The sequence below is a fragment of the Variovorax sp. AC103 genome (assembly GCF_979254005.1).
On sequence record NZ_CEEDFC010000015.1, the window covers coordinates 55,875 to 112,036 of the forward strand.

Consider the following 56,162-nt stretch of genomic DNA (forward strand, 5'->3'; position numbering starts at 1 on the left):
GACGGCGACCACCTCGTCGCCCGCATCGACCAGCGCCTGCACCGCGAGCATCAGCGCGCTCACGCCGCCCGAGGTCACGGCGATGCGCGAGGCGTCGACCGCCGGGTGCAGCGCGCTGGTGTAGCGCGCAATGGCCTGGCGCAACTCGGGCAGGCCGAGGTTGTGCGAATAGAAAGTCTCGCCGCGCTGCAGCGACTCGATGGCCGCCTGGCGGATCACCTCGGGCGTGACTTCGTCGCTTTCGCCGAACCAGAACGCCAGCACGTCGTCGCGCCCCATGCCGGCGTTGGCGACTTCGCGGATCTTCGATGCTTCGAGGTTGTGGATGGCTTCACGCATGTCCTGTGTTCCTGGTGTTCGGGGGTTGGGTTACGAAGGTCTCTTCATCTTGCACGACGTCGGCAGCTCGGCGCGCTCGGGCGCGATGGTCTTCACCACGCGAAAGCCGTACCCGGAGCCCTCGACATCGAACTGCACGCCCGGCCTGCCCTGCCGGTCCATCACGCCCACCACGAGCTGCTGCTGGAACTGGTGATCGGTGGCGCGCATGCGGCCGCGCTGGCCGTAGAGGCTCACGTCGGCCTGTTCCAGTGCGCGCGCGAGCGGCACCGCATCGACGCTGCCCGCGCGTTCGACGGCCTGCGCGAGCGCCTCGACCATCAACTGCAGCCGCATGTGCACATAGTCGTCGGCCGGCTTCGGAAAACGTGCGCGAAAGGCGCGATAAAAGGCTTCCGACTGCGGGGTCTGCACGTTCGGCAGCCAGTCGGCCACCGCGATCACGCGGCCGATGCCCGCGTCGCCGATGGCGGCCGGGGCACCCAGCGCATTGCCGTAGAAGGTATAGAAGGTTCCGTTGAAACCCGCCTCGCGCGCGGCCTTCACCAGCAGCGTGAGGTCGTTGCCCCAGTTGCCCGTGACCACGGCCTGCGCGCCGCTGGCGATGATCTTGGTGGCATAGGGCGCGAAGTCCTTCACCTTGCCCATGGGATGCAGTTCGTCGCCGACGATCTCCACGTCGGGACGCTGCGCGCCGAGTTGCCTGCGCGCCTCGCGCAGCACCGCCTGCCCGAAGCTGTAGTCCTGCCCGATCAGGTACACGCGCTGGAGCGCGGCGTCGTCCTTCACCGCGGCCATCAGCGCGGCCACGCGCATGTCGGCATGCGCATCGAAGCGGAAGTGCCAGAAGCTGCAGCGCTCGTTGGTGAGCACCGGATCGACCGCCGCGTAGTTGAGAAAGATCACGCGCCGCGACGGATCGCGCTCGTTGTTCTTGTCGATGGCATCGACCAGCGCCGACGCAGTGGCCGACGAGTTGCCCTGCAGCACGATGCGCGCGCCGTCGTCCATCGCGGCGCGCAGCGCGGAAAGCGCTTCCTCGTTCTGACCCTTGCTGTCGTAGCGGTCGAGTTGCAGGGGCCGCGCACCGCCGGGCAGCTTCACGCCGCCGCGTGCGTTCACCCGCTCCACCGCCCACAGCAGGTTGCGAAATACCGCCTCGCCGGTGTTCGCGAACGGGCCGCTCATGCTTTCGATCAGGGCCAGGCGGATGGGTGCGGGAGGCGACGACGGCGCTGCTTGCGCCAGCGCGGCGAAGGGCCTCGCGCATAGCGCCAGCGCCGCGAATTTCAAGGCCTCGCGGCGCCAAATAAAGGGGGGATTCATTGTCTTGAAACGCGTGCGGCTGCGCCTAGATGAGGTGTCAAGCGGCACTCACGATTGAACGGCCGCGCAGTGTAAGGGACACACATTCCTTGTCCCCATTGTGTTGATTCAGGAGTTCTTCATCATGTTTTTCGCACCCACCATCCGCACCGCCCGCTTCGCTCCCCGCGCCTATGACCGCGCCTTCGAACGCTTCGCCAGCGAAGCCTTCGCCGGCACCGGCCGTTCGCCGCTCGTGGAACAGGACGACACCAGCTGGACCCTGTCGCTCGACGTGCCGGGCCTTGCTCGCGAAGACCTCGTGATCAACATCGAAGGCCCCGTGGTGCGCATCGACAGCAAGGCCGAAGCCAAGCGCCAGTTCAAGGCCGCCTACGAGCTGCCGCTGGACATCGACGTGACCGCGAGCGACGCCAAGCTCGAGAACGGCGTGCTCACGCTCAAGCTCGGCAAGCGCGTTCCGGTGAGCACGGCCGCGCAGTTGCAAATCAACTAGTTCGGCCCAAGCCCACAAGAAGAAAGTGTCACCAAAGGTTCACTTTGACTTTGAACATGCTCCCTATCCACAATAGGGCCGCATAACGTCACATCATGTGACGTTTTCTTAGTACTTTCTTCTTCGTGGGCGTCTCGTAAACGCATCGAGTTCCATGACGGTGCGGGTCGGGTGCCCCCTCACGGCACCATGCAAACACATCTCCAACCCGCCAGTCCCGACGAACAGTCAGACACGCTCCTGATCTTCCTGCCGGGTGCGTACCTCAAGCCCGACGAGTTCGAGCGAGAGGGATTCATCGCCGCAGTGCGCGAACGCCACCTGGCAGCCGATGCGTTGCTGGTCGATGCGGACGTCTCCTACTACTACGAGCAGACCCTGAGCGACCGCCTGCACGCCGATGTCATCGAGCCGCAGCGCGCCAAGGGCTACAAGTCGATCTGGCTCGTGGGCATTTCCATCGGCGGCTTCGGCGCCTTGATCCACGAGCTGGCGCGCCCGGGCTCCGTGGACGGCATCGTGGCCCTGGCGCCCTACCTCGGGCGGCGCGTGCTCGGCGCGGAGATCAAGAAGGCCGGCGGCCTGCGCACATGGCAGGCCCCGACCGGCCCGCAGCCCGACGAGGAACCCGACCGCAAGTTGTGGCCCTTCTTCCAGCAGTACCTGCAGGACCAGACCTCGAAGGACCTGCCGCCGCTCTACCTGGGGTTCGGTCTCGAAGACCGCTTCGTCAACAACCACAGGCTGCTGGCCGACGCCCTGCCGTCGGGACGGGTGTTCACCACCGAAGGCGGCCACGACTGGCCGCAATGGCGCCAGCTCTGGCGCAACATGCTCGACGTGCTGCCGCTGCCGTCGATCGGCCGAGCACGTCAACCGGTTACGCAGTCTCTGGCAGCGTCGCCTCGGGCGACAGCGACGCCATGGGCCATCGCGGCTTGACGTCGAACGCGTAGCGCTCGCTGGCCTGCGACAGGCCGGATTGCAGGCGCATCGCGGCAGCCATGGCGATCATGGCGCCGTTGTCGGTGCACAGGTGCAGCTCGGGGTAGTGCACGCGCACCCGGCGCTTGGCGCAGGCGGCATTCAGTTGCTCGCGCAGATTCGTGTTGGCCCCCACCCCACCCGCCACCACCAGGCGTTTCAGGCCGGTCTGGTCGAGCGCGGCGAGCGATTTCTTCAACAGCACCTCGACGATGGCCGCCTGCGTGGACGCCGCCAGGTCGGCCTTGTTCGCCTCCAGCGTGTCGCCGAGCTTCTTGGCCTGCGTGAGCACGGCGGTCTTCAGGCCGGCGAACGAGAAGTCGAGGTCGCCGCTGTGCAGCAGCGGGCGCGGCAGCTTGAAGGCCGTGGCATTGCCGCCCTCGGCCAGCTTCGCGAGCCACGGGCCGCCGGGGTACGGCAGGCCCATGAGCTTGGCGCTCTTGTCGAAGGCCTCGCCGGCCGCATCGTCGATGGTCTCGCCGAGCAGCGCGTAGCGGCCCACGCCGTCCACCCGCATCAGCTGCGTGTGGCCGCCCGACACCAGCAGCGCGACGAACGGAAACTCCGGCGGATCGGCGCTCAGGAACGGCGACAGCAGGTGCCCTTCGAGGTGATGCACGCCCAGCACCGGCTTGCCCAGCGCCACGCCCAGCGCGCAAGCCACGCCGGCACCCACGAGCAGCGCGCCCGCCAGGCCCGGGCCGCGCGTGTACGCCACCACGTCGATGTCGGCGAGCGAACGGCCGGCCTCGGCCATGACGGCTTCGGTCAGCGGCAACACGCGACGGATGTGGTCGCGGCTGGCCAGTTCGGGCACCACGCCGCCGTAGGCCTGGTGCATGGCGATCTGGCTGTGCAGCGCGTGCGAAAGCAGCACCGGCAGCGCGTCGCCGTGCGACTCGACCAGCGCCACGCCGGTTTCATCGCAGGATGATTCGATTCCCAACAAGAGCATGCCGCCGAGTGTAGGTGGCGCCTGCCGCGCCCGTCCCGCGAAGGGACAAGCGCGCGCCGGAGGCACGGATGTTGCAATACTTGAAACGACCCTGCGCATTCCCCGCGCCCCACCATGAAATCCGGACTGAGCTTCCTCATCGCGGCACGCCGCTGCGAAATCGACGAACTGGACCAGCTCGCCCGCACCAGCGAGCTGGTGAGCGTGATCGGCCGCCTGGTGCACGCGCTGCAGCGCGAGCGCGGCATGTCGAACATCTTCCTCGCCACCCGCGGCGCCCGCTTCGCGGAACAACGCGGCCCGCAGATCGCCGAATGCCTGGCGCTCGAGCAGGCGGTGCGCGCCGGCTTCGACCAGTTGGCAACCGAGGACCACCGCGGCGTGGGCGCGGGCAACGGCGCGCGACTGTTCAGCCGCATCGCCTTCGTGCTGCCGGGACTGGACGCACTGCCCGCCTTGCGCCGCCGCATCGACGCACTGGAACTCAAGCCGGCACAGGCGGTCGCCGCCTTCGCCAAGCTGGTCGCCGGCCTGTTGTCGGTCGTGTTCGAAGCGGCCGACGGCGCCGCCGACCCCGAGATCTCGCGCCTGCTTGTCGCAATGTTCAACTTCATGCAGGGCAAGGAGTTCGCCGGCCAGGAGCGCGCTTTCGGGGCCGCCGCGCTCGCGCTGGGCCGCAGCGACGAGGCGCAGCGCCTGCAATGGCTGCACCTGATCGAGTCGCAGGAGCGTTGCTTCCAGGTCTTCACCGACTTTTCGGGCGACACCGTGCTCGCGCTGTGGCGCGACAGCCAGCCTGACGCCATGCTGGCCGAGCTGGAGCGCATGCGGCGGCGCGGCGCCTCCCCCGCCCAGGCCGACGCCCCGCTGAGCCAGGCCTGGTTCGACTGCTGCACCCGCCGCATCGACGCCATGAAGACGGTGGAAGACCGCCTGGCCGCCGACCTGCGCGCGCTGTGCGAGCACAAGACCGCGCAGGCGCGCCACGAGCTGCAGGAGTACCAGCAAGTGCTCGACACGCTGGCCCCGCAGGCCGGCGCGCTGTTCTTCGACGATGCCGACGCCCAGGCCGCCGCGCCCGCGCAGTTCGGCAGGCACCTGGAGCGCTCGGTGGTCGACATGGTCCGCGAGCAGTCGCTGCGCCTGCAGGCCATGAGCGACGAGCTCGAGACCGTGCGCGCCTCGCTCAACGAACGCAAGGTCGTCGAGCGTGCCAAGGGCCTGCTGATGGCGCACCGCCGCCTCAGCGAAGAAGACGCGCACAAGATGCTGCGCCAGACCGCCATGAACCAGAACCGGCGGCTGGTGGACGTGGCCGAGTCGATGCTGGCCATGGCCGACTACCTGCCCGTGGTCGACCGCGCGCCACCGCGCTGAAACGCAAAGGGCAAAGGTTTCAACTTGGTGCAGCGCACAACAAACGTGCCCGCGCCGCTTTCATAGGCCAATACGGCGTTTGCCCTCGTCGACAGGCCGCGTCACGCTTCTTTATTGATAGCAAGCCGGTGGCCTGACCAGCTGGCACAGTGTTTGCGTGTAAGCATGCCTAGAGACCCCCCAATGGGTCTTCAGGCAGGCGGCACCCAACGGCGGGTGCTTCTCACCTGACCGGACAAAGGCGTCCGCATCCCGCAAGGGCTCGTTCTCGAGCAGCCCCTGCGCGGTGCGGACGCCTTTTTTCGTTTCCGTTTTGGTTTCGTCTTTTCTGTTTGTTCGTCTTCCACCGGAGCCCCGCCCCATGACCGATCTGCTCAAAACCCGCCTCAGCCGACGCCGCGTATTGCAAGCCGCCGCGATCGGCGCCGTGGGCATCGACCCCGCCCTGCGCTCGGCCGTCTGGGCCGCGGGCTCGGACAAGCCCGAGAAGGAAGAAGTGAAGATCGGCTTCATTCCGCTGACCGACTGCGCCAGCGTGGTCATGGCCTCGGTGCTGGGCATCGACAAGAAGTACGGCGTGAAGATCGTCCCCAGCAAGGAAGCCAGCTGGGCCGGCGTGCGCGACAAGCTGGTCAACGGCGAGCTCGACTTCGCCCATGTGCTCTACGGCCTCGTCTACGGCGTGCACGTGGGCGCCGGCGGCCCGAAGAAGGACATGGCCGTGCTCATGACCCTGAACAACAACGGCCAGGCCATCACGCTGTCGAAGAAGCTGGCAGACAAGGGGGCCGTCGATGCCGCCTCGCTGGCCAAGCTCATCGCCACCGAGAAGCGCGAATACACCTTCGCCCAGACCTTCCCCACCGGCACCCACGCCATGTGGCTGTACTACTGGCTCGCCTCGGCCGGCATCGATCCGTTCAAGGACGTGAAGAACATCACCGTGCCGCCGCCGCAGATGGTCGCCAACATGCGCATCGGCAACATGGACGGCTACTGCGTGGGCGAGCCCTGGGGCCAGCGCGCGATCATGGACGGCATCGGCATCACGGCCATCACCACGCAGGACATCTGGAAGGACCACCCCGAGAAGGTGCTGGGCACCACCGGCGACTTCGTCAAGAAGTACCCCAACACCGCGCGCGCCGTGACCGCGGCCATCCTGGAGGCCGGCAAGTGGATCGACGCCGGCCTGCAGAACAAGAACAAGATGGCCGAGACCATCGCCGACAAGAGCTACGTCAACACCAGCGTGGACGCCATCAACCAGCGCATCCTGGGCCGCTACACCAACGGCCTGGGCAAGAGCTGGGACGACCCCAACCACATGAAGTTCTACAACGACGGCGCCGTGAACTTCCCCTACCTGTCGGACGGCATGTGGTTCCTCACCCAGCACAAGCGCTGGGGCCTGCTGAAGGAACACCCCGACTACCTGAAGGTGGCCACCGAGATCAACCGCATTGACATCTACAAGCAGGCGGCCGCCGCCACGCAGACGCCGGTGCCCAAGGACGCGATGCGCACCAGCAAGCTGTTCGACGGCACGGTGTGGGACGGCAAGGATCCGAAGAAGTACGCCGAGTCTTTCAAGCTGCATGCCTGAGGAGAACAACATGGTCAGCGCCGTCTTTCATTCGCCCCTCGATGCGTCTCTCCCCCTGCCGCCCGCGCCAGCGCGTGCGGCGGAGGCCCCTCAACCTGCGGCCGCCCCCACGGTGCAGGGAGAGCCAAGGCAACGCACGCCCCTGGACCTGCGCGCCTTCTGGATGCACGTGCTGCCGCCGCTCGCGGGCTTCGGCCTGCTGCTGCTGGTGTGGGAACTCATTGCCGTGAACAGCACCACCGGCTTTCCCACGCCGCTGGCGGTGTGGCACCAGGCCGTGACCGTGTTCAGCGACCCGTTCTACAGCAAGGGCCCCAACGACCAAGGCGTGGGCTGGAACGTGCTCTCGTCGCTGCAGCGCGTGGCGCTGGGCTTCGGCCTGGCGGCGCTGGTGGGCATTCCGGCGGGCTTCGCCATCGGGCGCTTCGAGTTCCTCGCGCGCATGTTCAACCCGCTCATCAGCCTGCTGCGCCCGGTGTCCCCGCTGGCCTGGCTGCCCATCGGCCTGCTGGTGTTCAAGGGCGCCAACCCGGCGGCCATCTGGACCATCTTCATCTGCTCGATCTGGCCGATGGTCATCAACACCGCCGTGGGCGTGCAGCGCGTGCCTTCCGACTACATGAACGTGGCCAAGGTGCTGAACCTGAGCGAATGGAAGATCCTCACCAAGATTTTGTTCCCCGCCGTGCTGCCCTACATGCTGACCGGCGTGCGGCTGGCCGTGGGCACCGCCTGGCTGGTGATCGTGGCGGCCGAGATGCTCACGGGCGGCGTGGGCATCGGCTTCTGGGTGTGGGACGAGTGGAACAACCTCAACGTCGCCAACATCATCATCGCGATCTTCGTGATCGGCATCGTCGGTCTGGTGCTGGAGTTCGCGCTCATCAAGCTGGCCACGGCCTTCACGTTCGAAGAGGTGAAGTCATGAGCCGCACGGCCGCTCCGAAGGCAAATACCGCAGCGCTGCTGCGCGGAGGTTCCCAATGAACGACGACAGCAAGTACATCGAGATCCACGACGTCGAGCAGGCGTTCAAGACGCCCAAGGGCCGCTTCGTGGCGCTGCGCGACGTGAACCTGAACGTGGCCAAGGGCGAGTTCATCACGCTCATCGGCCACTCGGGCTGCGGCAAGTCGACGCTGCTGAACCTGATCGCCGGGCTCACCACGCCCACCCAGGGCGTGCTGCTGTGCGCCAACAGGGAAATCAAGGGCCCCGGCCCCGAGCGTGCGGTGGTGTTCCAGAACCACTCGCTGCTGCCCTGGCTCACCTGCTTCGAGAACGTGTACCTGGCTGTCGAACGCGTGTTCGCGGCCACCGAGGGCAAGGCGCAGCTGCGCGAACGCACCGATGCGGCGCTGGCGCTGGTGGGCCTCACGCCCGCCGCGCAGAAGCGGCCCGGCGAAATTTCGGGCGGCATGAAGCAGCGCGTGGGGATTGCGCGCGCGCTGTCGATGGAGCCCAAGGTGCTGCTGATGGACGAGCCCTTCGGCGCGCTCGACGCGCTCACCCGCGCCAAGCTGCAGGACGAGCTGCTCGCCATCGTGCAGAAGACGCACAGCACGGTGGTCATGGTGACGCACGACGTCGACGAGGCCGTGCTGCTGAGCGACCGCATCGTGATGCTCACCAACGGCCCGGCCGCCACCATCGGCGATGTGCTGACGGTGGACATTGCGCGCCCGCGCAACCGCGTGGCGCTGGCCGAAGACCCCGCCTATGTGCATGCCCGCAAGGCCGTCATCGATTTCCTCTACACGCGCCAGGCGCATGTGGAAAAAACGGCCGCCTGAGGCAGCTTTCGCAGGAGTACAACACCATGGACATGCGTGTGAAAAAACAGAAGCTCGTGATGGTCGGCAACGGCATGGCCGGCGTGCGCACCATCGAGGAACTGCTCAAGGTAGAGCCCGACCTGTACGACATCACGGTGTTCGGCGCGGAGCCGCACCCCAACTACAACCGCATCCTGCTGTCGCCCGTGCTGGCCGGCGAACAGACGGTGGACGAGATCATCCTCAACCCCTGGGCCTGGTACGAGGAGAACGGCATCACGCTGCACGCCGGCAAGAAGGTGGCGAGCGTCGACCGTGTCAAGCGCGTCGTGCGCGCCGAGGACGGCACCGAGGCCGCCTACGACCGCCTGCTGCTGTGCACCGGCTCCAACCCCTTCATGCTGCCCGTGCCGGGCGCCAGGCTCGAAGGCGTCATTGCCTACCGAGACATCGCCGACACCAACCTCATGATCGAGACCGCGAAGACGCACAAGCACGCGGTCGTCATCGGCGGCGGGCTGCTCGGGCTCGAAGCGGCCAACGGCCTCATGAAGCGCGGCATGCAGGTCACGGTGGTTCACGTCATGCCCTGGCTCATGGAGCGCCAGCTCGACGAGGTGGCGGGCAAGCTGCTGCAGAAGTCGCTGGAAGACCGCGGCATGAAGTTCCTGATCGGCGCGCAGACGCAGGCGCTGGTCGGTGACGCCGACGACGGCAAGGCCGGCCGGGTCACATCCATCCGCTTCAAGGACGGCCTCGAAGTGCCGACCGACCTCGTGGTCATGGCCGTGGGCATCCGCCCCAACACCGCACTGGCAGAGAGCATGCGCCTGCACGTCAACCGCGGCATCGTGGTGACGGACACCATGCAGACGGTGACCGACGCGCGCATCTACTCGGTGGGCGAATGCGCGGCGCACCGCGGCATTGCCTACGGGCTGGTGGCACCGCTGTTCGAGCAGGCGAAGGTGGCGGCCAACCACCTCGCGATGTTCGGCATCGGCCGCTACATGGGCTCGCTCACCTCCACCAAGCTCAAGGTTACGGGCATCGACCTGTTCAGCGCGGGCGACTTCCAGGGCGGCGAAGGCACCGAGGAAATCGTCATGAGCGACCCCTTCGGCGGCGTGTACAAGAAGCTGGTGATCAAGGACGACAAGCTCGTGGGCGCCTGCCTGTACGGCGACACGGTGGACGGCAGCTGGTACTTCAAGCTGCTGCGCGACGGGCGCAGCGTGCACGACATCCGCGACAAGCTGATGTTCGGGGAATCGAACATCGGCGACACCGGCCACGAAGGCCACAGCAAGGCCGCGAGCATGCCCGACGACGCCGAAGTGTGCGGCTGCAACGGCGTGAGCAAGGGCACGATCTGCAAGGCCATCAAGGACAAGGGCCTGTTCACGCTCGACGAGGTGAAGAAGCACACCAAGGCCAGCGCGAGCTGCGGCTCCTGCACCGGGCTGGTCGAGCAGATCCTGATGTTCACGGCCGGCGGCGACTACTCGGCCACGCCGAAGAAAAAGGCCGTGTGCGGCTGCACCGATGCGAGCCACCAGGACGTGCGCGACGCCATTCGCAAGGAGCACTACCTCACGCACGACGAGGTGTACCGCAACCTCGGCTGGCGCACGCCCAACGGCTGCGCCACCTGCCGCCCTGCGGTCAACTACTACCTGATCAGCACCTGGCCTAAGGAGGCGAAGGACGATCCGCAGAGCCGCTTCGTCAACGAGCGCAGCCATGCCAACATCCAGAAGGACGGCAGCTACTCGGTCATTCCGCGCATGTGGGGCGGCCACACCACGCCCGACGAACTGCGCCGCATCGCCGACGCGGCCGACAAGTACAAGATTCCGACCGTCAAGGTCACGGGCGGACAGCGCATCGACCTGCTGGGCGTGAAGAAGGAAGACCTGGAGGGCGTGTGGAAGGACATCGGCATGCCCAGCGGCTTTGCCTACGCCAAGTCGCTGCGCACGGTGAAGACCTGCGTGGGCAGCGAGTGGTGCCGCTTCGGCACGCAGGACTCCACCCAGATGGGCAAGGACCTGGAGCGCGCGCTGTGGGCCATGTACGCGCCGCACAAGGTCAAGCTGGCCGTGTCGGGGTGCCCGCGCAACTGCGCGGAATCGGGCATCAAGGACGTGGGCGTGATCGGTGTCGACTCGGGCTGGGAGCTGTACGTGGGCGGCAACGGCGGCATCAAGACCGAGGTGGCGCAGTTCCTCGTCAAGGTGAAGACCAGCGAGGAGGTGATGGAGTACGCAGGCTCCTTCCTGCAGCTGTACCGCGAGGAAGGCTGGTACCTGGAGCGCACGGTGCACTACATCGCCCGCGTGGGCCTGGACTACGTGAAGAAGAAGATCCTGGAAGATGCCGAAGGCCGCAAGGCGCTGTGGGAGCGGTTGCAGTTCGCGCTCGACGGCGAGCCCGACCCGTGGTTCGAATCGGCGCAGGCCTCGGTGGACGTGCGGCAGTTCGCGCCGCTGGCTGTCGCCGACAACGCCGCGCAGCCGGCGTGAAGGGAAACGCCATGAGCGATTGGAAAGTCATCTGCCGCATCGACGACATCCCCGTGCTCGGCGCGCGCCGCGTGACGCGGCCCGCGGGCGTGGACGTCGCGGTGTTCCGCAACGCGGACAACCAGGTGTTCGCGCTGCTCGACCGCTGCCCGCACAAGGGCGGCCCGCTGAGCCAGGGCATCGTGTTCGGCACCAGCGTGGCCTGCCCGCTGCACAACTGGGCCATCGGGCTGGACGACGGCTGCGCCAAGTCGCCCGACGAAGGTTGCACGCCGAAGTTCGCGGTGAAGCTCGAAGACGGCGTGGTGCATCTGGATGCGGTCGAACTGGCGACGCATGCCACCGACCTGCCGCGCCCGGTCGCCGGCCCGAAGCCTTTCGCGGTCTTGTCCCCTCTCCTCCACGCCAGCGGTGGAGAGGGCTAGGGTGAGGGCCGCGGCGTGAACACGAACAACAGCATGTCCATGGAACAAGCCGCGAGCCCCCACCCCAACCCTCCCCCGGAAGGGGAGGGAGCAAGAAAGGAGACCCGCTCCACCTGCCCCTACTGCGGCGTCGGCTGCGGCGTCATCATCGAATCGCACGGTGCCGAGATCACCGGCGTGCGCGGCGACCCCGACCACCCGGCCAACTTCGGCCGCCTGTGCACCAAGGGCTCGACGCTGCACCTCACGGCCAGCGCCACGGTCACGCGCCAGACGCGGCTGCTGCAGCCGCTGCAGCGCCTGGCACGCGACGAAGCGCCTACGGCGGTGCCGTGGCACACCGCGCTGGACAACGCAGCTGGCAAGTTCGCGCAGGTGATACGCGACCATGGCCCCGACGCGGTCGGGTTCTACGTGTCGGGCCAACTGCTCACCGAGGACTACTACGTCTTCAACAAGCTCGCCAAGGGCCTGGTGGGCACCAACAACATCGACACCAACTCGCGCCTGTGCATGAGCAGCGCGGTGGCCGGCTACAAGCAGACGCTGGGCGCCGACGCGCCGCCGGCCTGCTACGACGACCTGAAGCACGCCGACTGCCTGTTCATCGTGGGCAGCAACACGGCGTGGGCGCATCCCATCCTGTTTCGCCGCATCGAGGACGCGAAGGCCGCGAACCCGGCGCTGAAGATCGTGGTGGCCGACCCGCGCCGCACCGACACGGTCGAGATTGCCGACCTGTTCCTGCCGATCCAGCCCGGCACCGACGTCATGCTGTTCAACGGCATGCTGCACCTGATGCTGTGGGAAGGCTGGACCGACGCGGCGTACATCGCGGCCCACACCGGCGGCTTCGACGCGCTGAAGGCCACGGTGCGCGAATGCACGCCGGACAAGGTGGCGCAGGTGTGCGGCATCCCGAAGGAAGACCTGTTCGAGGCCGCGCGCCTCTTCGCGACCTCGCCAGCCACGCTGAGCCTGTACTGCCAGGGCCTGAACCAATCTTCGAGCGGCACGGCGAAGAACGCGGCGCTCATCAACCTGCACCTGGCCACCGCGCAGATCGGCAAACCCGGCGCCGGACCGTTCTCGCTGACCGGCCAGCCCAATGCGATGGGCGGCCGCGAAGTCGGCGGCCTGGCCAACCTGCTGAGCGCGCACCGCGACCTGGCGAACCCGGCGCACCGCGCGGAAGTGGCCGCGCTGTGGGGCGTGCCTTCGGTGCCGGAGAAGCCGGGCAAGACCGCCATCGAGATGTTCCAGGCCGCGGCCGACGGCGAGATCCGCGCCCTGTGGATCGCCTGTACCAACCCCGCCCAGTCGATGCCCGACCAGGCCACGGTGCGCCGTGCGCTGGAGCGCGCCGAATTCGTCGTGGTGCAGGAGGCCTTCGCCACCACTGCCACCTGCGCCTTCGCAGACCTGCTGCTGCCCGCCACCACCTGGGGCGAAAAGGAAGGCACCGTGACCAACAGCGAGCGCCGCATCTCGCGCGTGCGAGCCGCGGTGCCGGCGCCGGGCGAGGCGCGCAACGACTGGTCGATCGCGGTGGCCTTCGCGCACCGGCTCGAACGGCAACTGGGCCGCAGCTTCACGCTGTTTCCGTACGACACGGCCGAATCGGTGTGGAACGAGCACCGCGAATCGACGCGCGGGCGCGACCTGGACATCACCGGACTGAGCTATGCGATGCTGGAGACCGCCGGCCCGCAGCAATGGCCGCTGAAGGAAGGCGAAAGCACCGGCCGCGTGCGCCTGTACGAAGACGGCGTGTTCCCCACGCCCGACGGGCGCGCACGTTTCGTCGACACCGTCTACAAGCCGGTGGCCGAGGCCCGCGAGGCGCGCTACCCCTTCTCGCTGAACACCGGCCGGCTGCGCGACCAGTGGCACGGCATGAGCCGCACCGGCACGGCCGGCCGGCTGTTCGGGCACGTGTCGGAACCGATGGTGCAGATGCATGCGCAGGACATGGCGCGCCGGCAGATCCAGGAAGGCGACCTGGTGCACCTCGCGTCGAAGCGCGGCGCGATCGTCCTGCCGGCGCGCGCCAGCGCCGAGGTAGGCATGAGCCAGGCCTTCGTCGCGATGCACTGGGGCGAGGAATACCTGAGCGGCTGCTCGTCGACCGGCGAGCGGCTCGCGGGCATCAATGCGCTGACCACGCCGGCCTTCTGCCCCACTTCGAAGCAGCCCGAGCTGAAGCACACGCCGGTGAAGATCCTGAAGGCCGAGCTGCCCTGGTCGCTGCTGGCCATGGCCTGGCTGCCCGCCGACGAAGCGCTGACCGCGCACCGAGCTCTGCAGCCCTTGATGGCCATGTTTCCGTTCGCGACCTGCGTGCCGTTCGCGGGGAACACGCAGGGCCAGGAACGCAGCGGCCTGCTGTTTCGCGCCGCCGCGCACGACGCGCCCGACGAGGCGCTGGTCGAGCAGATCGAAGCTCTGCTCGGCCTGCGGACCGCCGACACCCTGCGCTACGCCGACCGCCGCCGTGGCCAGCGCCGCTCGGCCCGGCTGGTGCGCCGCCCTGACGGCAGCGCGGGCCTCGACGCCTTCCTGCTGGGCGGCGACACCAGCGCCGAGGCCTGGATCGCCACGCTGCTGCGCGAGGAGATGCCGGCGCAGACCTACGGCCGCCTGCTGCTGTCGCCGGGCGCACGCGCGCCGGTGGCGGTGCAGTCGCGCGGCAAGACGGTGTGCACCTGTTTCAACGTGGCGGACGTGGCGATCCAGACCGAACTGGGGCGTTGCAGCGGCACGGCGGACGAACGGCTGGCCAAGCTGCAGGGGGCGCTGAAGTGCGGCACGAACTGCGGGTCGTGCATTCCGGAGCTCAAGCGGATGGTGCGGGCGACGGCGGTCGAGGCGGAGGCGGTGGCGCCATGACTCCGCGCATGGCTCCTTCCCCCAGCGGGGGAAGGAGAAAAACCGGTGCATAAGCCAACTCACATTCCGGCATAAGCCTTGCAGGACAATCGCCCCACCCATGGGAATCAGTCAATACATCAAGGAAATCGGCCGCGGCGCGCGAGGCGCCAGGCCGCTCACACGCGAACAGGCCACCGACCTGTTCGGCCAGGTGCTGGACGGCAGCGTCACCGACCTCGAAATCGGCGGCTTCTGCCTGGCCATGCGCATCAAGGGCGAAACGCCCGAAGAAATGGCCGGCTTTCTGGACGCCACCCACGCCAGGCTCCACCGCATTCCGGCCGGCGACCGTCCGCTGGTGGTGCTGCCCAGCTACAACGGCGCGCGCAAGCTGCCCGTGCTCACGCCCCTGCTGGCGCTGCTGCTGGCCCGCGAAGGCCTGCCGGTGCTGGTGCACGGCAGCGCGAGCGAAACCTCGCGCGTGCTGGCGTCGAACGTGCTCGCGGCGATGGACATTGCGCCGCTGACGGCCGTTCGCCCCATCGCCAACGGCGAGGCCGCCTTCGCACCCACCGAACTGCTCAACCCCGCGCTCAAGCGCCTGCTCGACGTGCGCCGCGTGGTTGGCCTGCGCAACCCGGGCCACAGCGTGGTCAAGCTCATGCAGCCCGGCGCCGGCCCCTGCGTGGTGGTCGCCAGCTACACGCACCCCGAATACGCGCGCACCATGGGCGAGACCTTCGAGCTCACGCGCCAGACCGCCCTGCTCTCGCGCGGCCTCGAAGGCGAGGTGGTGTCCGACCCCCGCCGCACCGCGCAGATCGACGGCTTCGTGCGCGGCGTGCGCACCGAGCTGCAGGCCCAGCAGCCGGGCACCACCAGCGAAGTGCCGGGCCTGCCGACGGAAATCGACGTGGCCACCACGGCCGAATACACGCGACGCGTGCTGGCCGGCGAGCTGCCCGTGCCGGCGGCGATCGCGACGCAGGTCAGGCACATCACGCAACTGGCATCCCACGCATGAACAACAACGCCACCCCCACCCCTTCTTCCCTCATCGCCGGGCGTTGCACGCTGGTGGGCGCCGGCCCGGGCGACCCGGAGCTGCTGACGGTCAAGGCGGTGAAGGCGATCCAGGCCGCCACGGTGCTGCTGGTGGACGACCTCGTGAACGACGAGATCCTGGCCTATGCCCGCCCCGGCGCGCGCATCGTGCACGTGGGCAAGCGCGGCGGCTGCAAGAGCACGCCGCAGGCCTTCATCGAGCGGCTGATGATCACCGCGGTGCACGAAGGCGAGACCGTGGTGCGGCTCAAGGGCGGTGACCCCTTCATCTTCGGGCGCGGCGGCGAAGAGGTGGCGCACCTGCGCGAAGCCGGTATCCAATGCGCCGTGGTCAACGGCATCACCGCGGGCCTGGCCGCCGTGACCTCGCTGGGCGTGCCGCTCACGCACCGCGACCATGCGCAGGGCGTGGTGTTCGTCACCGGCCACGCCAAGACCGGTGCGGGCGCGGCCGAAGACCCGACCGACTGGCGCGCACTGGCCGCCACGGCGTACAACGCGCGCCTGACGCTGGTGATCTACATGGGCGTGGCGGGTGCCGGGCACATCGAGCGCGAACTGCTGCAAGGCCTGCCGGGCGACACGCCGGTGGCCGTCATCCAGCACGCGAGCCTGCCGCACCAGCGGCACATCGCGACCACGCTGGACAAGCTGCAGAGCGGCATCGCCGAGGCCGGCCTCGCGAGCCCTGCGGTGATCGTGGTGGGCGACGTGCTGCGCGGCCTGGCCGCGGCGCAGTTGCCGGTGGACGCGGACAAGTTCGGCACCTGATCCCGCGGCGGCAGCCCGCCGGGCCGGACTAGCGCAACCTGCACGCGCCGGTCTGTACGCCGTTCGGCCCCCTGGCGGCCCCGGCCTGCACCCCGGTTTGGTGCGGCGTGGCATGGATCCTGCTCGGTCCTCGGCAATGAATGCCGTCGCCACGCCAGTCCCCGCCGCCGTCGAAATCGTCGCGCTCACCAAGCGCTATGCCGCCGGCACGCCGGCCGCCGTCGACCAGATCGACCTGCGCATCGCCAGCGGCAGCTACTGCTGCCTGCTGGGCCCCTCGGGCTGCGGCAAGAGCACCACGCTGCGCATGATCGCGGGGCACGAGTCGGTCACCAGCGGCGACATCCTTCTGGACAACCGGAACATCACCAACCTGCCCGCAGCCGCACGCGGCACGGCCATGATGTTCCAGAGCTTCGCCCTGTTTCCCCACCTGTCGGCCACCGACAACGTGGCCTTCAGCCTCAAGATGAAAGGCGTCGGCAAGGCCGAGCGCCAGAAACGCGCGCACGACCTGCTCGAACGCGTGGCCATGGGCCACCTGGCCGAGCGCAAGCCCGGCGAGCTTTCCGGTGGCCAGCAACAGCGCGTGGCGCTGGCGCGGGCGCTCATCACCGAGCCGCGCGTGCTGCTGCTGGACGAACCGCTGTCCGCGCTCGACCCCTTCCTGCGCATCCAGATGCGCGCCGAACTGCGGCGCTGGCAGAAGGAACTGGGCCTGACCTTCGTGCACGTCACCCACTCGCAGGAAGAAGCAATGGCGCTGGCCGACACCATGGTGGTCATGAACCACGGCGTGATCGAGCAGGTCGGAGCGCCGCACGCCATCTACAACCACCCGGCCAGCGAGTTCGTGGCGCGCTTCATGGGCGGGCACAACGTGTTCGACACGCCCGCCGGCCCCATCGCCGTGCGCAACGACCACATGCGGATTGCCGCGTCGGACAGCGGCGCCACCGGCGGCCTGGCCGCCACGGTGACCGACGTCGAGTACCAGGGCACCTATGTGCTGCTCGGCCTGGCGCTGCAGGCGGCCGCGCCGGGACGCCAGAACGTGTCGGTCCTGCTGGGCGAAGCCGCCTTCCTGGCGAGCCCGATCGCACAGGGCGAGACGGTGCGCCTGTCATGGGCCGACGGTGATGCCCGCACGCTCGGCCCCGGCGTCAGGCCGCCGGGCGAGCGTGCACCGGCGCCGCCCCAGACCGGCGCCCTGCGCGACGACAACGCCGCGATCGCCATGACCCTGTAGGCAGGCCGCTGCCCACCCAGTCCCCCCTTTTTTCCGCGTCCCTTTCCACTTGTCATTCACGGAGACTCAGCCATGACCGAACCCATCGACTCGTCCGCCGGCGTCAAGCGCCGCACGCTGCTGCAAGGCACCGCCGGCATCCTTGCCACGGGCATCGCGCCCTTCGTGCATGCGCAGGAAAAAGTCGTGCTGCGCTACCTGGGCACCGCGGTGAACCAGGACAAGGCCATTGCCGAAAAATTCAAGGCCGACACCGGCATCGAGATCCAGTACGTGGCCGTGACCACCGACGACGTGACCAAGCGCGCCGTGACCGCGCCCAACAGCTTCGACCTGATCGACACCGAGTTCTTCTCGCTCAAGAAGATCGTGCCCACCGGCAACCTGAAGGGCATCGACACCAAGCGCGTGAAGAACGCCGACAAGATCACCTCGCTGTTCACCAAGGGCGAAGTCGCCGGCAAGAAGGTCGGCAGCCAGGGCACGGCGCCGGTCAAGGTGATTTATCTGGAGGGCGAGAAGAGCAAGGTCTTCGCCAAGTCGGCCACGCAGTTCATGTCGCTGATTCCGACCACCTACAACGCCGACACGCTGGGCATTCGCCCCGACCTGATCAAGCGCCCGATCTCCTCGTGGGCCGAGCTGCTGAACCCCGAGTTCAAGGGCAAGACGGCGATCCTGAACATTCCGTCCATCGGCATCATGGACGCCGCGATGGTGGTGGAGGCCAAGGGTATCCGCAAGTACGCCGACAAGGGCAACATGACCAAGGCCGAGATCGACCTGACGATCAAGACCCTGATCGAGGCCAAGAAGGCCGGCCAGTTCCGCGCGCTGTGGAAGGACTTCAACGAGTCGGTGAACCTGATGTCCTCGGGCGAGGTCGTGATCCAGTCGATGTGGTCGCCCGCCGTCACGGCCGTGCGCAGCAAGGGCATCGACTGCACGTTCCAGCCGCTCAAGGAAGGCTATCGCGCCTGGGCCTCGGGCTTCGGCCTGCCGGCCACGCTCTCGGGCAAGAAGCTGGACGGCGCCTACGAGTTCATCAACTGGTTCCTCGACGGCTGGGCCGGCGCGTACCTCAACCGCCAGGGCTACTACAGCGCCGTGCTGGACACCGCCAAGACCAAGATGGAAGCCTACGAGTGGGCCTACTGGATGGAAGGCAAGGCCGCCGCGCAGGACATCAAGAGCCCGCAGGGCGACGTGATCGCCAAGGCCGGTTCGGTGCGCGACGGCGGCAGCTACGAGCAGCGCATGGGCGGCATCGCCTGCTGGAACGCGGTCATGGACGAGAACGAGTACATGGTGCGCAAGTGGAACGAGTTCGTCGCCGCGTGAGGAGGCTGGGCCTGTTAGCGAAACACCACGGATGCGGCTTTGCCGGGCCGCAGGTGTTGCCCACGGCAGGGGGTTGGCGTAGCGACACGAAGTGCGCGAAGACTGGGGGCGAGCTTTGACTGTCAAGGCGTGGTGGCAGGCGGCGCCGTTCGCGCTGGTCTTCCTGCTGTTCTTCCTGATTCCGCTGGCGCTGGTCGCGATGGTCAGCCTGTGGAATTTCAACGAATACGAGTTGATTCCCGCGGTCACGCTGCGCAACTACCTGAGCCTGTTCGAAGGCTGCTCGCACCTCACCGACAACGGCGACCTGTGCGTCACGCTCAACACCTACCTGAGCACGTTCAAGTTCTGCGTGCTGGTGTGGGGCATCACGCTGCTGATCGGGTTTTCGGTGGCGTACTTCCTGGCGTTCCATGTGCGCTCGTCGACCATGCAGACGGTGCTGTTCGTGCTGTGCACGGTGCCGTTCTGGACGTCGAACGTGATCCGCATGATCTCGTGGGTGCCGCTGCTGGGCCGCAACGGGCTGGTCAACCAGGCGCTGATGGGCGTGGGCCTCGTCGACCAGCCGGTGGAGTGGCTGCTGTTCTCCGATTTTTCGGTGGTGCTGGCTTTCGTGCACCTGTACACGATGTTCATGATCGTGCCGATCTTCAACAGCATGATGCGCATCGACCGTTCGCTGCTCGAGGCGGCCAGCGACGCGGGTGCGTCGGGCTGGCAGACGCTGTGGAACGTGGTGGTGCCGCTGTCGCGCACCGGCATCCTGATCGGCTCCATCTTCGTCATCACCATCGTCATGGGCGACTTCGTCACCATCGGCGTGATGGGGGGGCAGCAGATCGCCTCGATCGGCAAGATCATCCAGGTGCAGACCTCCTACCTGCAGTTTCCGCTGGCAGCGGCCAACGCGATGATCCTGCTGGCAGTGGTGCTGATGATCATCTGGGGGCTGACCCGGCTGGTCGACATTCGCAAGGAGCTCTAGGGTGAAAATCGGCGAACAACGCAGCCCCGGCTTCTGGCCCCTCGCGACGGTCTTCGCACTCTTCGTGCTGTTTCTCTACGGCCCGATGATCACGATCTTCGTGCTCAGCTTCCAGGGCCCCGAGGGCGGCCTGACGTTCCCGCTGCGGGGCGTGTCGTTGCACTGGTTCTACAAGCTGGCCGAAGGCCTGGGCACCGTCGACATCGGCGCGGCCTTCCGGCGCTCGCTGGCGCTCGGGGCGGTGGTGATGGCCTTCACCGTGGTGCTGTCGGTGCTTGCAGGGCTGGCGTTCCGCAAGAAACTGGCGGGCAGCAACGCCCTCTTCTTCGTGACGGTGGCGAGCCTGATCATGCCGTCGATCATCATTTCGCTGGGCATCGGCCTGCAGTTCCGGCTGCTCGACACCGGCGTGAAGGCACTGCTGAGCGCACTGGACGCCACCACGCTGCTCGAAGGCTACGGCACCGCGCTCGGCCTGTTCAGCTCCGCCCTGGGGGCCCACCTCACGTGGACGCTGCCCTTCGGGCTGCTCATCATGTTCGCGGTGTTCAACCGCTTCAACCCGGCCTACGAAGAAGCCGCGCGCGACCTGGGCGCCACGCCGTGGCAAACCTTCCGCTTCGTGGTGCTGCCGCTGATCGGCCCCTCGATCGTGGGCATCGGCATGTTCGGCTTCACCCTGTCGTGGGACGAGATTGCCCGCACCTCGCAGGCCATCGGCGACGTCAACACGCTCCCGCTGGAGCTGCAGGGCCTGACCTCGACCGTGACCACGCCTTCGATCTATGCGCTGGGCACGGTGACCACCGTGGTGTCGCTGCTCGTGATGGCCGTGGCATTGGGCGCCGCCGCGCTGCTCGGCCGGCGCTCCACCCCCAAGCGCTGAGCCACCGAGGGCCTGAGGCCGCGGGTTGCGCGGGCGGTGTCCCTGGAGCGCGCCAGCACGGCCCGGCCCTGCCAGCGCCGAGCCGGACGCGTTGAAGAAAAAAGCTGACGCCGCGGGGCACTTCACCGTGCTAAGAAAAGGGTTCGGGAAAGTCGTAGCGCCGCCATGCAGCGCAGTGACACCTGATTACACAACCCACCCCACGAGAGCGCTCATGACAATCACCATCAACGGGTCGCCGGCCGAGTTGCCCAACGACCCCAGGGTTTCGTTGCTCGATTTCCTGCGCGAGCATCGCCAGCTGTTCGGTGCCAAGAAAGGCTGCAACCAGGGCGCATGCGGCGCGTGCACCGTGCTCGTCGACGGCGAACGCGTGCTCTCGTGCCTGGCGCTGGCTGTGCAATACCAGGGCCGTTCGGTCACCACCATCGAAGGTCTTGCCCCGCAAGGCGACCTGCACCCGTTGCAAAAGGCCTTCATCGCGCACGACGGCTTCCAGTGCGGCTACTGCACGCCTGGCCAGGTCTGTTCCGCCGTGGGAATGGCGCAGGAACTCAGGCAGGGCGTTCCCAGCCACGTCACAGCCGACCTCTGTACGCAGACCATCGCGCTCAGCCACGACGAGCTGCGTGAACGCATGAGCGGCAACGTGTGCCGCTGCGGCGCCTACAACGGCATCGCCGCGGCCATTGCCGAGACATTCGAGGGGGTGCCTTCATGAACCCCTTCACCTACGCCCGCGCGCAAGACGCAGGCGATGCACTCCGGCTCGGCAGCCAACCCGGCGCCAAGTACCTCGGCGGCGGCACGAACCTGGTCGACCTGATGCGCGAAACCATCGAGCGTCCGATCGCCCTGGTGGATGTGACGGACCTGTCCTGCGACATCGAAGAACGGCCCGACGGAAGCCTGCTGATCGGCGCCGCGACCCGCAACACGGCACTCGCCTCGCACCGCGCCGTGCGAGCCCGTTACCCGGTGCTCGCACGGGCCGTCACCGCCGGCGCATCGGCGCAGATCCGCAACATGGCGACCGTCGGCGGCAACATGCTGCAGCGCACCCGCTGCGCGTATTTCTACGACGACGAAGGGTCGCGCTGCAACAAGCGCACCCCCGGCCAGGGGTGCGACGCAGCCGAAGGCATCAACCGCTTCCATGCCATCCTGGGTGCTTCGCCCAGCTGTGTCGCCACGCATCCGTCCGACATGTGCGTGGCGCTCGCCTCGCTGGGCGCCGTGGTGCATCTGCGGAACTCGCGTGGCGAACGCACGCTGCCGTTCACGGACCTGCATCGCCTGCCCGAAGACCGCCCCGACATCGAGACGCTGCTCGAGCCGGGCGAACTCATCACTGCTGTCGAGTTGCCTGCGCTGCCTTTCGGGGCGCGATCGACCTACCGGAAGGTGCGCGACCGCTCGAGCTATGCCTTCGCGCTGATTTCCGTGGCGGCAGTGCTGGAGCTCGACGGCGACACCGTCAAGGACGTGCGCATTGCACTCGGTGGCGTCGCGCACAAGCCCTGGCGCGCCTGGAAGGCCGAAGACGCGCTGCGGGGGAGACCAGCCACCGCGCAAGCCTTCCGTGCCGCCGCAGAGGCGGAAATGGCGGCTGCGCAGCCGCTGCGCGACAACGGATTCAAGATCGAGCTGGCAAGGCGGACGATCGCCGCGGTGCTCGGCGAACTGAAGGAGATGCAAGCATGAGCGTCATTCAAGAGGCCGCTCAGGCGGTCATGAAAAAGGCCATCGCCCTCGCGCCCGACGCATGGGTGCCCGGGGGCAAGCCCGATCCGCTGATCGCGCGCAAGGAGGGCCTGATCGGTGCGCCGGTCTCACGCCTCGACGGGCCGCTCAAGGTGCAGGGGCAGGCTAGGTTCGCGGCCGAGTTTCCGATGGAGGGAATGGTCTACGCCGCGCTCGTCTACAGCACGGTGCCACGGGGCCGGATCGCGACGCTGGACACGGGGGCGGCGCAAGCAGCGCCCGGCGTGGTGCTGGTGATGAGCCACGAGAATGCACCGCGCATGAAACCCATGCCGCTCTTCATGTCCAAGGACAAGGCGGCCGGGGGCGACGACCTGCCCGTCCTGCAGGACGACCAGATTCACTGGAACGGCCAGCCGATCGCCTTGGTGCTGGCGCAGACGCAGGAGCAGGCCGATCACGCGAAGTCGCTGGTTCGCGTCGTCTACGAAACCGCGCCGGCCACGACCTCGCTCGCGGCTGCCAAGGCCAAGGGAACGAAGCCCGGCACGTTCCAGGGCGAGCCGCTCAAGCTGGAGATCGGCGACGCCGAAGCAGCGCTGGCAGCCGCCCCGCACCGTGTCGACGTCAGGTACGCCACGCCGCGCCACAACCACAACGCGATCGAGCTGCATGCGGCGACCGTGGCCTGGAAGGGAGACGAACTCACCATCCACGACGCCTCGCAAGCGGTCACGCACATGGCCTGGTCCATGGCGGAAATCTTCGGGATCGACGAGAAACAGGTGCACGTGACGTCGCCCTTTGTGGGCGGCGGCTTCGGCGGCAAGACACTGTGGCGCCACCAGGTTCTTGCAGCGGCGGCGTCGAAGCTCGCCGGGCGTCCGGTGCGCATCATGCTCACGCGTGAAGGCGTCTACCGCGTGGTCGGCGGGCGAACGAACACCGAACAGCGTGTCGCGATCGGTGCGCAGGCGGACGGGCGCTTCGACGCGCTGATCCACACCGGCGTGGTGACCATGACCGCGCACAACAACATGCCCGAGCCGTTCATCCTGCCGGCGCGCTCCGCCTACGCGGCCGGCAGCTTCAAGCTCGACGTCGAGGTGGCGACCCTCGACATGCTGGCCAACACGTTCATGCGCGCGCCCGGCGAGGCGGTCGGCACCTTCGCGCTGGAGAGTGCCATCGACGAACTGGCCGATGCCATGCAGATGGACCCGATCGAGCTTCGCATCCGCAACGAGCCGCAGAAGGACCCGACCACGGGCGCCCCCTTCTCGTCGCGCCACATCGTCGAGGCCTACCGCTCCGGCGCCGAGCGCTTCGGCTGGACCCGTCGAAACGCGACGCCGGGCACACGCCGCGAAGGGGAATGGCTGGTCGGCATGGGTTGCGCCACCGCCACCTACCCTTACTACCGCATGCAGGGAGGCGCGGCGCGCATCACGCTTGCGAAAGACGGCCGGGTGTCGGTCGAGATTGCGGCGCATGAAATGGGCATGGGCACCGCCACCGCGCAAACGCAGGTCACCGCCGAGCGGCTCGGCCTGACGATGGACCAGGTGAAGTTCTGCCACGGCGATTCGCGCTTTCCCGGGGTCGTGCTTGCAGGGGGGTCGCAGCAGACTGCCTCGATCGGCAGCGCAGTCATGGCGGCGCAGCATGAACTCTTCGCAGCGCTGTTGAAGCTTTGCGACAAGGACTCGCCCTTGCATGGCCTGAAGCCCGACGATGTGGTCGGCCGCGACGGCGGCATCGGCAACGTCGATGATCCCGCTCGTTTCGAAAGCTATGCCGCCATATTGGCGCGCGCCGGGCGCGACGAGCTGGTCGTCGAGGCCAGCGCCCCGCCCCCGCTCGAGACCATGCATTGGTCGATGCACTCGCACGGCGCCATGTTCTGCGAGGTGCGGGTGAACGAGGTGACCGGCGAGACGCGGGTCAGCCGCTTTCTAGGGTCGTTCGACTGCGGACGCATCCTCAACGCCAAGACGGCCGCCAGCCAGTTCCGTGGCGGCATCGTCATGGGACTGGGCCTGGCGTTGATGGAAGAAACGCAATTCGACGAGCGCAACGGCCGCATCATGAATGCCAGCCTTTCCGATTACCACGTGCCAGTGCACATGGACGTGCCCGAGATCGACGTGATGTGGACCGACATACCCGACCCGCACTCGCCCATGGGCGCCCACGGCGTAGGCGAGATCGGCATCACCGGCGTGGGCGCCGCGGTGGCCAATGCTGTGTTCAACGCGTGCGGAAAGCGGGTTCGAACGCTGCCCATCACGTTGGACAAGCTGATGAGCTGACGCAGCGGCACAGCGGCACAGCGGTCCAAGGGAGCAAAGGAGCCCGGGGGTCAAGGGCGGGCGACGCTGCCAGCCCACCGGGCCACCAGCAGCGTCTCGATGTCGTGCACACGGCGGCCCGTGGCGCGGGCGACGGCGTCGCGGTAAGGCGGCATGTTGGTGCACTCCAGCACGATGTCTTCGACCCCCGGATGAAGCGCCACCAGACGGACCGCGGCATCGACCACGTCGCGTTCGGCCTGCGCGAGGTCGAGCCGCGTCTCGTTGTTCAGGATGCTCCGATGGAACTCGCAGCCCGGCTGCACGCCTTGCACCGGCGTGTGCCGCGGAACGTCGGCCGCATCGAGGATGGCCCGGCTCATCGACTCGGCATCGAAGGTCAGGATGCCAGGCCGCGCGAACTCCCGGCATTGCAGCAGGCTCGACGTGACCACAGGTACGTGCACCGCACGGGCCAGCACCTGCTGGTACGCCGCGAGAAAACCGCAGCTGGTCGTGAGCATCGCCGCGCCCTCCCCGGCCAGCCGCAGCGCGCCGTCGACGAAGGGTTGCAGCAGCGAAGGGTCTGCCTCTTTCACGATGCGCTCGGGCGACGCGCCCTCGATCGTGAGCAAGCGCACGGCCATGCCGTGCCGCTCGAAAGTCGCCGGGTTGCCCACGTCGCCCGGCGGCCGCGGAAACCGCGTGTCGAGCATCAGCACGCCGAGAAAGGGCGCTGCGTCGCGCACAACACGCGCCACTATGCCGCCGCGCCCTTGAAGCGGCCCAGGAAAGCCTGCGTGGCCGCTTGCCGCGGGTTGTCGATCACCACATCCGGAGGCCCGCTTTCAGCGACCACGCCGTCGCGCATGAAGACGACCTGGTCGGCCACCTCGCGCGCGAAGCCGATCTCGTGCGTCACCAGGACCATGGTCATGCCGTCCTTCGCCAGGCCCTTGATGACGCCGAGCACCTCGCCGACCAGCTCCGGGTCGAGGGCGGACGTCGCCTCGTCGAACAGCATCACGGCGGGCTTCATGGCCAGTGCGCGCGCAATGGCCACGCGCTGCTTCTGGCCGCCCGAGAGCTTGTCGGGAAAGTAGTCCGCGCGATCGAGCAGGCCCACCTTGGCGAGCAGCGCGCGCGCCTCGGCCTCGGCCTGCGCCCTGGGCGTCTTCAGCACGGTGACGGGACCTTCCATCACGTTGCGCAGCACCGTCATGTGCGGGAAGAGATTGAAATGCTGGAACACCATGCCCGTCGACGCCCGGAAGCGTGCGAGCGCGCGCTCATTGGGCAGCGTGGTGTGCACGCCGTTGAACTCGATGGTCTGCTCGCCCACGGTGATGCGCCCGCCCTGGGGCACCGACAGCAGGTTGATGCAGCGCAGCAGCGTCGACTTGCCCGAGCCCGAGGGCCCGATGATCGCGACCACCTGGCCGCGCTCGACCTGCAGCGAAATGTCCTTCAGGACGACGTTCTGCCCGAAGGCCTTCCTGAGGTTGCTGATCTCGATCAGGGGCTGGGGCATCTCAGACTTCTTCCTTCGGCCCGGCGCCGAATTCCATGCGCTTGGCCCAGATGGTGACGGGCAGCAGCACCGCAAAGTAGGCGACCGCGATGAAGGTGTAGAGCTCCAGCGGGCGGTAGGTTTCGTGCGCGATCACCTGGCCCTGGTAGAGCAGGTCGGGCACGGCCAGCACGGACAGCAGCGAGGTGTTCTTCAGCTGCATGATCGACTGGCTCATGAGCGGCGGCACCATGCGCTTGAACGCCTGCGGCAGCACCACGCGGCGCATGAGCTGCATGCGCGTCATGCCGAGCGCGCGGGCCGCCTCGACCTGGCCGCTGTCGATGGAAATGATGCCGCCGCGCACGATCTCGGAGTAGAAGGCGCCGCCGTACAGCGACAGGCACAGCGTTGCGGCGACCACCGCAGATATCTCCAGCCCGGTGAGCACCGGCAGCGCGTAGTAGAACCACACGAGCTGCACCAGCACCGGCGTGCAGCGGAACACCTCGATGTAGGCGCGGATCGGCGCCGACACCCAGGGGTTGCGCGACAGGCGCCCCAGCCCCGTCGCCAGGCCGACGATGAGCCCGAGCACGATGCACACGACGGTGAAGACCAGCGTGTAGGCCAGGCCGATGAGCAACAGCCTGCGGTAGGTCCAGAGCACGCCGAAATCCCAGTCGTAGGCCGTGCCCGACGCGCCGCCGGAAAAATGGCGCACCGCGGCCCAGATGCCGGCCAGCACGCACGCCAGCAGCACGGCCGTGCCGAGCCGGGAGCGGCCCCTGGGCTCGCTCGCGGGATCCTGGAGGTCCATGACGCCCCCTTCAGAACTTGATTTCGGGCGGGAAGGCGCTGGCCGGCACGCCCGCGAGCTTTTCCATGTTCTTCAGGATGACGCTGCGGACTTCGCCCTTGGTGCGCTCTTCGGCCAGCCAGGCGTTCACTGCCTTCTGCAGGCCGGGGTCGGTGTCCTTGCGCAGGCCGATGCTCACGGGCGCGGTGTAGACCGGCTGCGGGACGTACATCGTGCCCAGGCCCGGACGCTTGGCCAGCAGCGGCTCGGCCAGCAGGATCACGAGCACCTGGCAGTCAGCACGGCCGGCCTGCAGGGACATGGTGGCGGCGCCGGAGTTCTCCAGGCGGGTGACCTCGGCCTTCGGCAGCACGCGCTGGGCCAGCTGGTCGTGGCTGGAGCCGATGTCCACCACGATCTTGGTGTCGGGCGTGTTCAGCTGCTCCCAGCTCTTTTGCGGCACGCCCTTCTTGCAGACCACCGTGTAGGTGTTCTCGAACAGCGTGTCGGCAAAGTTGACCATGGCGGCGCGCTGCGGCGACGGGGCCAGGCCGAACATGGCGTCGATCTTGTTGGACTGAAGGTCGAGCACCGCATTGCCCCAGGTGGTCTCGACGTATTCGACCTTGGCGCCGAGGTTCTTGGCCAGGCTCTCGCTGAAGTCGGGGCCGAAGCCTTCCCACTTGCCGGTGCCGGGGTCCTTGGCGAAATACGGAATGGCGCCGGCAATGGCGCCAACGCGCAGCACATGCGTGCGCTGAACCCGCGCGAGCGAGCTTTCCTGGGTTTGGGCAAAGGCCGACCCGAGGGTGCAGGCGGCAACGGCAGCCACGAGGGCGCGAATGAAATTTCGTTTGATGGTCACGACCACTCCAAGCAATTAGTTTGCCAATATACAAAGCTCGACGATTGTGTCCCAAGGTGCGCACGGCGTCCGTTGCGCCGGGGAAGCGCCCGCGAGCACCCGGGAGCACCCGGGAAGGACCTGCGCGACCTAAAATCCGCCGCACAACAAACACAACGCAACCCCGAGGGGGCTCCATGCTCGACATCGACAAACTCAACGATTTCACCCAGAACCACGGCGAACTGCGCCGCGGCCAGGGCCTGGTCACCGGCACCATTGCGCTGAGCCTGGCCATCCTGTGCTTCCTCGGCGTGCTGGCCTTCCACTTTCCTCAGTACCTCACCACGCCCGAGCTGCGCAAGAGCTACAACGTCGACCTGATGCGCTACATCCTGCTGGCGGCGCTGGTCATCTCCGGCGGACTGTCGCTGGTGAACATCATCTTCAACCGCTCGCGCTGGCTGTCTTCGGCCGCGTTCCTGCTGGTGGCGGCCTCGGCGCTGCTGGGCGGGCACAAGGTGCCGGTGCACGACTTCGCGGACAACACGCCGTACATCGGGCTGGACTGGTTCATTCTCGACCTGCTGGGCTCGTCGCTGATCTTCATCTTCATCGAGAAGCTCTTTGCACTGCGCAAGGACCAGCCCGTGTTCCGCGAGGAGTGGCAAACTGACTTCCACCACTTCGTGGTGAACCACATGATCGTGGGCTTCGTGCTGCTGGCCACCAACCTGATGGTGCACAAGCTCTTCGGCTGGGCCGCCAACGACGGCATCCGCGGCTGGGTGGGCAACCTGCCTTTCTGGGCCGGCATCCTGCTGATCATCCTGGTGGCCGACCTGGTGCAGTACTGGACCCACCGCGCGTACCACGAGGTGCCCGTGCTGTGGCGCCTGCACGCGGTGCACCACAGCGTGAAGAGCATGGACTGGATGGCCGGCTCGCGCCAGCACATCCTGGAGCTGCTGATCACGCGCACGCTGGTGCTGGCACCCATCTACGTGCTGGGCTTCAGCAAGGAAGTGATCGACGCGTACATCGTGGTGGTCGGCTTCCAGGCGGTGTTCAACCACTGCAACGTGAGCGTGCGGCTGGGCCCGCTGCGCTACCTGATCGTGACGCCCAACTTCCACCACTGGCACCACAGCCAGGACATCGAGGCGCTCGACAAGAACTATGCGGCGCACTACGCCTTCCTCGACTACCTCTTCGGCACGGCCGTGAAGACCACCAAGCTCTGGCCCGAGAAGTACGGCGTGCTGGGCGACTACGTGCCCAACGGCTTCTTCAAGCAGCTGAAGTTTCCGTTCGTCTGGAAGGGCTGATGCGCGCCGTTCTCAAGACCGCCGCGGTCATCGCCGCGGCGGGCGCCGCCCTGCTGCTCTCGGCCTGCGCCACCCGGCTCGACCTGCCGAGCAAGGACAACGGCCTGCGCCTGCGGGTGCAGAGCTCGGTCATCGCGCCGGGCAACGGCGGCGAACTCATTGCCGCCGACGTGCTGGAGCCCGGCGACATCCTGCTGACCTCGATCGCCACGGTGAACTCCTTCGGCATCCGCCTGGGCACCTTCTCGCCGGTGAGCCACGCCGTGCTGTACCTCGGCGACGGCCAGATCGCCGAAGCCGTGGGCACGGGCGTGCGTTCGCGGCCGCTGGCCGAGGTGGTCGACGAGGAACAGATGGTGGTGGCGTTTCGCGTACCCGGCGTCGACGAAGCCGGCGCCGCGCGCATGCGTGCCTGGGCGATGTCGAAGGTGGGCGTGCGCTACAACACCGTGGGCGTGCTGCTGAACGCTCCCTTCGTGCTGAACCGCCGCCTGTGCGAGCTGCCGCTGGTGCCGAGCGCGATCAGCAACTACTGCATGAGCGGCATGGCCATGGTGCAACTGGGCGCGAGCCGCAACGACCAGTTCTTCTGCTCGCAGTTCGTGCTCGAAGCCTACAAGCAGGCCGGCCTGCCGATCACCAGCGCCGACCCGCGCTGGGTGAGCCCGGCCGACCTGCTGCACATGCGCGAGGGCGACGTGCCCTCGATTGCCGCCACGCAGCCGCTGCGCTACGTGGGCCACCTGAAATACAACCCGCCGCCGCTGCTGGCGGCCGACGGGCCTTGAGCGCCGCGCCTTCTCCAGCCGCGCGCTTCGACGTCGTCGTGATCGGCGCCGGCGCTGCCGGGCTGTTCTGCGCCGGCGTGGCGGGCCAGCGCGGGCTGAAGGTGCTGGTGGTGGACCACAGCGAGAAGGTGGGCGAGAAAATCCGCATCTCCGGCGGCGGGCGCGCCAACTTCACCAACCGCGACCTCGACGTGCGCGCGCCGCAGCGCCACTTCATCGGCGACAACCCGAATTTCTGCCGCTCGGCGCTGTCGCGCTATGCGCCGGCGCAATTCATCGAGCTGGTGCAAAAGCACGGCATCGCCTTCCACGAGAAGCACAAGGGGCAGCTGTTCTGCGACGGCTCCTCGCAGCAGATCGTCGACATGCTGCTGGCCGAATGCACGGCGGGCGGGGTCGAGCGCTGGCAGCCGTGCAAGGTCGGGAAGATCACGTTTTCTGCCGCTCACGCTGATTCAGCGGGCGCAGGGCGCTATCAGATCGAGAGCGATCGCGGCGCCATCGAAGCGTCGAAGATCGTGGTCGCCACCGGCGGGCTGTCGATCCCTCAGATCGGCGCGAGCGACTTCGGCTACCGCATCGCCGAGCAGTTCGGCCTGCGGCTGGTCACGCCGCGGCCGGCGCTGGTGCCGCTGACCTTCGGCGGCGACGCCTGGGCGCCGTATGCAGAGCTGGCCGGACTGGCGCTGCCGGTGCGCATCGAGACGGGCGCCAAGAAAGAGAAGATGGGCTTCCTCGAAGACCTGCTGTTCACACACCGCGGCCTGTCGGGTCCGGCGGTGCTGCAGATTTCAAGCTACTGGAAGCCCGGCACGCCGCTGACGCTGGACTTCGCGCCGGGCGTGGACGTGGCCGCTTCGCTGGGGGAGGCAAAGCTCCGCTCGAAGAAACGCATTGCCAACGAACTGGCCACGCTGGTGCCCTCCCGGCTGGCGGACGCCTGGGTCGGGCAAGATCCTGCCCTGCAGCGTCCCGTCAACGAAGCGGCCGACAAGGCGCTGGCGGCACTGTCGGAACGCATCGCCCGGTGGCAGATCACGCCCAGCGGCACCGAGGGCTACAAAAAGGCCGAAGTCACGGCCGGCGGCGTCGATACCCGCGATTTGTCGTCCCAGACGATGGAATCGAAGCAACCGGGCCTGTATTTCATCGGCGAAGTAGTGGATGTCACGGGTTGGCTGGGCGGATACAACTTTCAATGGGCCTGGGCGAGCGCCCATGCGTGCGCAACCGCGCTATAATCGCGGGCTAACTTTTGGCCTTCCCTCAACGGCCACAAAATTTTTCAGTTGAGGAACCCCGGCTTTGGGCCTCGATCTCCCCGAGCCAACTTCAGTTCAACGATTCATCAATGACCACCATCCGCGTTAAAGAAAACGAGCCCTTCGACGTCGCACTTCGCCGTTTCAAGCGCACCATCGAAAAGCTCGGCCTGCTGACCGACCTGCGCGCCCGCGAGTTCTACGAAAAGCCGACCGCCGAGCGCAAGCGCAAGAAGGCCGCTGCAGTCAAGCGCCACTACAAGCGCGTGCGCAGCATGCAGCTCCCCAAGAAGCTGTACTAAGCAACGCCCAGGGCAGCTGGCCGCCGACGAAAGTCACCGCCAGCGCCCCGTTGCCCAAGCCGCGCCAGGGAAACCTGCCGCGGCTTTTGTTTTTTCCGAAAGGTTGCGAATGACACTCAAAGAACAGATCACCGAAGACATGAAGACGGCCATGCGCGCCAAGGACGGCGAGCGCCTGGGCACCATCCGCCTGCTGCTGGCCGCCCTGAAGCAGAAGGAAGTCGACGAGCGCGTGGAGCTCGACGACGCCATGGTCGTGGCCATCGTCGACAAGATGGTCAAGCAGCGCAAGGACTCGATCGCCGCCTTCACCACCGGCGGCCGCGCCGACCTGGCAGACAAGGAAGCCTCCGAGATCAAGGTGCTCGAGGTCTACCTGCCCCAGCGCATGAGCGCCGATGAGACGGTGGCCGCGGTGAAGGCCATCGTGGCCGAGCTGGGCGCCAGCGGCCCCGGCGACATGGGCAAGGTGATGGGCGTGGTCAAGACCCGCCTGGCCGGCAAGGCCGACATGGGCCAGGTCAGCGCAGCGGTCAAGGCCGCCTTGTCGGGCGCCTGATGACTGTCGCCGGCCCCACCGCCCCGATCCTCAAGGCCTGCGCCTGCCTGGTCGACGCGCGGGGCCGGCTGCTGGTGTTCCGCCACCCCGAGGACGGCAACATGCAGCTCCCCAAGGGCACCATCGAGCCCGGCGAATCGCCCGAGGTGGCCGTGCGGCGCGAGCTGCTCGAGGAGTCGGGCCTCGACTACGCCGGCCCGCTGCAATCGCTGGGCACGCTCGACCGCGAATGCGAGGCCGGCGTCGAGGGCAACACGCACCGCCACCCCCAGCTGTGGCACCTGTTCCTGATGCGCACCGAGGGCCAGCTTGCCGACGTGCCCGAAACCTTCGTGCACACGGCCACGGGCAGTCCCGAAGAAGAAGGCCTGGTGTTCACGTTCAGCTGGCTCGAAGCCGGCGACGCCATCGGCGACTTCGCCCTGCCCTACCGCCAGACCATCGAGCGCGTGCGCGCCGCCCTGCTGCTCGGCGCCTGAGCAGGCTTCGCCCTCACGCCAGGGCGCGCGCGGCCATGTACAGCCCCAGCAGCGCCAGCCCGATCAAGAAGCAGCGCCGGAACACGGCCACCGGCAGCCGTTTGCGCAGCCACGTTCCGAGCACCATGCCGCCGACGGCCGGCACCAGCATCGCGAACGACGCACCCAGCGCCGACATCGGATAACCGCCGTTCCCCGCCAGCCCGATGGCCAGCACCACCGTCGAGGTGGTGAACGAGATGCCCATCGCCTGGATCAGCGCATCGCGCTCGAAGCCCAGCGCCTGCAGGTACGGCACCGCCGGCACCGCGAACACCCCGGTCACTGCCGTCACCAGCCCCGTGACCATGCCCACCAGCGGCCCGAGCCAGCGCGCCTGTGCGTCGCTCACGTGGAGCTGGCGCAGGCTCCACCCCGCATAGACGACCAGCGCCACGCCGAGCGCCACCGAAGCCCACGCGCCCGCCGGCACCCCCAGCCACAGCGCCCCGCCCAGCGTGCCGATGACGACGCCCACCTGCATGCCACCGATGCGCCGCAGCACCGGCATGAAGGTGCCGCGCGGCCCGGTCTGCCAGACGTTGGTGACCAGCGAAGGCACGATCAGCAGCGCCGCGGCCTGCACCGGCGGCATCCACAGCGCCAGTACCGCCATCGACACCGTGGGCAGACCCAGTCCGATCACGCCCTTGATCACCCCCGCCAGCAGGAACACCGCCGTGGCGGCGGCCCAGAAACTCGTCAGGTCGTTCGAATGCGTCATCGCGGCGGAGTCTGCCGGGCAATGGCGTGCCTGGAAATGCGGGGTTCGCAGAGCCGGCCTCAGGCTGCGACTGAGGCTGCTGGTGCACACTGCGGCGAACCATGCGATTCGACCTCACCGACCTGCGGCTCTTCCTCAACGTCGCCGAAGCCGGCAGCCTCACCGGGGGCGCCGGGCGTTCGCACATGACGCTGGCCTCCGCCAGCCAGCGTGTGCGCGGCATGGAAGACGCGCTGGGCACCCCGCTGCTCACCCGCCACGCACAAGGCGTGCGCCCCACCGAGGCCGGCCGCACGCTGCTGCACCACGCGCGCGTCGTGCTGCAGCAGATGGAGCGCCTGCGCGGCGAGCTCGGCGAGTACGGCCAGGGCCTCAAGGGCCATGTGCGCTTCATGTGCGGCACCTCGGCGCTGACCGAGCACCTGCCCGAAGTGCTCGCGCGCTTCCTGGCGCAGCACCCGCGCGTGTCGATCGACCTCGAGGAACGCCCCAGCCCCGACACTGTCGAGGCCCTGCGCGCGGGGCTGTGCGACATCGGCATCGTCTCGGACGCCATCGACACGCAGGGCCTCGAATGCCATGCGTTCCGGCGCGACGACCTCGTGCTCGTGATGCCGCGCGGCCATGCGCTGGCCGGGCGACGGCGCGTGAAGCTGGCCGACGTGGTCGACAGCGAATTCATCGGTCTGCCCGCCGACAGCGCACTGCAGCAGCTGGTCGCCACGCATGCGCGCTCGCTGGGGCGGCACCTGTCCTACCGCGTGCGCGTGCGCAACTTCGAAGCGGTGTGCCGCATGGTCGAGCAAGGCATCGGCGTGGGCATCGTGCCGCAGACCGCGGCCGCGCGTTGCGCCCGCACGATGAAGATCGCACGCGCCTCGCTGGCCGACGCCTGGGCGGAGCGCACCTTGCTGGCGTGCGTGCGCACGTCGCAAGAGCTGCCGCTCAATGCGCAGCGCATGCTGCAGCACTTGCTGGGCGCGCCGGAAGCCCCCTAGGGCGAGCCCGGCGACCTCGTCAGATCGGCCGGCTCAGCTGCCGGCGATCTTCATCCGGTTGACCAGGATCGAGCCCGTGGTCTTGGCGCCGAAGGTGTAGGCGTCCGCCCCGATGGCTTCGATGCCCATGAGCATGTCCTTCAGGTTGCCGGCGATGGTGATTTCTTCCACCGGGAAGGCGATGCGGCCCTTCTCGACCCAGAAGCCGCTCGCGCCGCGCGAGTAGTCGCCGGTCACGTAGTTCACGCCCTGGCCCATCAGCTCGATCACGAACAGGCCGGTGCCCAGCTTGGCGAGCATGGCGTCGAGGTCGTCGCCGTGCTTCGTCAGGCGCGAGCTCAGCGTGAGGTTGTGCGAGCCGCCGGCGTTGCCGGTGGTCTTCATGCCCAGCTTGCGGGCCGAATAGGTCGAGAGAAAGTAGCCTTCGAGGCGGCCTGCGTCGACCACCTTGCGCGCCCGGGTGATCACGCCTTCGTCGTCGAAAGGCGAGCTGCCCTTGCCGCGCATCACGTGTGGATCTTCGGCAATGTCGACGTGCTTGGGCAGCACCGGCTTGCCCAGCGAGTCGAGCAGGAAGGTGCTCTTGCGGTACAGCGCACCGCCGCTCACGGCCTGCACCAGCCCGCCCAGCAGGCCCACGGCCAGCGGCGACTCGAACAGCACCGGGCACTCGGTGGTCTTGATCTTGCGCGACTTCAGGCGGCTGAGCGCCCGCTCGGCGGCGTAGCGGCCCACCGCCTGCGGGCTGGCAAGCTCGTCGGCCGCGCGCATGGAGCTGTACCAGGCGTCGCGCTGCATGCCGTCGCCCTTGCCGGCGATGGGCGCCACCGAGATGGAGTGCCGCGAGCTGGCATAGCCGCCGCGAAAGCCGTGCGTGTGGGCGCTGAAGAAGTGGCTCTGCTGGGCCGACACACCCGCGCCTTCGCTGTTGGTGATGCGCTTGTCGGTCGACAGCGCCGCTTCTTCGCATTCCAGCGCCAGCTTGGCGGCCTGCTCGCTGGTCACGTCCCAGGGGTGGAACAGGTCGAGCTCGGGGTGGTCCTTGGCGATGTCGGCCTCGTCGGGCAGGCCGCTCACCGGGTCTTCGGCGGTGAAGCGGGCAATGTCGTAGGCCGCCTGCACGGTCTGCTGGATGGCGGCTTCGGAGAAGTCGGAGGTGCTGGCGTTGCCGCGTCGGTGGCCCACATAGACCGTGACGCCCAGCGACTTGTCGCGGTTGCGCTCGACGTTCTCCAGCTCGCCCTTGCGAACCGACACGCTCAGGCCGCAGCCCTCGGAGGCCTCGGCCCCGGCGTCGGTGGCACCGAGCTTCTTGGCATGCGCCAAGGCTGTGTCGACCAGGTTTTCGAAGAAGGAGCGGCTGTAGGCGAAGCCGGAATCGGCGCGCGAAGATGGTGTCGTCATGTGGTGGCTATGATACTTGCGCCCCCTGTTTCACGTTTACCCCCCAGCTTCCCACTGCCCATTGCACGCATTGCATGCGTTGCAACGCCGCACGGTGCGGCCCAGAATCCATCTCATGTCCCGCAAACCCAAAAAAGGCTATTTCGTCCGTGGCCAGTTCGTCGCCGAAGGCAGCGAACTCGACCTGGAGCTCAAGCGCGAGCTCAAGGGCACCGACGAATCCAGCCGCACCGATCTCAAGCGCGAAAGCGACGAACTGCAAAAGCTCGGCGAGGAACTGCTCGGCCTGCGCGCGGCCCTGTTCGATGCGCTGCCGCTCGGCGAAAAGCTCGTCGACGCCGTCATCGAAGCCAAGCGCATCACCAATTTCGAGGGCAAGCGCCGGCAGATGCAGTTCATCGGCAAGCTGATGCGCAAGCTCGACGAGCCCACGCTGGAAGCCGTCAAGCTCGCCCTGACCGAGCAGAACACCGTGCCGGCCGCCGAGGCCGCCGCCCTGCACGAGGCCGAACGCTGGCGCGACCGCCTGATCGGCGACGACGACGCCCTCGGCGGCTGGATCGAAACCCATCCCGCCACCGACTCCCAGCAACTGCGCGCCCTGGTGCGCCAGGCCCGCAAGGACATGAAGACCGGCCCGGCCGGAGAAGCGCCGCGGCAGGGCAAGGCCTACCGCGAGATCTTCCAGCTGGTCCGCCAGCAACTGGCCGTGCACGGCGGCGACGATCACGCCGCCGCGGCGGCCGCGCAGGACCGGGAAGAGGACGCATGAGTTCGCTGTCTTTCTCCCTCCCCTCCCGCGGGAGGGTTGGGGTGGGGGCACGCGGCGCCACCATCGGGCGCTCTGCCCGCCCCCATCCCCACCTTCCCCACCTTCCCCCAGAGGCGGAAGGAGCAACACCATGAGCGCACCTGACTCCGTCCGCATCGGCATCGTCTCGGTCAGCGACCGCGCATCGAGCGGCACCTACGAGGACAAGGGCCTGCCTGCGTTGAAGGAATGGCTAGGCCGCGCACTTAAGAACCCGATCGAATTCGAGCCCCGGCTGATTCCCGATGAGGCCGCGCGCATCAGCGCCACGCTGGTCGAGCTGGTCGACGCCGGCTGCTCGCTGGTGCTCACCACCGGCGGCACCGGCCCGGCCCTGCGCGACGTCACGCCCGAGGCCACGCTGGCCGTGGGCGACAAGGAAATGCCCGGCTTCGGCGAGCAGATGCGCCAGATCAGCCTGCGCTTCGTGCCGACCGCGATCCTCTCGCGCCAGGTGGCGGTGATCCGCGGCCAGAGCCTGATCCTCAACCTGCCTGGCCAGCCCAAGGCGATCGCGGAGACGCTCGAAGGGCTGAAGGATGCCGACGGCACCCAGCTCGTGCCCGGCATCTTTGCGGCAGTGCCCTACTGCATCGACCTGATCGGCGGGCCATACCTCGAGACGGACGACACGGTCTGCAAGGCCTTCCGGCCCAAATCGGCCATCCGCCAAAACCGCTGAAGGCGCATCGAACGATGCTGGCGGCGGTCTACCGCACCTATTCGGACATTGCCAACGCCAGCCGGCTGCTGGCGGATTGCGCGGCGCAGGCCGTGTCGTGGCGCTGGGCCACCGAGTCGATGGGCGAGGCCACCCCGTTCATGCGCGAGAAATATGGCGGCCCCGCGCCCCGATGGCTGGCCGACGACCAGGCCGACCCCGAGCGCCACATGCACCACGGCTTCGACGCCGAGGGCCGCCTGGTGCTGCAGCGCCAAAGCCGTGGCCGCCTCACCGCTTGGCTGCACGAAGCCGACCGGCGCACCGCCCTGGACCTGGACGTGTACGAAGAAGGCGCGCCCCGGCTCGCCACGGTCACCCAGTACCGCTACCGCCCCGCCGACGGCCTGCTCGACTCGCAGCACATCAGCCGCGGCCACGAGGGCTTCGACACACGCTACGTGTGGAAGAACGGCCGGCTCGAACGCGCCGTCACCTCCAACTGGGCCGAGACCCGCAAGGCCTGGCTCTGCCAGGACGTCTACCGCTACACAGAGGCCGCGCAACTCGACACCATCACGCTCGAGTACCTCGACGACGACGGCCCCCCCAGCGGCGAAAGCCGCCTGAGCTACCGCCGCCCGCGCAAGGGCGAGGCGCTCGCGAGCGTGACCGCCAAGGTCGAGGCCTTGCTGCGGGACGAGATTGCGCGCGCGCTCGCGCAGATCCCCACGCACGAAAAGATCTACTGCCTGCTCATCTGCTACACGCAGGAAGATTTCGAGGCCGCGTGGCCTCCGTTCCTGGTGTGGGGCCTCGAGTCGACCCGGCGCCGCGTGCTGGAGACCGGCGAAGAGGTGAGCTACCACCTCTGGGCGCCCGACGAAATTCGCGCTGTGCAAGGCGACGCGCACGAACGCTGGCTCGACGACGCGGCGCTGAAGGAAGCCTGCCTGCTGCACGGCCAGTTCATGGCGCTGCGGCAAAGCACGGCCTCGGCAATGCGCGTGCTGAAGAACCTCGCGGCGCATTTCAACGCGCCCGCCGCGCACGCCATGCTGAACACGACCGACGATTTCGTCGTCGCCCACGCGGACAACACCGGCGAGATCGATCCGCTGAAAGCCATGAAGGCCGCCATCGCGCCCGAGCGCTGGGCCCTGCTCAAGGCGCGCGGGCAGGTCTGACGTCTGAACGCGGCTTGCCGCAGGCTCAGGCCGGCGCCGGCCCGAAGCCATGGCTCTCGGCGGCCTGCTCGCAGGGCACGCGCTCGACCTGCACGGTGGAATGGTGGATGTCGAAGCGCTCCGCCAGCAACGCGCGCAATCGCAACGTCAGCGGCGCCAGGTCGGCCGTGCCCGGCGTGCACACCACGTGCACGCTGAGGCTCACCTTGCCGCTCGACAGGGCCCACACGTGCAGGTCGTGCACGCTGGCCACGCCCTCGCCGCCGAGCAGCGCGCGCTCGATGGCGGGCAGGTCCACGTCGTCGGGCACGCCTTCCAGCAGCACGTTCAGGCTCTCGCGCAGCAGTCGCCACGTGCGCGGCAGCACCCACAGCCCGATGGCCACCGCGACCACCGAGTCGACCCACGCCCAGCCCGTGAAGCGGATCACCAGCGCACCCACGATCACGCCGACCGAGCCCAGCATGTCGGCCCACACTTCCAGGTACGCGCCCTTCACGTTGAGGCTGTCGTCCTTGCCCGCCGCCAGGATGCGCATGCTCGCGAAGTTGACGGCCAGCCCGCCCACGGCCACCCAGAGCATGGTGCCCGACGCGATCTCGGCCGGCGACGAGAGCCGTCGCCAGGCCTCGTACAGCACATACATCGCCACCGCGAACAGCAGCACGGCATTGAGCATCGCCGCCAGGATCTCGAAGCGGTAGTACCCGAAGGTGCGCCGCCGGTCGGCCGGCCGGCGGCCGATGCGGATGGCCGCCAGCGAAATGGCCAGCGCCGCCGTGTCGGTGAACATGTGGGCCGCGTCGGAGAGCAACGCCAGGCTGCCGGACCACAACCCGCCCGCCACCTCGATCACCAGGTAGGTGGTGGTCAGCAGCAGCGCCCAGCGCAGCGCCTTCTCGTTGCCGCCCGCGCCATGCGAATGGCCGTGGGCCTGGGAATGGTCATGGGCCATGTGAACCTTGCGTGGCGGGTGTTGGGGGTGTAGCGGGTGCCAGCGGCGTGCCGTGCTGCGTTTCGTCCGCTTCCTGCCGCACCTCGTCCTCGTCGCGCCGGTGCGCCAGGCGGTAGAGCAGCGGCAGCACCAGCAGCGTGAGCGCAGTCGAGGAAAGGATACCGCCGATCACCACCGTCGCCAGGGGCCGCTGCACCTCGGCGCCCGTGCCGGTGGCGATGGCCATCGGCACGAACCCCAGCGAGGCGACCAGCGCCGTCATCAGCACCGGGCGCAGCCGCGTGAGCGCGCCTTCTCGGATGGCCGCGTCCAGCGCTAGGCCGTTGTCGCGCAGGTTGCGGATGAACGAGATCATCACCAGCCCGTTGAGCACCGCCACGCCCGACAGCGCGATGAAGCCCACCGCCGCCGAAATGGACAGCGGAATGTCGCGCAGCCACAGCGCCACGATGCCGCCCGTGAGCGCGAACGGGATGCCGGTGAACACCAGCAGGCCGTCCTTGAGGTTGCCGAACATCGCGAACAGCAGCGTGAGCACCAGCAGCAGCGACACCGGCACCACCACCTGCAGCCGCTCGGTGGCCGACGCCAGGTTCTCGTACTGGCCGCCCCACACCGTCCAGTAGCCGGCGGGGATCTTCACGTTGCGCATGGCTTCCTCGGCCTCGGCCACGAAAGAGCCCAGGTCGCGCCCGCGCACATTGGCGCTCACCACGATGCGGCGCTTGCCGTCTTCGCGGCTCACCTGGTTGGGACCGGGCGCAATGTCGAGCGTGGCCACCTCGCCCAGCGGAATGAAGCTGGCGCGCAGGCCCTCGGCGCCCGCTCCCTTGGGCAGCGCCACGGGCAGCCGCTTGATGGCTTCCAGGTCGGTGCGCAGGTTTTCCGGCAGCCGCACGATGATGTCGAAGCGCCGGTCGCCGTCGAACAGCGTGCCGGCCTCGCGCCCGCCCACCGCGATGGAAATCGCGTCCTGCACGTCACCCACGTTCAGGCCGTAGCGCGCGGTCTTCTGGCGATCGATGTTCACGGTGAGCATCGGCAGGCCGGTGGTCTGCTCGACCTTCACCTCGGCCGCGCCGGGGATCTTGCCGAGCGCCTGCGACACCTCGGCCGCCGTCTGGTTGAGCACGTCCATGTCGTCGCCGAAGATCTTCACGGCCACGTCGCTGCGCACGCCCGAGATCAACTCGTTGAAGCGCAGTTGAATGGGCTGCGAGAACTCGTAGTTGTTGCCCGGCAGCTTTTCCACTTCTTCCTGCACGGCGGCGAGCAGCTCGGCGCGCGTGCGTCGAGACGCGCCGTCGACCGCGGGCCACTCGCTCTCGGGCTTGAGCATGATGTAGCCGTCGGAGATGTTCGGCGGCATCGGGTCGGACGCGATCTCGGCCGTGCCGGTGCGCGCGAACACGCGCTCGATTTCCGGAAACTTCGCCTTCAGCGTGCTTTCCAGCTGCTTCTGCATCTGGACCGACTGCGTGAGGCTGGTGCCCGGAATGCGCAGCGCCTGGATGGCGAAGTCGCCCTCGCTCAGGCTGGGCACGAACTCCGTGCCCAGGCGCGTGGCCAGCAGGCCCGACAGCACCACGGCCACCGCGGCCACGGTGATGACCAGCGCCTTGGCTTGCATCACGCGCGCCAGCAGCGGCTCGTAGCCGCGCTTGGCCCACAGCATCAAGCGGTTTTCCTTCTCGCTGACCTTGTTGCCGATGAACAGCGCCACGGCCGCGGGAATGAAGGTGATCGACAAGATCATCGCGCCCAGCAGCGCAATCACCACGGTGAAGGCCATCGGGTGGAACAGCTTGCCCTCCACGCCCGTGAGCGCAAAGATCGGCAGGTACACGATCATGATGATCAGCTGGCCGAACAGCAGCGGGCGCCGCGCCTCCTGCGAGGCTGCGAACACCTCGTGGAAGCGCTCGCTGCGCGTGAGCGGCCGCCCGTGCTTCGCCTGCGCATGGGCCAGGCGCCGCACGCAGTTCTCCACGATCACCACCGCCCCGTCGACGATGATGCCGAAGTCCAGCGCCCCCAGGCTCATGAGGTTGGCGCTGACCTTCTGGTTCACCATGCCGGTGAAGGTGAACAGCATCGACAGCGGGATCACCAGCGCGGTGATCAGCGCCGCGCGGATGTTGCCCAGGAACAGGAACAGCACGGCAATGACCAGCACCGCGCCCTCGAACAGGTTCTTCTTCACGGTGGCGATGGCCTTGTCGACCAGCACCGTGCGGTCGTACACGGTGACCGCCTTCACGCCCGCGGGCAGCGTGCGGTTCACTTCCTGCATCTTCCTGTCGACCGCCTGCGACACGGTGCGGCTGTTCTCGCCGATCAGCATGAACACCGTGCCCAGCACCACCTCGCGGCCGTTGTCGGTGGCCGCGCCCGTGCGCAGCTCCTGCCCGATGCCGACCTCGGCCACGTCCTGCACGCGCAGCGGAATGCCGCCCGCGTTGCCAAGAATGACGTTGCCGATGTCTTCGGCCGACTTCACCTGCCCCGGCGCGCGAATGAGGTACTGCTCGCCGCGCTTCTCGATGTAGCCCGCGCCCACGTTGGCGTTGTTGCGCTCCAGCGCGGTGACCAGGTCGGTCATGCTCAGGCCGTGGGCCAGCAGCTTGGCCGGGTCGGGCGCGATCTGGAACTCCTTGGCGTAGCCGCCGATGGAGTTGATCTCGGTCACGCCGGCCACGTTGCGCAGCTGCGGCTTGATGATCCAGTCCTGGATCTCGCGCAGGTCGGTCGGCGAATACGGCTGGCCGTCGGCCTTCTTCGCGCCCTCTTCCGCCTCCACGGTCCAGAGGTAGATCTCGCCCAGGCCGGTCGAGATGGGCCCGATCACCGGCGAGATGCCGCTGGGCATGCTCTCGCGCGCCGACTGGATGCGCTCGTTCACGAGCTGGCGCGCGAAGTAGATGTCGGTGCCGTCCTTGAAGATCACCGTCACCTGCGACAGGCCGTAGCGCGACAGCGAGCGCGTCTGCTGCAGGCCGGGCAGCCCGGCCATGACGGTCTCGATCGGGTAGGTCACGCGCTGCTCGGTCTCCAGGGGGGAGTAGCCGGGCGTGGCGGTGTTGATCTGCACCTGCACGTTGGTGATGTCGGGCACCGCGTCGATGGGCAGCTTCTGGTAGCTGAACACGCCGAGCGCCGCCATGCCGAGCACGGCGAGCAGCACGAACCAGCGCTGCGCAATGGAAAAACCGATGATGCGTTCGAACATGCGGCGTCCTCAGTGCGTGTGCGTGGCCGAGCTCTTGCCCTGCTGCGACTTCACGACGAAGCTGCCGCTCGCGGCATAGGCGGCGCCGGGCGTCAGGCCGCCGACGATCTCCACGCGCTTGCCGTCGCTGCGGCCCGTCTGCACGTGCTGCGGCACGAAGCCGCCGGGCACGCGCAGGAACACCGTGGGCTTGTCTTCCACCGTTTGAATCGCCTCAGCCGACACGGTCACGGGCGCGTCGGTCTCCGAGGCCACGAGCTCGACGTTCACGAACAGGCCCGGGCGCCAGATGCGCTGCGGGTTGGTCAGCGTGACGCGCGCGGTGGCGGTGCGCGTCTGCGCGCCGATGAGCGAGCCCACGTAAGACACCTTGCCGGCGGCCGTCTGGTCGAAGGCACTGGCGCGAATGGTCACCGGCTCGCCGATGCGCACCAGGTTCAGGTTGCCGGCGGCCACGCTGATCTCGGCCCACACGCTCGACAGGTCGGAAATGGTGAACACGTTGACGTCTTCCTTCACCGACTCGCCCAGCGCAATGTGCTTCTCGACCACCATGCCGTCGAAGGGCGCGCGCAGCTCGTAGCGACCGAGCGCGGCCGAGCCCGGGGTGGCGCCCAGCGCCAGCAGCTTCTGGTTGGCGTTGGCCACCTCGATCCGGGCCTCCTGCATGGCCTGCTCGGCCTGCAGGTAGTCCTGCTGCGGGGATATCTTTTCTTCCCACAGCTTCTTCTCGCGCTCGTAGGTGGTGCGGGCCAGCGCCAGCCGGCGCTGCGCCGTCTGCAGCGCGCTGCGCTGCTCCGACAGCGAAGGGCTGGACAGCACGGCCAGCACCTGGCCTCGCTTGACCTCCTGCCCCAGGTCGGCCGACACGCCCTCAACCACGCCCGCCACGCGCGGCACCACGTGGGCCGTGCGGTCTTCGTTGAACTTGATCTCGCCGGGCAGCTGCAGCGCCAGCTTGATGCGCGCGGGGCCGGCGCTTGCGATGGCGATGTCGGCGGCCTTGACCTGCGCGTCGGTGAAGGCGATCTTTTCTTCGCCTTCCTCGTGTGCCTTGTGTTCCTTGTGTTCCTTGTCCTCGCCGCCCTCCTTGCCAGGCGCGGCGGCGGCCTTGCCCGGTGCGCCACCCTCGGGTTTCTTGCCCTCGGCGTGGTGCTCCTTGTCGGCATGGCCGGCGGCCTCGCCGTGACCGTGGTCGTGGTCCTTGTCCGCTTCCTTGGTCGTTTCCTTGCCGGCCTCCTTGCCGTGGGCCTCGCCCTCTTCGTGGTGCTCGCCGTCGCCGTGCCTGGCCGCTTCGGCGTGGCCGGCCGCCTCGGGCTTGGCGGGCGAGGTGCGCAGAATCATCGCGCCGGCGCCGAGCCCCACGACGAGGACCACCGCGATGGCGATCCACTGCTTCTTGCCGATGCGCTCGGCCACTGGTTTGCGTTCTTGTGCGTTCATGGTGTGTGGAAACTGGGGTTCAGCGCGCGACGGGCGTCGCGAGCGGGAGTGCAAGGGCGGCGTCGTCGCCGTGGCGGCCCAGCAGCCGGTCGAGGTCGCCGGCCGCGCGGTGCGCGTCGGCCAGCGCCAGCAGGTACTGCGCGCGCACCTGGAACAGCGTGCGTTGCGCGTCCAGCGCCTCCAGGAAGCTGAACTTGCCGAGTTCGAAGCCCCTGGTCGCGGCCTTGTAGGCGGTCTCGGCGCCGGGCAGCGCGTCGCGCTGCAGCGTCTGGGCGGTGGCGCGCGCGGAGTTCAGGCGCTCGGTGGCCTGGGCCACGTCGGTGCCCAGCTGCAGCTCGGCAGCGGCCAGTTCGTCGCGCGCCTTCTCCTCGCGGCTCAGCGCCTCGGCCACGTTGCCGCGGTTGGTGTCGAAGATCGGCAGCGGAATCGACAGCCCCACCACCACCTGGTTGCGCCGCCCGCCGCCCGTCTCGCCTTCGGAAGACGGCACGCGCTTGGCACCGAGCGACACGGTCACGTCGGGCATGCGTTTGGCCTGCTCCAGCTCGGACAGCGCCCGGCGCCGTTCGACCTCGAGCCGCGCCTGCCGCACCACGGGCGCGGCGGCCAGCAGGCTTTGCATGTCCTGTGCCGGCGCCATGGCCGGCAGCTGGTCGACCGCGCCGTCCACCTGCGTGAAGCGCGGGGCCGCGTTGCCCCACAGCGCGGCCAGCTGCTGGCGCGCCGAGCGCAGCGTGCCTTCGGCCTGCAGCAGCTCGACGCGAATGCCCGCCTCGGCCACGCGCGCCCTGGTCTCTTCCAGCGGCGAGACCTTGCCGGCGGCCACCCGGTTGGCGGCCGCGCGGGTGCCCGACTGCGCAAGGCCCACCGAATCCTGCGCAAGGCGCAGCCGCTCCTGCGCGGTCAGCACCTCGAAGAAGGCAGTGACGGTGGCCGCGCGAATCTCGGCGCGGCGGGCGTCCAGCGCCGACGCGGCCTGGTCGCGCGCGCGCTCGGCCGCCGTCACCCGCGCCGCGCGCTTGCCGCCCAGTTCGAGGGGCTGGTTCAGCATCAGCGTGGTGGTGCGGTTGTCGCGGCGCAGGTCTTCCACCTGCGCGTCGAGCGTGGGGTTGGGCCAGGCGCCGGCCTGCACGATGGCGGCCTCGGTCGCGTCCTGCTCGCGCGATGCGGCGTACAGGCCCGGGTTGGCCTGCAGCGCCATCGCGAGCGCGGCCTGCAGGTTCAGCGGGCCGGAGGGCTCCAGCGTGCGCGTGGCCGCACGGGAGGACGAATGAGGGGAGCCGGCCGAGGTCTGCACGACCTGCGAAAAAACCGGGGGCGCCGCCAAGGCCAAGACGGCCAGCGGCACGAAGAGCGTGCGCATCGAATTCTCCTGGGTTGCAAAACAACGGACGGACGAATTCGGCGAGAAAGGCTCAGCTGATGATGAAGATCAGAAGGTGGGTGGGTTCTCTCGCCGAATCAGAGGGCGAGAGACCAGTCGGGCCGCACGGGAACGTCGGCGATGTGCGAGGCGAAGCGCTCGGCGGGCGTCATGCGCGGGGTCTGCGCGATGCGGGCCGCGGCCAGCGCCGGCTCGGTGGAGGCGTCGGCATGCTGTGCCCAGCCTGCATGGCAGACCGCGCAGTCGCCGACCACGGCATTGGGCTGCGTGCTCGAATTTTTCTGCGCCCCCTCGCCGCTGTGGCTGCGGTCGGTGTCCCGGCCTTCGCTGTCGTGGTGGCCCCAGTGCTCGGGCTGCGTGTCGCGCTCGTGCTGGCAGTACGCCGATGCCGCGGCCCAGCTGAGCTGCAGCGGCAAGAGAACGAGCAGGAAGATGAGGAGCCAGCGGCGCATGGAGGCAAAAAGTATATCGGCGGCCTTCGGCGCGTCTTGCGCCAATGCCCCTGCAATCCGCAGGCCCGGCGCAATGTATGACGGCAGGGGGAGCGTTTGTCCGTCAATAGGATTACTAAATCGTAACTGGCGTAGCGAAAGCGCTTCGTTACCATCTATCGATGCGCATTCTTGTCATTGAAGATGAGCCCAAGCTCGGCGACTACCTCAAGAAGGGACTCGAAGAGAACGGCTATGTGGTGGATATCGCCCGCGATGGCATCGAAGGAAAGTACCTTGCGACGGAGGGCGACTACGCCCTCGTCCTGCTCGATGTGATGCTTCCCGGCATCGACGGCTTCGGCGTGCTGCAGGCCATACGCCGCACGAAGAACGTTCCCGTGCTGGTGCTCACCGCGCGCGACAAGGTCGAAGACCGCGTGCAGGGGCTGCAGCAGGGCGCGGACGACTATCTCGTCAAACCCTTCTCTTTTTCAGAGCTGCTGGCCCGCGTGCAGGCGCTGCTGCGGCGCGGCAAGCCGCAGGAATCGACCCATCTCCGGCTGGCCGACCTCGAGGTCGACCTCATCAGCCGCAAGTGCGCACGCAACCGCACACGCCTGGAGCTCACGGCCAAGGAGTTCACGCTGCTCGTCGTGCTGCTGCGCCGGCGCGGCCAGATCCTGTCGCGCACCACGCTCGCCGAGCAGGTGTGGGACATGAACTTCGACAGCGACACCAACGTGGTGGAGGTGGCCATCCGCCGCCTGCGCAGCAAGCTGGACGACCCGTTCGACGTGAAGCTGCTGCACACGGTGCGCGGCATGGGCTACGTGCTGGAAGACCGCTCCTGGGCATGAGCCCGCGGCCGCAACGGCTCTCGCTGCAGCGCCGGCTGTCGCTCTGGTTCGCCGCGCAGACGCTGTTCGGCCTGAGCGTGGTCTGCCTGGCGGTGTACATGGTCACGGCCTGGAGCTTCGGGCAGAAGCAGGAAGACGAGATCGGCCAGAAGGCCGTGCTGGTACAGCACCTGCTGCAGGAGGCCGAAAAAGGCGGCGACCTGGTATTCCTTCGGCACAAGCTGGACGACTTTTTCTCGATGCAGGACGACGTGTCGCTGCGCATCTCGCACGCAGGCCGCGAGCTCTTCCAGTCCACCCCCGCGCCGGGCGCCCACTGGATGCGGCGCGACCTCGAGGTGCCCTGGACGCAGGGCGGCACGACGCTGCAGCTGTCCGTGCAGCTCGGCGTGAACATGGTGCAGGAGGTGCGGCTGCTGCGGCGCCTGGCGTGGACGCTGCTGGGCGCCGTGGTGCTGGGCACCGCGCTGGTCTCGCTCACGGGCATGTGGCTGGTGCGGCGCGGCCTGCGCCCGCTGAGGGCGCTGGCCGACCGCACCGCGGCCATGGCGCCCGACAAGGCCAACCAAGCCATCGACGCCATGGCCTTCGCCGAAGAGCTTCGCCCGTGGATCACGCAGTTCAACGCGCTGCTGCTGCGGGTGCAGCGGGCCTATGTGCAGCTGGAGTCCTTCAATGCCGACGTGGCGCACGAGCTGCGCACGCCGCTGGCCAACCTGATCGGCTCGACCGAGCTGGCGCTCACGCGCCCGCGCAGCAACGAGGAGCTGCAGACGGTGCTGGCGTCCAACCTCGAGGAAATCGGGCGGCTGTCGGGCATCGTCACCGACATGCTGTTCCTGTCGCAGGCCGAGCGCGGCGGGGCGATGCGCAAGCGGGCCGCCACGCAGCTGGCCGTGCAGGCCGCCGACGTGATCGACTTCTACGACGCCATGCTGGAAGAAGCCGGCCTGCGCGCCGAGGTGCGGGGCGACGCCACGGCCGACGTGGACGCCGCGCTGATCCGGCGCGCCCTGTTCAACCTGCTGGGCAACGCGATCCGCTTTGCCGCGCCGGCGTCGACCTTGCGCATCGAGATCGGGGAAGACGACGCGAACGAGTTCGCAGTGGCCGTGGTCAACCAGGGCGAGCCGATCGACCCGGCAGCCCTGCCCCGCCTGTTCGAGCGCTTCTACCGCGCCGCGCACGCCCGCGACGGCTCCACCCGGCACCACGGCCTGGGCCTGTCGATCGTGGAAGCCATTGCGCGCATGCACGGCGGGCGCGTGTTCGCGTCGAGCCAGGGCGGCGAGACGCGCATCGGGTTCACCGTGCGGCGCGGGGACTGAGCCGCCGCCGCGCGCCCTTCAGGACTTGGCCGCCGCGCCGACCTCTGCAGTGCCGGCCGGCACGCTCGCCTTGCGGCCGATGAACAGGTTGATCAGCGGCCCGGTCATCGCGGTGGTCACCAGCGCCATCACCAGCAGCATCGTGAACAGCTCGGGGCCGATGAGGCCGGCGTCCAGCCCGATCTTCATGACGATGAGTTCCATCAGCCCGCGCGCATTCATCAGCGAGCCGGTGGCCAGGCTGTCGCGCCAGCCGTAGCCGGCCATGCGCGCGCCGATGGCGCCGCCGGCGATCTTGCCGAAGGCGGCCACCGCCAGGATCAGCATCATGGCGCCGAAGCCCGCGCCCGAGAATGCGCTGGACGTGGTGCCCAGCCCCGCCAGCGCGAAGAACAGCGGCATCAGCACCACGATCGAGATCGGCTCGATGCGCTCGGTCAGCGACTTCAGCAGCCGGTCGTCGCGCGGCAGGCAGGCGCCGAACAGGAAGGCGCCGAACACCGCATGCAGGTGCAGCCACTCGGTGACCAGCGCGGTGGCCAGCAGGCCGATCATCAGCGCGGCCATCAGCGTGATCGACGGCTCGCCCTCGGGCGCCTTGGTGCGCAGCAGCCAGGCGAAGGCCGGCTTGACGGCCAGGAACAGCACGCACAGCACCACCACCATGCCCAGCGTGGTCTTCAGCAGGCCGTGGAAGCCCTCGCCCGCGCCGACCATCGCCACCACGAAGGCCAGCAGGATCCAGGCGAACACGTCGACCACCGCGGCCGCGCCGAGCGACAGCTGGCCGAAGGAAGTGCGCGTCATGCCGCGGTCCTTCAGGATGCGCGCCATCACCGGGAACGCGGTGATCGACAGCGCCGCCGCGATGAACAGCGCAAAAGGCCAGAAGCCCACGCCGGCCGGTGCCAGCGAGGGATGCAGCGCCGGCGCGATGGCAATGCCCAGCGCGGCCGGCACCACGGTGCTCAGCACGCCCACGTAGCCGGCGGAGCGCAACTGCTCGCGCACGCCCTGCGACGCCCGCAGCTCCAGGCCGACCACGAACATGAACAGCACCAGCCCCAGCGTGGACAGCGACGACAGCCCCTGCAGCGACTCCTTGGAGAACAGCTGCGCATGCAGCGAAGGAAACAGCGCACCCATCACGACCGGGCCCAGCATGAGCCCCGCCGCCATTTCGCCCACCACGCTGGGTTGGCCCACGTAGCGAAGCACCCAGCCGCAGACGCGCGCGGTGGTCAGGATGACGATGAGTTGCAGCAGCAGCGAGGTGGCGGACATGGATCGGATCGCTTCGTTGACAAAAGTGTCCGCAATGTTAGTTCGAACCCGGTTCGCGGCGCCAGAGGCTCGCCAGGCCGGGGGATGCAATGGCATGATGGCCCGCACCCGCCATGGAGTTCCTCAAGTTCATCCGCTCCGTCGAAGAGCTTCTGTACGAAGTGATGACGTGGCTGCTCTTCTATCCCAGGACGTTCTGGCGCGTCCTGCGGCACCCGCTGGCCCTGGCAGCAAAGGCCGAAGCCGAACTGAGCGAGCCCGACGAAGAGCAGTTCACCGATCTCGTGAGCCCGCCGCTGTTCCTGATGCTGTCGGTGCTGCTGATGCACCTGGTCGAGGTGGGCCTGCACACCCAGCTCGCCAGCATCGGCAGGCCGACGCCGCTGGCCAGCCAGGTGCTCGCCTCCGAAACCAACCTGCTGATCTTTCGCGCCATTGCGTTCAGCATCTTCCCCATGTCGATGGCGGTGGGCCTGCTGGGCAGGCAGAAGCGCGCCATCGACCGCACGACGCTGCGCCGGCCGTTCTACCTGCAGTGCTTCCTGGCAACACCCTTCATGGTGGCCTGCTCGGCGGCGACCCTCTTCGGGCAGCACGTCTCGGGCGTGGCGGCGGGTGTGGTCGTGCTGGTGGCGACGGCGTGGTACCTGGGTGTAGAGACCGCGTGGTTCCGTTCGCGGCTGGGCATCGGCCGCGGGCGGGCGCTGGCCATCTCGGTCTGGCTGCTGACGGTGGCGCTGGTGCTGGTCATGGGCGCGGGCCTGCTGATCTTCAATCCGACGCTGTCCACGGGCGGGCCGGCGAGCAGCTGAAGCTCAGCGTGCCGCGCGCATCAGCCGCAGCCCGTTCGCCACCACCAGCAGGCTCGCGCCCATGTCCGCGAACACGGCCATCCACATGCTCGCGCTGCCGAACACGGCCAGCACGAAGAACACCGCCTTGATGCCCAGCGCCAGCGAAATGTTCTGCCACAGCACCGCATGCGCGCGGCGCGACAGGCGGATGGTCTCGGGAATGCGGCGCAGGTCGTCGTTCATGATGACCACGTCGGCCGCTTCCATGGCGGTGTCCGTGCCGGCGCCGCCCATGGCAAAGCCGATGTCCGCCTGCGCCAGCGCGGGGGCGTCGTTGATGCCGTCGCCGGTCATCGCGACGGCGCCGTAGCGCTGCTGCAGGGCCTTGATGGCGGCCAGCTTTTCTTCCGGCAGCAGGTTGCCGCGCACGTCCTCGATGCCGGCATGCGCGCCGATGTTCTTCGCGGTGGCGGCGTTGTCGCCGGTGAGCATGACGGGCACCACGCCCAGCGCTCGCAGCTCGGCCACCGCGGCCTGGGACGATTCCTTGATGGTGTCGGCCACGGCGAACAGCGCGAGCACGGCCTTGTCGGACGCCAGCAGCGTGACGGTGCGCCCGGCCTCTTCATGGCGCTGGAGCTCTGCCTCGAGTTCGGGCGAACACAGCCCGCGCTCTTCGATCAGGCGGTGGTTGCCCAGCACATAGGCCTGGCCCGCGACCGTGGCCTGCACGCCCCGCCCGGGCAGCGCGGTGAAGTCGGCCGCCTCTTCGAGCGCCTGCTCGCCCGCTTTCTCGCGCGGCCCCTTCAGCCCCTCGGCGATGGCTTTGGACACCGGGTGGTCCGAGCGGCCCGCGATGCGCGCGGCCGTTGCGAACACCACGGCCTCGCTGGCCGAGGCATCGAGCAGCGACGAGGCCACCAGCTTGGGCTTTCCTTCGGTGATGGTGCCGGTCTTGTCGAGCGCGATCGCCTTGAGCTTGCGCGCCTCCTCGAGGTAGGTGCCGCCCTTGATGAGAATCCCGCGCCGCGCGGCCGAGGCCAGCGCGCTCACCACGGTGACGGGCGTGGAGATGACCAGCGCGCACGGGCATGCGATGACCAGCAGCACCAGCGCCTTGTAGAGCGCCTGCAGCCACGTCCAGTCCATGAACAGCGGCGTGAACACGGCCACGGCCAGCGCCATCACGAACACCGTGGGCGTGTAGACGGCGGCGAAGCGGTCGACGAAGCGTTGCGTCGGCGCGCGCGAGCCTTGCGCTTCCTCCACCGCATGGATGATGCGCGCGAGCGTGGTGTTGGCGGCCACCGCCGTCACGCGGAACTCCAGCGCGCCGGTCTGGTTGATGGTGCCCGCGAACACCGGGTCGCCCACGGTCTTGTCGACCGGAATGCTCTCGCCCGTGACCGGCGCCTGGTCGATGGCGCTCGTGCCCGCGGTGACTACGCCGTCCAGCGGCACACGCTCGCCGGGGCGGATGCGGGCAATGGCGTCCAGCGCGACGGCATTGGCCATCACGGACTGCCAGCTGCCGTCGGGCTGCTTCACTTCGGCCTGCTCGGGCGCGAGCGCCAGCAGGCCCTGGATGGCGTTGCGCGCGCGGTCGACGGCGCGGGCCTCGATGAGCTCGGCAATCGCGTACAGCGCCATCACCATCGCGGCCTCGGGCCACTGGCCGATGACGAACGCGCCGGTCACCGCCACGGCCATCAGGGCATTGATGTTCAGGCGGCCGCGCACCAATGCGGCAAAGCCTTTCTTGTAGGTGTCCAGGCCCGCCAGGCCGATGGCACCGAGCGCCAGCACCATCTCGGCGGCCATGAACCCCTTGCCCTCGAACCCCATGAACGAGATCGACTCGGCCGCCACGGCCAGCACCAGCGCGGCGATGAGGCGTACCAGGCCCACGCTCATGCCCGCGATCTGCGCGGGCGCGGCGGCGGCCTGCGTGCCCGACGCGGGGCCGCCCGCGGCGTTCAATGGCTCGGGCTTGAAGCCGGCCTTGCGGATGGCGGCCAGCGCCTCGGGCAACGCGCCGTCGTCGGTGGTGATGGCCATGGTGCGTTCGCCCAGCCGAAAGCGCAGCGCCTTGACGCCCGCCACGGGCTCGAGGGCACGGCGGATTTCGGACTCTTCGACGGCGCAGTCCATGGTGGGGATGCGAAAGAGCAAGGCGCCTTGAGGCATGTCCGCCACATCGGGCGCCAGCGGCACCGGGCCGTGGCTGCCGGCGCAGCAGGCGTCGGCGGCATGCGGGTGGGCGTGCGCAGGGGCTTGGGTGGGTGCATGGTCATGGCCGTGGTCATGACCGTGGCCATGGTCGTCGGCATGTGAATGCGCATGCGGCGCGGGCTGCTTCAAGGCGTTCTCGTTCGTCATGCAACCGATTGGAAACCCTGAAGCAGGTGTAGAGTCAAACGCTCTTTTCCATTCGTTCATTTGCCGCATCATGAAAATCGGGGAACTGGCCAAGGTCGCGAACACGCCGGTCGAAACCATCCGGTACTACGAGCGCGAGCAGCTGCTGCCCGAGCCCGCGCGCACCGACGGCAACTACCGCATCTACGACGAAGACCACGCCCAGCGCCTGGGCTTCATCCGCCGCTGCCGCTCGCTGGACATGACGCTCGACGAGATCCGCAGCCTGCTGAAATTCCGCGACGCACCGCAGGAAGACTGCGGCCAGGTCAACCAGCTGCTGGACGACCACATCGGCCACGTGGCCGCGCGCATCGCGGAACTGAAGATGCTCGAGAAGCAGCTGAAGGCGCTGCGCCTGCAGTGCGGCGGGCCGATGTCGGCGAACGCCTGCGGCATTCTGCAGGAGCTGGACACGGCGGCCGGCGCGCCCGACGCCTTCGCCCAGCATGCGGGCCACGTGCATGGCGCGCTGCATCCGCCGGCCAAGCGCGCCGGCTGACCTCCCCGCGGCGCCGCTTCCTACGCAGGCGGCGAGCACGGCTGGATTTGCCCCGTCTTCTGGAGCAAATGCACTAGGCCATCTGGTGCATACGCAGCTGTTTCGAGGCACGGCGCAAACCTAACATTCCTTTCACCAGGCAGCTTCGCCTGGGCATTTTTCGAAAGGAATCCGCCATGAACAAGAACACCGTCGACGGCACGCTCAAGCAGGTCAAGGGCTCCGTGAAGGAAGCGCTCGGCAAGGTCACGGGCAACGACAAGCTCGAGGCCGAAGGCGCCACGGAAAAGGTCGAGGGCAAGGTGCAGGAAGGCGCCGGCAAGGCCCAGCAGGCCGCCAAGGACCTGGCCGACAAGGTGCGCCCGTCGAAGTGAACGCGCATCGCACCCTCCCCCATTGAATGAAGGACGACAACACCATGTTCGAACGAACCGAAGGCGCGATGCAGAACATCGCAGGAAAGATCCAGGACGCCGTGGGCGGCGCCACGGGCAATGTCGGCACGCAGATCGAAGGCAAGGCACGCCAGGTCGCCGGGCGCACGCAGCAGGGCTACGGCGAGGTGCTGGCCCAGCTGCGCAGCGCGGCGCGCACCAGTCCCGTCGCCACGCTGGCGGCGGTGGCGGCCGTGAGCTTCATCGCCGGCGCGCTGTGGTCCCGGCGCTGAGCGCGCCGTCCCATCGAACATTCAGGGAAGCAACAACATGAACACAACCACCCTCCTGACGGCCGAAAGGCTGCGCCCTTGGCCGTCACGCGTCTCCTGGGGCGCCGTCTTCGTCGGCCTGTTCCTCGCACTCGCGACCTACCTGTTCCTGGGCGTGCTCGGCACGGCCGTGGGCTCCGGCGCCATCGATGCGCTGGGCGAACGCAACCCGCTCGCCGGCTTCGGCACGGGCACCGGCCTGTGGGTCGGCGCGTCCACGCTCATCGCGCTGGCCGTGGGCGCCTTCTTTGCCGGGCGCTCCGCGCCGGGCAAGGGCATCCTGCACGGCGTGCTGTGCTGGGCGGTGACCACGCTGGTCACGGTCTATGCCATTTCGTCGCTGGCAGGCGGCGTCATCGGCGCGGCCTCCGGCGTGGCGGGCACCGGCCTGTCGCTCGCCGGCCAGGGGGTGGCGGCCGCCGCGCCCACGCTGGCGTCCGGCGTGAAAGACCAGCTGCAGAAGAACGGCATCAACTTCGACCTGTCCGACGCCCGCGCCCAGCTCGAAACCCTGCTGCGCCAGACCGGCAAGCCCGCGCTCGACCCCGACAAGCTGAAGGCCGACGCCCGTGCGGCAGCCAGCGACGGCAAGGCGAGCGCCGCAGATGCGGCCACCACGCCGCAGACCTCGGCGGACGATCTCGCGGCCTTCTTCGAGCGCCTGCGCCAGAAGGCGCAGCCCGGCTTGGACGCGGCCGACAAGGACGCGCTGGTGAACATCATTGCCGCGCGCACCGGCAAGAGCCGCGCCGAAGCCGAGCAGGTGGCGAACAACTACGAGCAGAGCTTCAACCAGGCGGTCGCCAAGTACAACGCCTTCAAGCAGCAGGCCGAGCAGAAGGCCCGCGAAGCCGGCGATGCGGCGGCCAAGGGCGTGAGCCATGCCGCCTGGGCGGGCGTGATCGTCCTGCTGCTGGGCGCCCTGGTGTCGGGCGGCGCGGGCTTCCTGGGCCGGCGCAGCAGCCCCGACTGACCACAGAAAAAGCGGAAGGCACCGCTCTGCGCGGCCGGGTTCTAATGGCGCGCATGCGGGCTTTCCGCGGTTCGAGACGTACACGATGAACGATCGCGTTCTACAGACCCAGACCGACAGACGACAGCTCCAGCAGATCATCACCGGCCTCACCGAGGGCGTGATGCTGGTCGAGCCCGACCAGCGCATCGTCTGGGCCAACGAGGCCGCGCTGAAGATGCACGGCGTCGGCACCGTGGCCGACCTGGGCGGCAACGTCACGCAGTACCGCGAGCGTTTTCGCCTGCGCTACCGCAACAACCACCCGCTGCAGGAAGGCCAGTACCCGATCGAGCGCGTGATTGCCGGCGAATGCTTCAGCGACGTGATCGTCGAGGTGTTTCCGGCGCACGACGAAACGGTGAACTGGGTGCACCGCGTGCGCAGCCTGGTGCTGACCAACACCGACGGCGAGCCCGACTGCCTCGCGCTCATCCTGCACGACGCCAGCGAGTGGGCCAGCGCCGAGAACCGCTTCGAGAAGACCTTCAATGCCAACCCGGCGCCCGCTGTGATCTGCCGCCTGAGCGACCAGCGCTACATCAAGGTCAACCAGGGCTTCCTGGAAATGACGGGCTATGTGCGCGAACAGGTCATCGGCCGCTCGGTGTACCAGCTCGACGTTTTCGAGAACGCCGACAAGCGCGACCTGGCGGTGGAGCGGCTGGGCGAAGGCGGCACCATCCCGCAGATGGAGGCCGAGCTGCGGCTGCCCGACGGCGGCCACAAGCCGGTGGTGGTGGCCGGCCAGCCGATCGACATCGGCGAGGAGGCCTGCATGCTCTTCACCTTCATGGACCTGGAGCCGCGCCGCAAGGCCGAGAGCACGCTGCGCCAGAGCGAGGAACGGTTCCAGAAGGCGTTCCGCATGCTGCCCGTGCCCAGCGCCGTGCTGGGGGCGCAGGACCTGACGCTGCTCGACATCAACGAGGCGTTCACCGCGGTGACCGGCTACGCGCCCGAAGACCTGGTCGGCCGCGCCGCGGACACGGCCGGCATCTGGCTGGACGATGCGCGCGAAGCCATCGCGGCCCAGCTGGCGCAAAGCGGCAGCGTGAGGGCCGCCGAGTTCCGCGTCGGCCGCAAGGACGGCGAGCCCGTCGACTGCCTGGTGTCCGCCGAGAACGTGACGATCAACGGCCAAGCC

52 protein-coding genes (2 of these 52 cut by a window edge) are annotated in these 56,162 nt (G+C 68.3%); 36 read left to right on the top strand and 16 right to left on the bottom strand.

The window, feature by feature from the left end:
• Together AC0IYU_RS21400 and AC0IYU_RS21405 are read right to left on the bottom strand one after the other, a co-directional pair.
• Positions 1 to 339: the 5' end (the start) of a pyridoxal phosphate-dependent aminotransferase gene (locus AC0IYU_RS21400; RefSeq protein ID WP_472120796.1), read on the bottom strand. The gene continues 834 nt to the left of window position 1, outside the view; the window shows 339 of its 1,173 coding nt (coding positions 1-339); the start codon lies at positions 337 to 339; the stop codon falls past the left edge of the window.
• A 30-nt stretch (positions 340 to 369) separates the two neighbouring features.
• Positions 370 to 1,665, bottom strand: coding sequence for a branched-chain amino acid ABC transporter substrate-binding protein (locus AC0IYU_RS21405; RefSeq protein ID WP_472120798.1), 1,296 nt, complete (start codon positions 1,663 to 1,665; stop codon positions 370 to 372).
• Between the two features lie 124 nt (positions 1,666 to 1,789).
• On the opposite strand from AC0IYU_RS21405, the gene AC0IYU_RS21410 reads away from it, so the two are divergent.
• Together AC0IYU_RS21410 and AC0IYU_RS21415 are read left to right on the top strand one after the other, a co-directional pair.
• On the top strand, positions 1,790 to 2,161 hold the full coding sequence (locus AC0IYU_RS21410) for an Hsp20/alpha crystallin family protein (RefSeq protein WP_472120799.1): 372 nt from the start codon (positions 1,790 to 1,792) through the stop codon (positions 2,159 to 2,161).
• Positions 2,162 to 2,350: 189 nt separating this feature from the next.
• A complete protein-coding gene (locus tag AC0IYU_RS21415; protein WP_472120800.1) occupies positions 2,351 to 3,103 on the top strand; it encodes an alpha/beta hydrolase-fold protein in 753 nt (250 codons plus the stop codon).
• Here AC0IYU_RS21415 and tsaD read toward each other — a convergent pair.
• Positions 3,042 to 4,100, bottom strand: a complete 1,059-nt coding sequence (tsaD, locus tag AC0IYU_RS21420; RefSeq protein ID WP_435436598.1) for a tRNA (adenosine(37)-N6)-threonylcarbamoyltransferase complex transferase subunit TsaD — start codon at positions 4,098 to 4,100, stop codon at positions 3,042 to 3,044. The two genes, AC0IYU_RS21415 and tsaD, sit on opposite strands and share 62 nt — an antisense overlap.
• A 114-nt stretch (positions 4,101 to 4,214) precedes the next feature.
• Between tsaD and AC0IYU_RS21425 the strand changes: the two genes are divergently transcribed.
• The 16 genes from AC0IYU_RS21425 to AC0IYU_RS21500 all read left to right on the top strand — a co-directional run bounded on the left by AC0IYU_RS21425 (position 4,215) and on the right by AC0IYU_RS21500 (position 24,995).
• Positions 4,215 to 5,477, top strand: coding sequence for a nitrate- and nitrite sensing domain-containing protein (locus AC0IYU_RS21425; RefSeq protein WP_472120801.1), 1,263 nt, complete (start codon positions 4,215 to 4,217; stop codon positions 5,475 to 5,477).
• 361 nt (positions 5,478 to 5,838) lie between these two features.
• Positions 5,839 to 7,083, top strand: coding sequence for a CmpA/NrtA family ABC transporter substrate-binding protein (locus tag AC0IYU_RS21430; protein WP_435484266.1), 1,245 nt, complete (start codon positions 5,839 to 5,841; stop codon positions 7,081 to 7,083).
• A 10-nt stretch (positions 7,084 to 7,093) separates the two neighbouring features.
• Positions 7,094 to 8,011 carry a nitrate ABC transporter permease gene (gene ntrB, locus AC0IYU_RS21435; RefSeq protein WP_472120803.1) on the top strand — a complete coding sequence of 306 codons (918 nt, stop codon included), beginning with the start codon at positions 7,094 to 7,096 and terminating at the stop codon, positions 8,009 to 8,011.
• 55 nt (positions 8,012 to 8,066) lie between these two features.
• Complete coding sequence (locus AC0IYU_RS21440) at positions 8,067 to 8,876, top strand: ABC transporter ATP-binding protein (protein ID WP_472120805.1); 810 nt, start codon at positions 8,067 to 8,069, stop codon at positions 8,874 to 8,876.
• 26 nt (positions 8,877 to 8,902) lie between these two features.
• Positions 8,903 to 11,383: a nitrite reductase large subunit NirB gene (nirB, locus tag AC0IYU_RS21445; RefSeq protein ID WP_472120807.1), complete on the top strand. Its 2,481-nt coding sequence runs from the start codon at positions 8,903 to 8,905 to the stop codon at positions 11,381 to 11,383.
• An 11-nt stretch (positions 11,384 to 11,394) separates the two neighbouring features.
• A complete protein-coding gene (gene nirD / locus AC0IYU_RS21450; protein ID WP_472120809.1) occupies positions 11,395 to 11,808 on the top strand; it encodes a nitrite reductase small subunit NirD in 414 nt (137 codons plus the stop codon).
• A gap of 39 nt (positions 11,809 to 11,847) precedes the next feature.
• Positions 11,848 to 14,697, top strand: coding sequence for a nitrate reductase (locus AC0IYU_RS21455; RefSeq protein ID WP_472121038.1), 2,850 nt, complete (start codon positions 11,848 to 11,850; stop codon positions 14,695 to 14,697).
• Between the two features lie 100 nt (positions 14,698 to 14,797).
• Positions 14,798 to 15,703 (top strand): DNA-binding protein YbiB, encoded by a 906-nt coding sequence (gene ybiB / locus AC0IYU_RS21460; RefSeq protein ID WP_472120811.1) that lies wholly within the window; start codon positions 14,798 to 14,800, stop codon positions 15,701 to 15,703.
• Positions 15,700 to 16,515: a uroporphyrinogen-III C-methyltransferase gene (gene cobA / locus AC0IYU_RS21465; protein ID WP_472120813.1), complete on the top strand. Its 816-nt coding sequence runs from the start codon at positions 15,700 to 15,702 to the stop codon at positions 16,513 to 16,515. Before ybiB ends, cobA begins: the two co-directional genes overlap by 4 nt.
• Positions 16,516 to 16,651: 136 nt before the next feature.
• Positions 16,652 to 17,764 (top strand): ABC transporter ATP-binding protein, encoded by a 1,113-nt coding sequence (locus AC0IYU_RS21470; protein WP_472120814.1) that lies wholly within the window; start codon positions 16,652 to 16,654, stop codon positions 17,762 to 17,764.
• A gap of 72 nt (positions 17,765 to 17,836) precedes the next feature.
• Entirely contained in the window at positions 17,837 to 19,105 is a 1,269-nt protein-coding gene (locus AC0IYU_RS21475; protein ID WP_472120816.1) for an ABC transporter substrate-binding protein, read from the top strand.
• A gap of 115 nt (positions 19,106 to 19,220) precedes the next feature.
• Positions 19,221 to 20,093, top strand: coding sequence for an ABC transporter permease (locus tag AC0IYU_RS21480; protein ID WP_472120818.1), 873 nt, complete (start codon positions 19,221 to 19,223; stop codon positions 20,091 to 20,093).
• Between the two features lies 1 nt (position 20,094).
• Entirely contained in the window at positions 20,095 to 20,979 is an 885-nt protein-coding gene (locus AC0IYU_RS21485; RefSeq protein ID WP_472120820.1) for an ABC transporter permease, read from the top strand.
• A gap of 214 nt (positions 20,980 to 21,193) precedes the next feature.
• Positions 21,194 to 21,700 carry a 2Fe-2S iron-sulfur cluster-binding protein gene (locus AC0IYU_RS21490; RefSeq protein ID WP_472120822.1) on the top strand — a complete coding sequence of 169 codons (507 nt, stop codon included), beginning with the start codon at positions 21,194 to 21,196 and terminating at the stop codon, positions 21,698 to 21,700.
• Complete coding sequence (locus AC0IYU_RS21495) at positions 21,697 to 22,683, top strand: FAD binding domain-containing protein (protein WP_472120824.1); 987 nt, start codon at positions 21,697 to 21,699, stop codon at positions 22,681 to 22,683. The genes AC0IYU_RS21490 and AC0IYU_RS21495 overlap by 4 nt, the downstream gene beginning before the upstream one ends.
• Complete coding sequence (locus tag AC0IYU_RS21500; protein ID WP_472120827.1) at positions 22,680 to 24,995, top strand: xanthine dehydrogenase family protein molybdopterin-binding subunit; 2,316 nt, start codon at positions 22,680 to 22,682, stop codon at positions 24,993 to 24,995. The genes AC0IYU_RS21495 and AC0IYU_RS21500 overlap by 4 nt, the downstream gene beginning before the upstream one ends.
• 50 nt (positions 24,996 to 25,045) lie before the next feature.
• Here AC0IYU_RS21500 and AC0IYU_RS21505 read toward each other — a convergent pair whose 3' ends face one another.
• From AC0IYU_RS21505 to AC0IYU_RS21520, 4 genes are read right to left on the bottom strand one after another with little or no spacing between them, the layout of a single operon-like run.
• Positions 25,046 to 25,723: an aspartate/glutamate racemase family protein gene (locus AC0IYU_RS21505; RefSeq protein WP_472120830.1), complete on the bottom strand. Its 678-nt coding sequence runs from the start codon at positions 25,721 to 25,723 to the stop codon at positions 25,046 to 25,048.
• An 11-nt stretch (positions 25,724 to 25,734) separates the two neighbouring features.
• Entirely contained in the window at positions 25,735 to 26,505 is a 771-nt protein-coding gene (locus tag AC0IYU_RS21510) for an amino acid ABC transporter ATP-binding protein (protein WP_472120833.1), read from the bottom strand.
• Position 26,506: 1 nt separating this feature from the next.
• The gene (locus AC0IYU_RS21515) at positions 26,507 to 27,304 is read right to left on the bottom strand and encodes an amino acid ABC transporter permease (protein ID WP_472120836.1); all 798 of its coding nucleotides are present in this window, start codon (positions 27,302 to 27,304) and stop codon (positions 26,507 to 26,509) included.
• 10 nt (positions 27,305 to 27,314) lie between these two features.
• Positions 27,315 to 28,148 (bottom strand): transporter substrate-binding domain-containing protein, encoded by an 834-nt coding sequence (locus AC0IYU_RS21520; protein WP_472120839.1) that lies wholly within the window; start codon positions 28,146 to 28,148, stop codon positions 27,315 to 27,317.
• Between the two features lie 176 nt (positions 28,149 to 28,324).
• On the opposite strand from AC0IYU_RS21520, the gene AC0IYU_RS21525 reads away from it, so the two are divergent.
• The 6 genes from AC0IYU_RS21525 (at position 28,325) to AC0IYU_RS21550 (ending at position 32,845) form a co-directional block, all read left to right on the top strand.
• A complete protein-coding gene (locus tag AC0IYU_RS21525; protein ID WP_472120842.1) occupies positions 28,325 to 29,455 on the top strand; it encodes a sterol desaturase family protein in 1,131 nt (376 codons plus the stop codon).
• Entirely contained in the window at positions 29,455 to 30,243 is a 789-nt protein-coding gene (locus AC0IYU_RS21530; protein WP_472120845.1) for a YaeF family permuted papain-like enzyme, read from the top strand. Before AC0IYU_RS21525 ends, AC0IYU_RS21530 begins: the two co-directional genes overlap by 1 nt.
• Positions 30,240 to 31,484: a BaiN/RdsA family NAD(P)/FAD-dependent oxidoreductase gene (locus AC0IYU_RS21535; protein ID WP_472120847.1), complete on the top strand. Its 1,245-nt coding sequence runs from the start codon at positions 30,240 to 30,242 to the stop codon at positions 31,482 to 31,484. Before AC0IYU_RS21530 ends, AC0IYU_RS21535 begins: the two co-directional genes overlap by 4 nt.
• 110 nt (positions 31,485 to 31,594) lie before the next feature.
• Positions 31,595 to 31,807, top strand: coding sequence for a 30S ribosomal protein S21 (rpsU, locus tag AC0IYU_RS21540; RefSeq protein ID WP_007833691.1), 213 nt, complete (start codon positions 31,595 to 31,597; stop codon positions 31,805 to 31,807).
• A 109-nt stretch (positions 31,808 to 31,916) separates the two neighbouring features.
• The gene (locus AC0IYU_RS21545) at positions 31,917 to 32,366 is read left to right on the top strand and encodes a GatB/YqeY domain-containing protein (RefSeq protein WP_472120850.1); all 450 of its coding nucleotides are present in this window, start codon (positions 31,917 to 31,919) and stop codon (positions 32,364 to 32,366) included.
• Complete coding sequence (locus AC0IYU_RS21550; RefSeq protein ID WP_472120853.1) at positions 32,366 to 32,845, top strand: NUDIX domain-containing protein; 480 nt, start codon at positions 32,366 to 32,368, stop codon at positions 32,843 to 32,845. Before AC0IYU_RS21545 ends, AC0IYU_RS21550 begins: the two co-directional genes overlap by 1 nt.
• A gap of 13 nt (positions 32,846 to 32,858) precedes the next feature.
• On the opposite strand, the gene AC0IYU_RS21555 is transcribed toward AC0IYU_RS21550, so the two are convergent.
• A complete protein-coding gene (locus AC0IYU_RS21555) occupies positions 32,859 to 33,608 on the bottom strand; it encodes a sulfite exporter TauE/SafE family protein (protein ID WP_472120855.1) in 750 nt (249 codons plus the stop codon).
• Positions 33,609 to 33,709: 101 nt separating this feature from the next.
• Here AC0IYU_RS21555 and AC0IYU_RS21560 point away from each other — a divergent pair, with 101 nt between their 5' ends.
• Positions 33,710 to 34,606 (top strand): LysR substrate-binding domain-containing protein, encoded by an 897-nt coding sequence (locus AC0IYU_RS21560; protein ID WP_472120858.1) that lies wholly within the window; start codon positions 33,710 to 33,712, stop codon positions 34,604 to 34,606.
• A gap of 33 nt (positions 34,607 to 34,639) precedes the next feature.
• Here AC0IYU_RS21560 and pmbA read toward each other — a convergent pair whose 3' ends face one another.
• Entirely contained in the window at positions 34,640 to 36,010 is a 1,371-nt protein-coding gene (gene pmbA, locus AC0IYU_RS21565) for a metalloprotease PmbA (RefSeq protein ID WP_472120860.1), read from the bottom strand.
• Positions 36,011 to 36,125: 115 nt separating this feature from the next.
• Here pmbA and yjgA point away from each other — a divergent pair, with 115 nt between their 5' ends.
• From yjgA to AC0IYU_RS21580, 3 genes are all read left to right on the top strand, one after another.
• Positions 36,126 to 36,782: a ribosome biogenesis factor YjgA gene (gene yjgA / locus AC0IYU_RS21570; protein ID WP_472120863.1), complete on the top strand. Its 657-nt coding sequence runs from the start codon at positions 36,126 to 36,128 to the stop codon at positions 36,780 to 36,782.
• 130 nt (positions 36,783 to 36,912) lie between these two features.
• The gene (gene mog / locus AC0IYU_RS21575; RefSeq protein WP_472120866.1) at positions 36,913 to 37,503 is read left to right on the top strand and encodes a molybdopterin adenylyltransferase; all 591 of its coding nucleotides are present in this window, start codon (positions 36,913 to 36,915) and stop codon (positions 37,501 to 37,503) included.
• Positions 37,504 to 37,517: 14 nt separating this feature from the next.
• Positions 37,518 to 38,669, top strand: a complete 1,152-nt coding sequence (locus AC0IYU_RS21580) for a hypothetical protein (RefSeq protein ID WP_472120869.1) — start codon at positions 37,518 to 37,520, stop codon at positions 38,667 to 38,669.
• A gap of 25 nt (positions 38,670 to 38,694) precedes the next feature.
• On the opposite strand, the gene AC0IYU_RS21585 is transcribed toward AC0IYU_RS21580, so the two are convergent.
• The 5 genes from AC0IYU_RS21585 to czcI form a co-directional block, all read right to left on the bottom strand.
• Positions 38,695 to 39,624: a cation diffusion facilitator family transporter gene (locus AC0IYU_RS21585; protein WP_472120872.1), complete on the bottom strand. Its 930-nt coding sequence runs from the start codon at positions 39,622 to 39,624 to the stop codon at positions 38,695 to 38,697.
• Complete coding sequence (locus AC0IYU_RS21590; protein ID WP_472120874.1) at positions 39,614 to 42,853, bottom strand: CusA/CzcA family heavy metal efflux RND transporter; 3,240 nt, start codon at positions 42,851 to 42,853, stop codon at positions 39,614 to 39,616. Before AC0IYU_RS21590 ends, AC0IYU_RS21585 begins: the two co-directional genes overlap by 11 nt.
• Positions 42,854 to 42,862: 9 nt before the next feature.
• Positions 42,863 to 44,296, bottom strand: coding sequence for an efflux RND transporter periplasmic adaptor subunit (locus tag AC0IYU_RS21595; RefSeq protein ID WP_472120877.1), 1,434 nt, complete (start codon positions 44,294 to 44,296; stop codon positions 42,863 to 42,865).
• Between the two features lie 19 nt (positions 44,297 to 44,315).
• Entirely contained in the window at positions 44,316 to 45,659 is a 1,344-nt protein-coding gene (locus tag AC0IYU_RS21600) for a TolC family protein (protein WP_472120880.1), read from the bottom strand.
• Between the two features lie 98 nt (positions 45,660 to 45,757).
• A complete protein-coding gene (czcI, locus tag AC0IYU_RS21605; protein WP_472120882.1) occupies positions 45,758 to 46,132 on the bottom strand; it encodes a cation efflux protein, CzcI family in 375 nt (124 codons plus the stop codon).
• Between the two features lie 161 nt (positions 46,133 to 46,293).
• On the opposite strand from czcI, the gene AC0IYU_RS21610 reads away from it, so the two are divergent.
• The gene (locus AC0IYU_RS21610) at positions 46,294 to 46,971 is read left to right on the top strand and encodes a heavy metal response regulator transcription factor (protein WP_435436568.1); all 678 of its coding nucleotides are present in this window, start codon (positions 46,294 to 46,296) and stop codon (positions 46,969 to 46,971) included.
• Positions 46,968 to 48,299 (top strand): heavy metal sensor histidine kinase, encoded by a 1,332-nt coding sequence (locus AC0IYU_RS21615; protein ID WP_472120885.1) that lies wholly within the window; start codon positions 46,968 to 46,970, stop codon positions 48,297 to 48,299. The genes AC0IYU_RS21610 and AC0IYU_RS21615 overlap by 4 nt, the downstream gene beginning before the upstream one ends.
• An 18-nt stretch (positions 48,300 to 48,317) precedes the next feature.
• Here the strand turns inward: AC0IYU_RS21615 and AC0IYU_RS21620 are convergent, their stop codons facing one another.
• A complete protein-coding gene (locus AC0IYU_RS21620) occupies positions 48,318 to 49,583 on the bottom strand; it encodes a cation:proton antiporter (RefSeq protein WP_472120888.1) in 1,266 nt (421 codons plus the stop codon).
• A gap of 113 nt (positions 49,584 to 49,696) precedes the next feature.
• Between AC0IYU_RS21620 and AC0IYU_RS21625 the strand changes: the two genes are divergently transcribed.
• Entirely contained in the window at positions 49,697 to 50,395 is a 699-nt protein-coding gene (locus AC0IYU_RS21625) for a hypothetical protein (RefSeq protein ID WP_472120890.1), read from the top strand.
• A 3-nt stretch (positions 50,396 to 50,398) separates the two neighbouring features.
• Here AC0IYU_RS21625 and AC0IYU_RS21630 read toward each other — a convergent pair whose 3' ends face one another.
• The gene (locus AC0IYU_RS21630) at positions 50,399 to 52,756 is read right to left on the bottom strand and encodes a heavy metal translocating P-type ATPase (protein ID WP_472120893.1); all 2,358 of its coding nucleotides are present in this window, start codon (positions 52,754 to 52,756) and stop codon (positions 50,399 to 50,401) included.
• Between the two features lie 70 nt (positions 52,757 to 52,826).
• Between AC0IYU_RS21630 and cadR the strand changes: the two genes are divergently transcribed.
• The 5 genes from cadR to AC0IYU_RS21655 form a co-directional block, all read left to right on the top strand.
• On the top strand, positions 52,827 to 53,297 hold the full coding sequence (gene cadR / locus AC0IYU_RS21635) for a Cd(II)/Pb(II)-responsive transcriptional regulator (protein WP_472120895.1): 471 nt from the start codon (positions 52,827 to 52,829) through the stop codon (positions 53,295 to 53,297).
• A gap of 176 nt (positions 53,298 to 53,473) precedes the next feature.
• Entirely contained in the window at positions 53,474 to 53,671 is a 198-nt protein-coding gene (locus AC0IYU_RS21640) for a CsbD family protein (RefSeq protein ID WP_472120897.1), read from the top strand.
• Between the two features lie 44 nt (positions 53,672 to 53,715).
• Positions 53,716 to 53,964: a CsbD family protein gene (locus tag AC0IYU_RS21645; protein ID WP_472120900.1), complete on the top strand. Its 249-nt coding sequence runs from the start codon at positions 53,716 to 53,718 to the stop codon at positions 53,962 to 53,964.
• Positions 53,965 to 54,001: 37 nt separating this feature from the next.
• Complete coding sequence (locus tag AC0IYU_RS21650) at positions 54,002 to 54,976, top strand: hypothetical protein (RefSeq protein ID WP_472120902.1); 975 nt, start codon at positions 54,002 to 54,004, stop codon at positions 54,974 to 54,976.
• Positions 54,977 to 55,061: 85 nt separating this feature from the next.
• On the top strand, positions 55,062 to 56,162 hold the 5' portion of the coding sequence (locus AC0IYU_RS21655) for a PAS domain S-box protein (RefSeq protein WP_472120904.1). 387 nt of this gene lie beyond the right edge of the window; the window shows 1,101 of its 1,488 coding nt (coding positions 1-1,101); the start codon lies at positions 55,062 to 55,064; its stop codon lies off the right edge, out of view.

Coding starts and splice junctions, on each gene's coding strand:
- AC0IYU_RS21580 (WP_472120869.1), top strand. CDS start 37,518: ATGCTGGCGGCGGTCTACCGCACCTATTCGGACATTGCCAACGCCAGC.
- cadR (WP_472120895.1), top strand. CDS start 52,827: ATGAAAATCGGGGAACTGGCCAAGGTCGCGAACACGCCGGTCGAAACC.
- tsaD (WP_435436598.1), bottom strand. CDS start 4,100: ATGCTCTTGTTGGGAATCGAATCATCCTGCGATGAAACCGGCGTGGCG.
- AC0IYU_RS21510 (WP_472120833.1), bottom strand. CDS start 26,505: ATGCCCCAGCCCCTGATCGAGATCAGCAACCTCAGGAAGGCCTTCGGG.
- AC0IYU_RS21455 (WP_472121038.1), top strand. CDS start 11,848: ATGGAACAAGCCGCGAGCCCCCACCCCAACCCTCCCCCGGAAGGGGAG.
- rpsU (WP_007833691.1), top strand. CDS start 31,595: ATGACCACCATCCGCGTTAAAGAAAACGAGCCCTTCGACGTCGCACTT.
- ybiB (WP_472120811.1), top strand. CDS start 14,798: ATGGGAATCAGTCAATACATCAAGGAAATCGGCCGCGGCGCGCGAGGC.
- AC0IYU_RS21630 (WP_472120893.1), bottom strand. CDS start 52,756: ATGACGAACGAGAACGCCTTGAAGCAGCCCGCGCCGCATGCGCATTCA.
- AC0IYU_RS21585 (WP_472120872.1), bottom strand. CDS start 39,624: ATGGCCCATGACCATTCCCAGGCCCACGGCCATTCGCATGGCGCGGGC.
- yjgA (WP_472120863.1), top strand. CDS start 36,126: ATGTCCCGCAAACCCAAAAAAGGCTATTTCGTCCGTGGCCAGTTCGTC.
- AC0IYU_RS21650 (WP_472120902.1), top strand. CDS start 54,002: ATGAACACAACCACCCTCCTGACGGCCGAAAGGCTGCGCCCTTGGCCG.
- AC0IYU_RS21415 (WP_472120800.1), top strand. CDS start 2,351: ATGCAAACACATCTCCAACCCGCCAGTCCCGACGAACAGTCAGACACG.
- AC0IYU_RS21515 (WP_472120836.1), bottom strand. CDS start 27,304: ATGGACCTCCAGGATCCCGCGAGCGAGCCCAGGGGCCGCTCCCGGCTC.
- AC0IYU_RS21560 (WP_472120858.1), top strand. CDS start 33,710: ATGCGATTCGACCTCACCGACCTGCGGCTCTTCCTCAACGTCGCCGAA.
- cobA (WP_472120813.1), top strand. CDS start 15,700: ATGAACAACAACGCCACCCCCACCCCTTCTTCCCTCATCGCCGGGCGT.
- AC0IYU_RS21470 (WP_472120814.1), top strand. CDS start 16,652: ATGAATGCCGTCGCCACGCCAGTCCCCGCCGCCGTCGAAATCGTCGCG.
- AC0IYU_RS21440 (WP_472120805.1), top strand. CDS start 8,067: ATGAACGACGACAGCAAGTACATCGAGATCCACGACGTCGAGCAGGCG.
- AC0IYU_RS21410 (WP_472120799.1), top strand. CDS start 1,790: ATGTTTTTCGCACCCACCATCCGCACCGCCCGCTTCGCTCCCCGCGCC.
- czcI (WP_472120882.1), bottom strand. CDS start 46,132: ATGCGCCGCTGGCTCCTCATCTTCCTGCTCGTTCTCTTGCCGCTGCAG.
- mog (WP_472120866.1), top strand. CDS start 36,913: ATGAGCGCACCTGACTCCGTCCGCATCGGCATCGTCTCGGTCAGCGAC.
- AC0IYU_RS21495 (WP_472120824.1), top strand. CDS start 21,697: ATGAACCCCTTCACCTACGCCCGCGCGCAAGACGCAGGCGATGCACTC.
- AC0IYU_RS21645 (WP_472120900.1), top strand. CDS start 53,716: ATGTTCGAACGAACCGAAGGCGCGATGCAGAACATCGCAGGAAAGATC.
- pmbA (WP_472120860.1), bottom strand. CDS start 36,010: ATGACGACACCATCTTCGCGCGCCGATTCCGGCTTCGCCTACAGCCGC.
- AC0IYU_RS21545 (WP_472120850.1), top strand. CDS start 31,917: ATGACACTCAAAGAACAGATCACCGAAGACATGAAGACGGCCATGCGC.
- AC0IYU_RS21620 (WP_472120888.1), bottom strand. CDS start 49,583: ATGTCCGCCACCTCGCTGCTGCTGCAACTCATCGTCATCCTGACCACC.
- ntrB (WP_472120803.1), top strand. CDS start 7,094: ATGGTCAGCGCCGTCTTTCATTCGCCCCTCGATGCGTCTCTCCCCCTG.
- AC0IYU_RS21530 (WP_472120845.1), top strand. CDS start 29,455: ATGCGCGCCGTTCTCAAGACCGCCGCGGTCATCGCCGCGGCGGGCGCC.
- AC0IYU_RS21550 (WP_472120853.1), top strand. CDS start 32,366: ATGACTGTCGCCGGCCCCACCGCCCCGATCCTCAAGGCCTGCGCCTGC.
- AC0IYU_RS21600 (WP_472120880.1), bottom strand. CDS start 45,659: ATGCGCACGCTCTTCGTGCCGCTGGCCGTCTTGGCCTTGGCGGCGCCC.
- nirB (WP_472120807.1), top strand. CDS start 8,903: ATGGACATGCGTGTGAAAAAACAGAAGCTCGTGATGGTCGGCAACGGC.
- AC0IYU_RS21615 (WP_472120885.1), top strand. CDS start 46,968: ATGAGCCCGCGGCCGCAACGGCTCTCGCTGCAGCGCCGGCTGTCGCTC.
- AC0IYU_RS21405 (WP_472120798.1), bottom strand. CDS start 1,665: ATGAATCCCCCCTTTATTTGGCGCCGCGAGGCCTTGAAATTCGCGGCG.
- AC0IYU_RS21625 (WP_472120890.1), top strand. CDS start 49,697: ATGGAGTTCCTCAAGTTCATCCGCTCCGTCGAAGAGCTTCTGTACGAA.
- nirD (WP_472120809.1), top strand. CDS start 11,395: ATGAGCGATTGGAAAGTCATCTGCCGCATCGACGACATCCCCGTGCTC.
- AC0IYU_RS21610 (WP_435436568.1), top strand. CDS start 46,294: ATGCGCATTCTTGTCATTGAAGATGAGCCCAAGCTCGGCGACTACCTC.
- AC0IYU_RS21490 (WP_472120822.1), top strand. CDS start 21,194: ATGACAATCACCATCAACGGGTCGCCGGCCGAGTTGCCCAACGACCCC.
- AC0IYU_RS21425 (WP_472120801.1), top strand. CDS start 4,215: ATGAAATCCGGACTGAGCTTCCTCATCGCGGCACGCCGCTGCGAAATC.
- AC0IYU_RS21640 (WP_472120897.1), top strand. CDS start 53,474: ATGAACAAGAACACCGTCGACGGCACGCTCAAGCAGGTCAAGGGCTCC.
- AC0IYU_RS21590 (WP_472120874.1), bottom strand. CDS start 42,853: ATGTTCGAACGCATCATCGGTTTTTCCATTGCGCAGCGCTGGTTCGTG.
- AC0IYU_RS21500 (WP_472120827.1), top strand. CDS start 22,680: ATGAGCGTCATTCAAGAGGCCGCTCAGGCGGTCATGAAAAAGGCCATC.
- AC0IYU_RS21475 (WP_472120816.1), top strand. CDS start 17,837: ATGACCGAACCCATCGACTCGTCCGCCGGCGTCAAGCGCCGCACGCTG.
- AC0IYU_RS21595 (WP_472120877.1), bottom strand. CDS start 44,296: ATGAACGCACAAGAACGCAAACCAGTGGCCGAGCGCATCGGCAAGAAG.
- AC0IYU_RS21525 (WP_472120842.1), top strand. CDS start 28,325: ATGCTCGACATCGACAAACTCAACGATTTCACCCAGAACCACGGCGAA.
- AC0IYU_RS21555 (WP_472120855.1), bottom strand. CDS start 33,608: ATGACGCATTCGAACGACCTGACGAGTTTCTGGGCCGCCGCCACGGCG.
- AC0IYU_RS21430 (WP_435484266.1), top strand. CDS start 5,839: ATGACCGATCTGCTCAAAACCCGCCTCAGCCGACGCCGCGTATTGCAA.